Below are 57,671 nucleotides of genomic sequence, written 5' to 3'. Positions count from 1 at the left end.
TGTTTCTAGAAGGACATTTTTGGTAGGGAATCATCAGGCAGGCTCCTTATACTTTCGACTATGACTTCTGGATGAAGCTCCGGAATCATATGGCCTATATCCGGGATACGCTTCAATAAAGAATGAGGGATGTCTTTCTTTAGTCTCTCCGCCTGTACAATCGTACCGAAAGGGTCCTGTTCCCCGACGATGATTACAACAGGTACCGTTATTTCCTTATACCGTCCACTGAGTTTTTTCGATGCTCCGGGAAAAGCGAGGACATCTTCCCGATTCGCTCGGAAGTGCCGCGGACGGAATCCCAATGCATAGGTGGCTTCGGTGTAGCCGGCGGGGACTGATTCGGGAGCGAAGGTCTGCTTGACCATAGTATTTGCCATTCTTTTTGCTAAAGGCGTTTTCAAGAGGGTACGAAGCAGGGTGCTTCCCAGCACGGGGGTGGTGACAATTTTGGATAGTATATCGCCATGTTCTGCAGGATAGCCCTCCTTATACATGGCACCTCCTGCGATGATCAGTCCGGCAGCCAGGGATGGAAATTGCAGTGCATAGGAAAGTGTCATGGTCCCGCTCCAGGAATGTCCGACTAAAATGATTGGCTGCTCCACACCGATTTTCTTTAATGCATGATGGAGAAGTACGGCCTGGGAGTCCGGAGTCGTTTTGCCGGCAGTCGATCTGCTGCTGTAACCATAGCCCGGTCTGTCGAAAGCAATTGCATGGAAGCCCTGCGCAGCCGCCAATTGAACAGCAGCTGCGAAATCCCTGCTCGAAAGCATGCCTCCATGAAGGAACACAACAGGCTGCCCCGTACCTGCTGATATGTAATGAAGTGTATGGCCGTCCACTGTTACGAATTTGCCTTGCGGGGGAAAAGCCTTTTCTGCTTTTTTGAACTCTGCATGATTAAATCCAACTAGGAACCCGATAACCAAAACGACAGCCAGCAATGCATAAATGATCATGAACTCCTCGCTCCTTTTTATCAATTTACTAATATAAGAAACAGACTGTATAAAAGTTTCATTTTATAAATGGGAATGAAAAAAGCTGTTTATTTTCAAAAGTGCAGTCATGATCATTATTGGGTTCAATTCGTCAAAAGTTCATTCAATGGGGCCGACTTATGGTTCGAGATACGGGGGGGAGATACGTGCGGTCTTTTTCTTTGTTCGGATGACATTTTGGCAGGTACTATAGTAACGCCGTCCTTGGTAAAAAATGGACTTTCGTTATATATGGGCTTTTTTGAACCTTTGATATAATGGTAGGACAATAGCATAGGTGACTCAAGGGTGGTTTGCGCATTACTCTTTCCTTTATGGAGGGTGGTGTAGCGGATGACGGTGGCAGAGGCGTTGACGTTGATGATCGGCTTTGGAACGTTGATTGTTGCGATCTTGTCAGATAAGAACCAGAAAAAATAACCACCCTTGAGTTGGCAGCTCGAGAAGGGTGGTTCGTTTACCTCTTTTCGCGCAGATCCCCTAGGGGAATCATGCTATTACTGGACGGACCGATTGGTGTTGGCAGCACCGATCGGTCTTTTTCTGTGCACGAATATTATAGTAACGCAATTGGAAGGGATTGTCATGTGACTATTGGAGCAAAAGCTGCCTACTTATCCATTTCCTCAATCGGTTTTTGATAAACAGGTTTTGCATGCACTTTAGTATTCTATGTGGATATTTATTTTATTTGCAAGGATTTTTCCGCTATGACACAGGTCTGCATATGCATTTAGGACCAAATGGACAACAATCAATAATGCATCGGACCGATGGATTTTAGACCTAGTTATAAGCAGGGAGCAATAAAGCTTTGTCATAAAGGAAGGAGGAGTTCATATCACGAAAATGAATTAAAATTTTCTGAATGTATTGACTTTGGTATTTGCATAATTTATATTTCAAGTAACAAATTAATAAACTTATCAAGAGAGGTGGAGGGACTGGCCCTGTGATGCCTCGGCAGCAGACTTTTTAAAGCACTGTGCCAAATCCAGCAAGCGTATGCTTGAGAGATAAGGGGAGTATCATGGATCGGTTTTTTAACCTCTTCTTATTTTAGAAGAGGTTTTTTTCATGCAGTGAATAAATTTGGATGGAGAGGGAGATGGAAATGGAAACAATCACTGTGAATGAATCAGCAAGATATTTGGAAACGGCAGCATTGCTTGCCCAAGAGTTTGCAAAGGACGCAGCAGAGCGTGATAAAGCTGGGGGCACAGCCAAGAATCAGCGGGATGCTTTACGGGAAAGCGGACTATTGAATATCCATATTCCGAAAGAATATGGCGGTAATGGGCAGCCTTGGTCACTTGTCCTTCGAATTGTCCGGGAATTAGCGAAAGCGGATGCAGCGCTTGGCCATCTATATGGCTACCATGCCTTTCAAACGGTTTTGCCGCATATCGCGGGTAATGCGAAACAGAAAGAGCATTTCTATACGCAATCAGCAAAAAACAACTGGTTCTGGGGAAACTCATCCAATCCGATTGAACCGAGCCTGATCGGAAAAAGACAGGGAGACAAATATATGGTGAATGGGCATAACACATTCAGCACAGGGGCCAGGGACTCTGACCGTCTAGCCATCACATGGTACGATGATGCTGAAAAAACAACCTTATATCTTGGGATCATCCCGACTTCAAGGACAGGCATCACGATCAATGATGATTGGGATGGAATGGGACAAAGGCAAACGGATAGCGGATCGGTAACATTTGAAAATGTTGTCGTGGAAGCTGATGAAGTTATTGATTTCACAGAATCCAAGGGAACACCTTTAGCTACTTTCGATGCCATTTTATCGCAAATCGTTTTAGCGAATGTTTTCGTGGGTTCAGCGGAGGGAGCATTGGAGGAAGCGAAGGAATATACGATTAATAAATCACGGCCTTGGTATCTGACAGACTATGAAAAAGCAATTGATGATCCATTCATCCAACGCAGTTACGGGGATTTTTGGATTGATATTCAAGCAGCAGTTCAATTGGTGGAAAAAGCAGGGAGAAAGGTGGATGAAGCTTGGGCGCAAGATCGTTCCCTCACGGAAGAGGAACGAGGGGAAACTGCCCTTTTGACGGGAGCGGCAAATGCTTTTGGGACCAAAGTCGCCCTGGATGTCACAAGCGGTATTTTTCAGGTGATGGGAGCACGTTCCGCTACGAGAAAAAATAACTTTGACCGCTTTTGGCGGAATGTCCGTACCCATTCCCTTCACAATCCCATCGAATATAAACGGAAAAACATAGGGAACTGGGTGCTGACAGGGGAATATCCAACTCCGACTGTATATTCATAAGAGAACCAGGTGACGGATATTTGACGAGTTTCTGCGGATTATGTGAAGCTTGTCCAATTCAAGGGACAGTGAAGGCTGCCGTGCTGCCGGATTCATTCGGGGCGCAGCAGCCTTATTTCATTTAATGTGAATATCCCGATTATATGTCCGCCATCATTGCCTGGATTCATCTTAGGCAAGTTACGGCGCGAAGCAGGTGATCCGAGAGACGCAGGAGAATGAAGAAAAAAGTGGAATATCGTTAGTCGTAAGGTTTTGAAAGATGTCTGGGCGATGTGCAATCGGCTATGTACGCCTTAGAATAAGAAGATGTAGAATTATCCTATCATAGTAATCAGATAAGAAATTATTGGGGATGCACGGAGATTAATGACTTCGCATTAATGATATACTGCATGTGCTTCTTGCTTATTCATTTTGTTTGTTTTACCAGATAAAAAGATACTGGACAAAGGAGCTGTGTACTTTGTTTTTAAAAAGAGTGAAGCTGTTGCGTGACGGCAAACACCACCCGCATGCCTATCCTTATTCCATACCGGCGATCCAGCAGCTCGATGAACTGGAATTGGCAAAGCCCGTGACTTTCTTCGTCGGGGAGAATGGGAGCGGGAAATCGACATTGATGGAGGCGATAGCCGATATATGCGGATTCAATACTGCTGGGGGAGGACGGAATAATATATATGAAGTGGACGCTTCCGAAGCGGCCCTGGCGGATGATATCCGACTGTCCTGGCTGCCGAAGGTCACGAATGGCTTCTTTTTGCGGGCTGAATCATTCTATCATTTTGCTTCTCATATTGATGAGATAGGGTCTTGGGATGCCTATGGAGGCAAGTCGCTGCACCATCAATCCCATGGTGAAGCGTTTCTTTCCTTATTTCAAAATCGTTTCGGCGGCAAAGCCATATATTTGCTTGATGAGCCGGAGGCAGCATTGTCTCCGCAGCGGCAGCTGACATTTCTGCGCATCATCCATGACCTGGAGAAATCAGGGGAAGTGCAATTCATCATTGCGACACATTCACCAATCCTGCTCGGCTATCCTGGAGCGGAAATCCTTCATTTCAGTGAGGAAGGTATACAATCGATTGACTATGAAGAGACGGAGCATTATCAGATCACGAAAGGGTTTCTGCAAAATCGGGAAGGGTATTTGAAACATTTGTTTTCGGCAGAATAATAGGTTTTATATCATTCTTCAGGTCATTTCTAAGCGGGAATGGCCATTTTTAAAGCAGGGTACAGGTTCTCTTCTGCAGCCCATTCCTGTAATATGAAAAGAAAAAATTGTAAAAATGAGGAGAACCTACATGTCGATCATGTTCAAAGAGATGAATACGGAACAAGTGCAGCGTTATATGGAATTCATGATTCCCAGCTATGCTGAAAATGTATCCAGCAATACGGGTGTTCCGAAAGAAGCAGCTCTTCATGATGCAAAAACGCAGCTGCATACTTTATTAGCGGAAGAAAATAGAAAGAAGGATCAATATATTGGGTATATTTTCTGTGCCGAAAAGGAAGCGAATGTCGGTGTTATCTGGTATAACACCCAAAAGGAAAGGGACAGGATATTCATTTACCATATCTACATAGAGGAAGCATTCCGTAAAATGGGCTACGCCAGTGCAGCACTGACACATATGGAAGAGGCGGCAAAGCATGAAGGCATCGGCAATCTGGCATTGAACGTATTTGCGGCTAATGAAGCTGCGCAGCATTTATACAAACGGCTGGGATATGAGACAGCTTCCATGATGAAGACGAAGAAGCTATGAGGAGGGATATCATGGAGATACGCATTTGTAAGGAAGAGGATTTGGAATCATGCAGCGATACATTTGCCATGGTCTTTAAGGAAGCCCCGTGGAATGAAGCCTGGACAGCGGAAACTGCAAGTGCTTATTTGATGGATTTTTATCAAACGCCAGGCTTTACGGGTATTGTGGCTATTGAAGGGAAGGAAGTCATCGGCTTTATCTTTGGAGCGAAAAGGAAGTGGTGGTCTGGTGATGAATTCTTTATCAACGAGATGTGTGTACGGGCTGATCAGCAGGATAAAGGCATCGGGAAGGCATTATTGGACTATCTGCTTCAGACAACCGACACCAAGACGATAACCTTGCTGACAGACCGGGGGTTACCTGCCGAGACCTTTTATAAACGAAACGGATTCCAGGAAATCGAAAGGATCATGTTTCTTAGCCGGGAAGTCTAAAAATCAATATAAGCAGGTGCCATAATGAAAAATTAGTCACCGATACACGGATCGGGAAGCAAGCCGTGTTGCTGATGTTATTAGCAATCATTAATAGTAAACTATCTGACAGAAAGTCTGAGCTGGATAATAATGTCCATTGAAAGAGGTGATAGAATTTGCTGTCAAAAAGACAGATTGAAATTCTTGAGTTGCTCGAGCATGGCGACAGAAATACCGGTAAACGGATTGCAGGCATGCTAGGCGTTACAGCGAGGACAGTAAGGGCTGATATACGTGTGCTTACCAGTACGTTACCAGCTTTCGGAGCGTCCATCGATTCGAAAAGAGGTAAGGGCTATAAGCTGACTGTGGAAGATCCAGAGGCATATAAAAGGATGAAAATGCAGGCATTAGAGCTGGAGGATCAATCAGATCGTTTGTCAAAATTAGCACTCTTGCTTTTAAAAAGAAAAACTTTCCTGAAATTGGTGGATGCTGCAGATACATTATATGTCAGCGAATCCACTATTAAAAACGATCTGAGAGTGCTTAAAAAAGAATTGGAATCCAGGGGGCTTAAGGTTATCACCAAGCCAAGATATGGGATTCGTATTATTGGATCTGAGAGACAGCTGCGAAATGTGTATCGTTCCTATCTTGAAGCAGATTCAATTGTACCGGGGCTGAAGGGGCAATTGTATCAACAGCTGCGGCAATTGGTCGTTTCAGTGCTCGAGGAAGAAGGTGCGTTGGTAACGGAGATCGGCATCGAAAATCTTGTCATCCATATTTGGATTGCCAGTGAACGGATGGATGCAGGTTTGGTAGCGGATATATCACCATCAGATAAAGAAAATCTTTCCCGACTGAAGGAATATCAAGTTGCTGAAAAGCTAGCAAAAAGCTTGGAAAATATATTGGGAGTAAAACTTCCTCAAGATGAAATTGTGTACATGACTATGCATTTACTGGGAGCTAAATCAGTTTCCTATGAAGAAAATGGCATGAAGGACTTTGAAAAGATAGTGGATCCCAATATCATAGAGATTTCAGCAGCACTGCTTCGTGTAGCAGACGAGCATATGCAGCTTTCCCTCTCTGCAGATAAAAAGCTTCTCAGTGGCCTTGCCCTGCATCTAAGGCCAGCATTAAATCGCTTCAAATATGGACTAACGATTCGGAACCCGATGCTTTCTGAGATTAAGCAATCATATCCAAAAGCATTCGATGCCAGCGTATTGATGGGGAAAAAGCTGCAGGAACTGACGGATGCGGCAATCAATGAGGATGAATTAGGCTACTTGGCCTTACATGTAGGAGCTGCGATGGAAAGGCAGGAAAGTCAGCGAGTGAAGAAGCAGGCTTTGGTTGTATGTGCGACGGGGATAGCCAGTTCGCAGCTGTTGTATTATAAACTGCAAGCGCGATTTAATGGCAGAATGGATATTGCAGGGATATGCAGTGCTGCAGAATTGCAAACACGGTCACTTGAAGATATTGATCTCATTGTCTCTACAGTGCCTCTGCCAGGTTCCCTGTCTGCACCTGTTGTTAATGTCCATACACTGCTCCGGGAGTCTGATGTAGGTCAGATTGAACAGATAATCGCCGATAGAAAGCAGACATTGTCAGCCTATATCCCGCCAGATCATATCTTTTTACAGCTATCCTGCACCAATAGGGATGATGTATTGCAGTTCCTGGTTGAGCAAATGGAGAAGCGCTTTGATGTCCCAGCCAACCTTCTGGCACTCATAAAGGAAAGGGAAGAAATGGCCCCGACATTTCAGGAAAACCATGTTGCAGTGCCGCACCCTATTTATCCAGTCATGGACGAACCAGTTGTGCTTTGCTGTACATTACAGCAGCCCATTGATTGGGGAGGAAATGCTGTGCAGGTCATATTCCTTTTTTGTATACCAAAACAATATAATGGTGATTTGCAGGAGCTTTACGAAAGTATGGTTGCTTTTATCGAGGATAGACAAAAAGTGAAAGAGCTTATTCAAGCGCAGGATTTAGAGGCCTGCTTCCCCCTGTTAAACTGATTGTACAGCCTTTTTCCTATGAAAGAGGAAAAACAATGTATGTAAATGTAAGCGCTTTTATAATAGACTCTGGTATAAGCGAAGGGGGAGAGTCAGATGGGCAAGAAAATGGATAAATTCACAGGTGCCTTGGAAAGTGTAGCTTATACCATATCCAATCAGAAACATATCAAGGCAATTAAGCAATCATTCGTAACCTTGATGCCGGTCATCATCGTAGGAGCATTTGCAGTCCTGGTCGAGAATATGATCCTGGACCCGGAAACAGGTTTGGCAGCATTCGGTATGTTTTCATTCCTAGCTGAGCTGCAGGGGATCATGAGCGCGATAAATTATGCGACATTGAACTTCATCACCATTGCAGCAGTGGTGCTGATCGGGATTGAACTTGGCCGTATCAACGGGCTCAAGTCGCTGTTCCCGGGTTTGATGGCCTTGATATCGTATATCTCTGTTATCCCGACCACGGTATTCCTGGAGGTGGATGGTTCCTTGCAGGAAGTGGCCAATGTATTGGCAAGGGAGTTTTCGGACCCGAAAAGTCTATTCCTTGGAATGATCATCGCACTCGTATCAGTAGAGTTGTTCACGTGGTTTTCTAAAATGGATAAACTTACTATAAAAATGCCGGAAAGTGTTCCTTCGAATGTAACGACATCATTTGCTTCTTTATTTCCATCGATCATCACGGTGACGATCATTGCCAGCTTCGGGTTCGCATTCCATCGTACAACTGGAATATATTTACATGAAGCGGTGTATAATGTGATTCAGCGTCCTCTGGAATCGGCCATTCAAGGTTTGCCGGGTATCTTACTTTTAATGTTCGTTGCTCAATTTTTCTGGGTCATCGGTATCCATGGAAACCAGATGATCAAGCCTATCCGCGAGCCGCTTTTACTAGGGTCAATCACCGTCAATATGAACGCGTACGCAGCTGGTGAAGAGATTCCGAATATTATCACGATGCCTTTTTGGGATGTGTACATGAACATCGGAGGATCCGGTGTCACAATCGGGCTTTTGGCAGCGATATTCATTGCGGGGAAAAAGCAGGAGATGCGCAGCATCGCAAAGCTATCAGCAGGACCAGGTGTATTCAATATCAATGAACCGGTCATTTTTGGTGTACCGGTCATGCTGAATCCGATTTTAGCAATTCCATTCATCATCACGCCGCTTATCACGGGAACGATTGGATATATCGCAACTGTTATCGGATTTGCAGACAAGGCTGTTGTCATGGTTCCATGGACAACACCGCCTATTATCAATGCATGGTTGTCCACAGGAGGAAGCTGGGGAGCTGTCATCACACAATTGATATGTATTGCCGCTGCCATTCTGATTTACTTGCCTTTCATTTTCATTGCCAACCGTACACGAAGATTAGACGAAGGTTCCACGGATGAAACTGGTACGAAGGTAGTGTAGTAAGTTATACGAACATCTATCAGACAGCTTACAGTATGAAAAGGAGAGGTAATTGGATGACACAGCAGATGCAAATACCAGACCACTTTATATTGGGTGCAGCAGCATCAGCCTGGCAGACGGAGGGATGGAGCGGAAAGAAAGAAGGCCAGGATAGCTACTTGGATGTATGGTACAAACAAAACCGGCATGTTTGGCATAATGGCTATGGCCCTGCTGTAGCGACGGATTTTTATAATCGTTATCGGGAAGATATCGGGTATATGAAGGAAATCGGACTGACACATTATCGTACTTCCATCAATTGGTCCCGGTTTCTTGTCGATTATGAGGAAGGGATAGTTGATGAAAGGTATGCGGCTTATGTGGAAAGCATGATTGACGAGCTACGGAACCAAGGAATCAAACCAATGATCTGCCTGGAGCATTATGAAGTCCCGGCTTACTTATTGGATAAATATGACGGATGGAGTTCCTATGAAGTGGTGAACCTGTTTGTCCTGTACGCACAGCGTGCACTGGAACGATTTGGAGGGAAGGTGGATTTGTGGTTCACCTTCAACGAGCCGATCGTCCCTCAAACACGGGTTTACTTGGATGCCATTCGCTACCCTTATGAACAAAACACCAAGAAGTGGATGCAGTGGAATTATCACAAGGCTTTAGCTTCAGCAAAAGTCGTTGCATTATTTCGTTCTTTGCCAATCAATGAACGGGATGACAGCAGAATCGGAATCATCCTGAATCCAGAAGTAACCTATCCGAGAAGTTCGGCATCACATGATAAGCAAGCGGCAGAAATCTATGATCTTTTTTATAATCGTGTATTCTTGGATCCTAGTTTGAAAGGAACATATCCGGAGGAATTAGTGCAGCTGCTGAAGAAGCATAATATCATGTTTGAAGCAGAAGACGCGGACTTAGCTGTGATCAAGCAGCATACGGTGGACATAGTCGGGTTGAATTTGTATTACCCCCATCGGGTGAAGACACCGGCATATCAGTGGCGTGAGGAAACACCCTTCCACCCGTCCTATTATTATGACAAGTTCGTTTTGCCGGGACGCGAAATGAACCCTTACCGAGGATGGGAGATTTATCCGTCTATTATTTACGATATGGGGATACGAATCAAAGAAGAATATGGAAACGTCCCGTGGTTTATTGCTGAAAACGGGATGGGAGTAGAAAATGAGCAGCGCTTTCGAGGATACGACGGCAGAATAGAGGATGACTACCGAATTGCATTCATTCGTGACCATCTGGAAGAGGCGCTTCGTGTCACCAAGGACGGATCGAATTGCCATGGATATATGCTTTGGGCATTTACAGACAATGTATCTCCGATGAATGCGTTTAAAAACAGATATGGCTTGGTCGAGATAGATTTGGAGAAAAATCGACAGCGCAGGCTTAAGAAATCAGCATACTGGTATCAGCAAGTCATTCAGTCGAGGTCGTTGAACATTATAGAAGAGGAATACAAATAATAGGAGGAAATAGCATGAAGCGAATTCTATTGGCTTGCTCAGCAGGTATGTCAACATCGATGGTTGTGTCCAAAATGAAAAAAGCGGCGGAAGCATTAGAAGACGAATACTATATTTATGCCATACCGGAAGGAGCAATAGAGGAAGAATTACTAGCTCATCATGAAGAAGTGGTTGTCATCATGCTAGGTCCTCAGGTTCGATTTGCAAAGCGAGCAACAGAAAAGCGGGCAAAGCCATATGGAATCCCTGTCGATGTAATGGATGTAAGGCTGTATGGCACCGCTGATGGGGAAAAATTATTGGAAAAAGCGCTGCAGCTGGCAAGTCAGCGACAATAGGGAGGTGCTCCGGTGAAAGAGACGTTAGAAGAAATGCAGCAGGCAGCTTTCCAGATCATAGCGCATGCTGGAGACGCTCGAAGTCATTACGTAGAGGCCATGCGCTTGGCAAGGGAAAGAGATTTCGAGGGAGCGAAATCTGCAATGGCATCAGGAGATAAAGCATATAACCAGATTCATAAAGTGCATGTTTCCTTTATCCAGAGAGAAGCTACAGGAGAACTGCTGCCATTTTCGCTCCTTCTTGCACATGCGGAGGATCAGATGCTATCGAGTGAAACAATCAAGATAATGGCAAGTGAGTTTTTGGCGTTGTGTAGTGAACTGCTTCCTGTTTCAAAGTAAAGCGATGAAGCAGCAGAGCCCCCATCAATAAATTGAGTTAGGCTCAGGCATCAGTCTGAGCCCTTTCGTATTGATACCGTATTCGTAATTTTCAGACCATTAATGCTATAATAAGAGTGAACTCTACTATCGGGAGGAAACTAATTTGCAAACAAGCCAGAATGTCTACGAAAGAATATCGGAAATCCTGGAAGGTAAAAGCAGCAAACTGATTTCTGTCAGTGACCGTATATGGGACTTTGCGGAAACGAGATACGAAGAGATTCAATCTGCTGAAATACAGGCAGTTACTTTGGAAGCGGAAGGTTTTGAGGTGCAGCGGCAAGCAGGAGGCATCGGGACGGCATTTGTGGGTGGCTTCGGAAGCGGATATCCGGTCATTGCATTCCTGGGGGAGTACGATGCATTGTCTGGTTTGAGCCAGCAGGCAGGCACCGCAGCAAAGGATCCGATTGCGGAAGGAGGAAACGGACATGGCTGCGGGCATAATCTGCTGGGAACTGGTGCAATGGGAGCGGCTATTGCGGTGAAGGAGCTGCTGGAGGAGACTGGGTTGCAGGGAACAGTGCGGTATTATGGGTGTCCAGCAGAAGAAGGGGGAGGCGGAAAAGCCTTCATGGCCCGAGCCGGCCTGTTTGACGATGTGGATATAGCGCTGACATGGCATCCTTGGGACGAAAACCGGGTCTACCATGCAAGGATGCTTGCGACATGTCAGGTGTATTTCCGTTTTGCTGGTACAAGCAGTCATGCCGCCTTCAGCCCGCACCTCGGCAGAAGCGCACTGGATGCGGTCGAGCTGATGAACATCGGAGCTAATTTCCTGCGGGAGCATATCATCCCGGAGGGGCAGCTGCATTATGCGATAACTGACGCTGGCGGTATGAGCCCGAATGTCGTCCAGCCGAATGCAGAGGTTCTTTATAAGATCCGTGCCCCGAAAATCAGTCAGGTCGAAGCGATCCTGGAGCGGGTGAAAGATATTGCCAAAGGGGCAGCCCTGATGACAGGTACCGAATTGAAGATCCAATTCGATGCTTCGTCAGCTGACTTGATCCCGAATGCGACATTAGGAAAGCTGATACAAAAGCATCTGGAAGCGACCGAAGCACCCAGCTATACGGAAGAGGAATACACGTTTGCCAAAGAGGTGCAGCAAACATTCAGTACAGAAGAAAAAGCAATGATAGAGAAAAATGATAATAAGGTTATTGCGCAAGGTGTTCTGGATTTCCCGGCAGAACCAGGCTTCTTTAAAGGATCCACAGACGTCGGCGATGTCAGCTGGCTTGTCCCTGTTGGGCAAATCTATGTCACAACCTGCGCATTTGCTACGCCATTCCATAGCTGGCAGCTTGTCACCCAAGGAAAATCATCGATTGCTCATAAAGGCATGCTGTTCACCAGCAAAGTACTGGCTGCAGCCGCCATGGAATTATTGGATAAGCCCGAGATGCTCGAAGGAATAAAAGCGGAACACGAGGCTAATCTTGGCGGAGAAACGTATAGGTCATTGATCCCGGCTGATACGAAGCCAGCACCGATTAAAAGAAAAAAATCACACTAAGAAGACATTTCCATGGAAGTGTCTTCTTTTTATGCTGAATCATGAACTTGTACGTTTATGTTGATGGAAATTGATTGAATGTACGTACGAATTAATGTATTATCACAATAAGCAATTAAATATACGTACAAGAAGAGGTGAGCCTGATGCTGGAGGAATTGAAAGAACAGGTGCTGCAAGCGAATCTGGATCTTCCAAAATACCAGCTTGTGACTTTTACGCGAGAAATGTAAGCGGTATCAAAAAAGGGTGCCGGATTGGTGGTGATCAAGCCTGGCGGAGTGGCGTATGAGAATCTGACGGTAAAGGATATGGTGGTTGTCAACTTGGATGGGGAAGTGGTGGAAGGTGACTTGAAGCCATCATCAGACACAGCTACACATTTGTTGTTATATAAACATTTTGAGGAAATTGGAGGGATTGTCCACACGCATTCCACTTGGGCCACAGCCTTTGCACAAGCAGGTAAAGGAGTACCTGCGCTCGGAACGACTCATGCGGACTACTTCTATGGAACCATCCCCTGCACCCGCCCGATGACCGGACAAGAGATTCAACGGGACTATGAGCTGGAGACAGGAAATGTCATCGTTGAGACCTTTAGGGAAAAAGGACTGGATCCGAACCAAGTACCGAGTGTGCTCGTCCACAAGCACGCGCCATTCAACTGGGGTAAGACACCGGCCGAAGCGGTACATAACACTGTTGTGCTGGAAGAAGTAGCGAAAATGGCGCATCTTTCCTATCAGCTGGATCAGCATGTGGAGGATATGGATCAGCAGCTGTTGGATAAGCATTATTTGCGAAAACACGGGTCGGATGCATACTACGGCCAGACGACTTAGGAGGGGATTCCATGGGGAAGGATAAATTTGCGATTGGAATTGATTATGGAACAAAGTCCGGCAGAGCGGTGCTCGTCCGGCTGCGAGATGGGATGGAAATGGCTGAGCATGTGACGGAATACCAGCATGGTGTCATGGACGTGAAGCTGCCGCATTTGGATAAGGCGTTGGGATATGAGTGGGCGCTGCAGCATCCGATGGATTATCTTGATGTGCTGCGTCGATCCGTTCCGGCAGTCATCCAGGCAGCCAAGGAAGATCCAGCTGATGTCATTGGCTTGGGCATCGATTTTACTGCTTGTACCATTTTACCGGTGGATGTGAATCTGGAACCATTGTGCTTTGATAAAGCTTTCCGTGATAACCCGCACAGCTGGGTGAAGCTCTGGAAACATCATGCTGCCCAGGAGGAAGCGAATAGGCTGAATGAAATTGCCGGAGAGCGGGGGGAGGCCTTCCTTGCTCGCTATGGCGGGAAAATTTCTTCGGAATGGATGGTTCCGAAAATTTGGCAGATTGTAAATGAAGCACCGGAAATCTATGAAGCTGCTGATCAGTTCATTGAAGCGACCGACTGGGTGATATCCCAATTGACAGGCGAACTGAAAAGAAATAGCTGTACGGCTGGATATAAAGCGATTTGGCATAAGCAGGATGGCTATCCATCAGCCGACTTCTTTGCCAGCCTGCATCCTGCCATGCGGGATTTGACTGACACGAAACTGCGGGGGGATGTCTATCCGCTTGGTACGAAGGCTGGTGAACTGCAGGATGACTTTGCGGCTGCCATGAATCTGTCTCCAGGTATTGCAATCGCAGTGGGGAATGTCGATGCCCATGCGGCGGTTCCGGCAATGGGGGTTGTAACGCCTGGCAAGATGGTGATGGCAATGGGGACATCCATTTGCCATATGCTGCTCGGGACAGAAGAGCGGACAGTCGAAGGCATGTGCGGAGTGGTCGAGGATGGCATCATTGAAGGCTACTACGGCTATGAAGCGGGGCAATCTGCCGTTGGGGATATTTTTGGCTGGTTCGTGGAGGAGCAGGTTCCGGCTTATGTTCATCGTCAAGCAGAAGCGGCCGGCAAGAATATTCATCAATGGCTGGAAGAGAGAGCGAGCGCTTATCGGCCTGGAGAGACTGGTTTATTGGCGCTTGACTGGATGAACGGCAACCGTTCGGTACTGGTCGATACGGAATTGAGCGGATTGGTGCTTGGGCTGACGCTGGCGACTAAGCCGGAAGAAGTGTACCGTGCATTGCTGGAAGCCACAGCGTTCGGCACGAGGAAAATTGTCGATGCTTTCCATAAAAGCGGAGTTGCGGTGGAGGAGCTTTATGCATGCGGGGGTCTGCCGCAGAAGAATAAATTGCTTTTGCAGATTTTTGCAGACGTGACGAACCGCCCGATCTACATTTCGGATTCGGTACAAACACCGGCTGTGGGCGCGGCGATGTTCGGTGCTGTAGCAGCTGGAGCAGAAGCAGGCGGATATGACAGCATCCTTGAAGCTGCCGATAGGATGGCCAGGGTGAAGAAAGATGTCATTCAGCCGATACCGGAAAATGTGGAGATCTATGATTTGCTTTATCAGGAATACAACAAGCTGCATGACTATTTCGGCCGGGGGGATAACGACGTAATGAAGCGTCTGAAAGCAATCCGTTCACAGTCTGAAAGAAAATTGACACTACAGTAATAAGGGGGAGCTAGCATGCTGCAAGTAAAGCCATATGTGTTTTGGTTCGTGACAGGAAGTCAGCATTTATACGGGGAAGAGACACTCGATCAGGTGAAAGGGAACTCTGAGGATCTCATCCATAAGCTGAATGCGCAAGGAACGCTGCCATTTCCGATCATCTTCAAGGAGGTGCTCACCAATGCAAGCGATATCCAGCGGGTCAGCCTGGAGGCGAATGCAGATCCGGAATGTGCCGGTTTGATCACTTGGATGCATACATTCTCTCCTGCAAAGATGTGGATAGGCGGTTTGAAGGCGCTTCAGAAACCGCTTTTGCATCTGCATACGCAATACAACCGTGATGTACCGTGGGATTCGATCGATATGGACTTTATGAACCTCAACCAGGCTGCCCATGGCGATCGCGAGTTTGGTTTCATGGGAACCCGTCTCAATAAAGCGAGAAAGGTGATTGTCGGGTATTGGGGCAGCCGGGATGTGCAAAAGCGTATGGCGGACTGGATGACGACGGCTGTCGGCTTCAACGAAAGTCAGCAGATCAAGGTAGCTCGTTTTGGAGATAATATGCGCACGGTAGCCGTAACGGACGGCGACAAGGTCGAAGCACAGATCAAATTTGGCTGGACTGTCGATTATTATGGGATAGGTGATCTGGCAGCGGAGATGAAAGAGGTATCGGATGCTGATGTCGAGGAGCTCATGGAAGCTTACAAAGAAGCCTATGATCTGCCGGCAGAAAAAGATAAGCTCGCTTCTATCCGGGAACAAGCCCGGATAGAAGCGTCATTGAAACGGTTCTTGGATCGCGGCGGCTACCAGGCGTTCAGCACGAACTTCGAAGATTTGCATGGGATGAAGCAGCTGCCCGGCCTTGCCGTCCAGCATTTGATGGCACAGGGCTATGGATTTGCCGGAGAAGGGGATTGGCGAACGGCGGCACTCGTGCGTTTGCTGAAAGCAATGGCGAACAATGAAAAGACCTCCTTCATGGAGGACTATACGTACCATTTGGAAGAGGGCAATGAACTGATATTGGGATCCCATATGCTGGAGGTTTGCCCCACAGTTGCCGCTGATCGTCCATCCATCCAAGTGCATCCGCTCGGGATCGGCGGTAAGGAAGACCCGGCGCGGATTGTATTCGATGGTATTGCAGGGGAGGCAATCAATGTTTCCATCATCGAGCTTGGCGGCCGTTTCCGTATGGTCATCAATAAAGTGGATGCAGTCGAAGCGGAAAAAGACACACCGAATTTACCGGTTGCCAAGATACTGTGGAAGCCGCAGCCATCCTTGAGCGAAGCAACGGAAGCTTGGATTTATGCTGGCGGCGCCCACCATACCGCTCTTACATTTGCGCTCACGGCAGAGCAGCTCGAAGACTTTGCCGAGATGGTCGGTATTGAATGTGTGACAATCGATAATGCTACAAGCCTGAAGCAGTTCCGGAAAGAACTGGAGTGGAATAAGGCGGTGTGGAAATAAGCAATATCGTCAGTCATCTTTAAAGTTGAAAACCATAAAAAAGGGGCCTAAAAAGCCCCTTTTCTTCTGTCTGACGATCGGGAGCAGCTATTTCAACATCTCCAGCAATTCCTCCAACTTAGTGATTTCATAGTCCGGGGTAAGCGGCAGATGATTCGGCAGTCTTCCAGGATTGAACCAGCATGTGTCCATCCCCGCCATATTTCCGCCTTGGATATCAGCTACCAGGGAGTCGCCGATGATCAAGGATTCCCCAGGTTCTATACCTGGAACCCGTTCGAATACGTAATCAAAGAAACCTGCCATCGGTTTTTGGTAGCCTGTATCTTCTGAAACAAAAACAGACTGGAAGTATGGCAGCAGCCCGGTAGCCTCAAGGCGGCGGAATTGCGTGTCGGAAACGCCGTTGGTCACAATATACAGCGGATAGTGCTTGGATAGTTTTTCAAGGACCTCGGCGGCGCCGGCAATCATATGTCTTCCCCGAGCCAGAAGTTCTCGATAGGCAGCGTCCAGATCGGCTCCGTCTACTTGTCGGTCATACAGTGCGAAAAACTCTGTGAATCTGGAACTGACGACGGTATCCCGGTCGATTTCCCCTTTTTCAAATGAACTCCATAATCGTTGGTTGATGGTGCGGTATGCAGTCATGGCAGCTTCATCTGTAGGCAGGCCGTGCTGCTGGAATAGAAGCGGAAGGGCTTCTTGTTCCGTTTTTGTAAAGTCGAGGATGGTATTATCTACGTCGAAAAATAGTGCATCGTATTGTTTCTTCATGTCGTCTTCCTCCAGATGTATTTTGCTGAATTATGTCTTGGCTGTGCGTACAAGGCTGTATATACGAGCTATTCGTTTCCGTTACTGATCGTATCATATCTGCAGCAGCGGAAAAAAGCACTGTGGATTTCACTCCGGGAATACATATAATATCGAACAACATAGTGCGCCATTCCCGTCACTTGTGATATGCTAACTTATACGAACATGTCAAGGAAGCTGGTGTTAGTTATGCAGACAAAATATGGAATCGTGAAGCAAGCAATCAAGTCTAAAATCCTCGATGGCTCCTATGAGCCGCATGCAAAAATCCCGTCCGAGAGTGAAATGATGAAGCAATTCGAGGTAAGCCGTCATACAGTGCGGCTGGCCATCGGCGAATTGGTTACAGAAGGCTGGCTGTACCGGGAACAAGGAGCGGGTACATTCTGTGCCGACCGGTCAAAGCAGCAGCTGCAGCAGAACGGAATGCAGAATAAGAATATCGCCATTGTGACGACGTATATCTCCGATTACATTTTTCCGTCCATCATTCGCGGAGCTGAAGCTTATTTGAGTGATCATGGCTACAATGTCAGTCTGTTCAATACGAATAATGATCATAAGAAAGAAAGGGAATATTTGGAGCGGATCATCACTACTGGCTTCGATGGGGCAATCATAGAGCCGACAAAAAGCGCATCGGCGAATCCGAATATCAACTACTACCTGAATCTCGAACGTCTGCAAATTCCGTATATCATGATCAATGCGTACTACGATGCATTGGAGCCGTTTCGTGTACTGGTTGACGATGAGCGCGGTGCTTTCCTTCAGACGGAGCATCTTATCAAGCAAGGTCATCGGGATATCATCGGTTTTTTCAAAACGGATGATATGCAGGGAACGCTTCGGATGAAGGGATATTTGAAGGCGCATCGTGAATATAAGGTGCCGATCAATCCCAATCATATTGTGACCTACAGTACAGAAGAAAAGCTTGTGAAGCCGATGGAAGAACTGGAGGCCTTATTGAACCAGACAGATGCCAAGCCGACCGGATTGGTATGCTATAACGATGAACTGGCTATCAAGCTTATCAATGTACTCCGGGAACGCAACATGAAGATCCCGCAGGATATGTCCATCGTCGGCTTTGATGATTCCTTCCTGACCGAATTATCCGAAGTGAAGCTGACGTCTGTCGAACATCCAAAAGCAGAGCTTGGCCGTGCGGCTGGCAAACTGATTCTGGATTTAATCGAGAGCGGTCACGGCAAGGGTTCGGAGGCTGCGATCGAGAGCATTGTATTCCCGACGAAACTGGTGGAAAGACAGTCCACGCAAGCTATAGGGGAAGAGACATTGGCAAAAATAAAGTAAAGGGAATGGAGCTGAAGGAAGGCAGCTCCATTTTCGTGACTTATTAAACAAGTTTTCGTTATTTTTTCTTTTTGACAAATGTTGTTCGTATAAGTTATTTATCTATCGACATAAAACTTATTGACTGATCAGGGGCAGGATGATACGATGTACATAGTTCGAACCGTATAGGCCGATGAAAAATGTATGCGCTATCATGAAGATCGTTCCCAGTCAGCCGATTACGGAAAGGGAGGTATGACCTCTTTAGAAAACGCTTTCAGAGATGTCTTTGAATTCAAAAATGAGGGGGTAGCTATGATGAAGAAGGTTTTGAAGACACTTATGATCGGTTTGATGATCATCGTGTTGGCAGCTTGCAGTAAAGGCGGCAGTGGTGGCGGAGGCAGTGAAGCGGATGAAACGACAGTAGTAGGCGAAGATCTTGAGAACGCAACGGAATTGACTTATTGGACATTCGTTGGTCAGCATATGGATTTGTTCAAGGAGGCAGCAGAACGCTGGAATGAAGAATTCCCGGATCGGCCGATTAAGCTTGTTGCAGAAACGTATCCATTTGACCAAATGCATAATAATCTATTGCTGAGTTTGCAGTCTGGCAAGGGAGCGCCGGATATTGCGGATATCGAGCTGAGTAAATTCCCTAACTTTCTGCAGGGTGAGCCTCAATTGGAACCAATGAATGAATATGTGGAGCCGGTATTGGCCGATTCCGTCGAGGCCAGGTTCGATCTGTATACCAAGGATGGAAACTATTATGGCATTCCGACGCATGTAGGTGCGACTGTCATGTATTATAATACCGAAATCATGGAACAGGCGGGTGTCGATATCGATTCCATCGAAACTTGGGATGATTTCGTGGAAGCTGGTAAACAAGTGACGGAGAAAACGGATGCAGTCATGTGGAATGTTGGCACCTCTGACTTTCTCATGGATTTATGGCCGATGGTTTCCCAGCAGGACTCCGATTTCTTCGACGCAGAAGGAAATCTGACATTGGATAACGAAACGAACATCAAGACACTCCAGTTTTTGTATGATGCGATTTATACCGAGAAAATTGCTGAGCTGACCCCTGGTGGAAATAACCAATCAGAGGATTTCTATAAGTATTACACAGAGGGCAAATCTGCTGCCATCTTGGCACCGCTATGGTACATGGGACGTTTCCTTGACAACATGCCTGAAATGGAAGGCAAGATAGCTATCAAGCCGCTTCCTGCATGGGAAGAAGGAGGGAAACGCTCCGCTGGCATGGGCGGCACAGGGACAGTCGTGACCAATCAGGCAAAAGATAAGGATTTGGCAAAGGAATTCCTTGCATATGCCAAGCTTTCGGAAGAGGGCAGCATCAATTTGTGGAAGGTTCTTGGATTCGACCCGCCTCGCTGGGATGTGTGGGAAAGCGAAGCGGTCCGCGAAGATAATAAATACTATCAATTCTTTGGCGATGGCATCTTCGATATGCTGCTGGAAGTGAAGGATGAGATCAATACACTGAATATCACAGAGAATACGCCGGATGTCTCCACCGAGTATAATACGATTATTGCGGATTCCGTATTGAGGCAGAAAAACAAGTCTCCTGAAGAAGCTATGAAAGAAGCTGCCGATAAGATTGAAAGTACGATGCAGCAATAGGCGGGATGAAACGAGGGCAGCGTAGCAACCGCTGCTCTTTTTTAAATTTTTCTTCTATTGCAAAAAACGCTTGTTTTTATATCGATATCTGACTATACTAAACATATAAACTTATACGTACATATTTTGATTGCTCGAAACATCGCTCTAAATATGTTCGTACATGATGCGATGCAGGTGGTCTTCTTTTTTTCTCTCGATTTGTAAGCGTTATCAATAAAAGGAGTGGGGATACATGGCAGATGAATTGCAAGCAGCTATGGTACTGGACAAAAATTATCAAATCAGTGAAGTTGATCGGCGGATTTATGGTTCTTTCATCGAACATTTAGGCAGGGCTGTTTATGGCGGCATGTATGAACCAGGTCATCCTGAGGCGGATGAGCAAGGGTTCCGGAAAGATGTCATCGACTTGGTAAAGGAGCTTCAGGTGCCGATTGTCCGTTATCCGGGCGGTAATATGGTTTCTGCTTACAACTGGGAAGATGGTGTCGGACCGAAGGAAAAGCGTCCAAAACGGCTGGAGCTTGCTTGGCGCACGATTGAGCCGAATGAGATCGGGACAAATGAATTCGTCGACTGGGCCAAAAAAGTGGGTGCGGATGTCATGATGGCGGTGAACCTTGGTACAAGAGGAATCGATGCTGCCCGTAATTTGATCGAATATACCAATCATCCGGGCGGGACGTACTGGAGTGATTTGCGCAGGGAGCATGGTTATGAACAGCCGCATCATATCAAGACCTGGTGTTTAGGCAATGAAATGGATGGACCATGGCAGGTAGGGCAAAAGACAGCAGCCGAATACGGCAAAATCGCTAAGGAAACAGGGAAAGCGATGAAGCTTGTCGATCCGGATATCGAACTGGTTGCCTGCGGCAGCTCGAACACCGATATGCCGACTTTCCCGGAGTATGAAGCGACAACATTGGATATCGCCTATGATGAGGTGGATTATATTTCACTTCACCAATATTACGGCAACAGCTCCAATGATCCAGCCAACTACTTGGCGAAGAACATGGATATGGACCATTTCATCAAGACCGTGATTTCGACCTGTGATTATATCAAGGCAAAGCATCGCAGCAAGAAAACGATCAACTTGAGCTTCGACGAATGGAATGTCTGGTACCATTCCAGGGAGCAGGATGAAAAATTGGATCCGTGGACAGTCGCACCTCCGCAGCTGGAAGATGTCTATAACTTCGAAGATGCCCTGCTGGTGGGAAGCATGCTCATCACTTTGCTCCGTCATGCTGATCGTGTGAAGATGGCGTGCATGGCTCAGCTGGTGAATGTCATTGCACCGATCATGACGGAAAACAATGGCCGATCTTGGAAGCAGACAATCTATTACCCTTATCTGCATGCCTCCGTTTATGGCAGAGGTGTCAGCCTTCAGCCGATCCTTTCTTCTCCAAAGTATGACAGCAAGGACTTCACGGATGTACCTTACATCGACAGCGCTGCTGTTTATGACGAGCAGGGACAGGAGCTTACGATTTTCTTGGTGAATAAGCATCTGGAAGAAGCGATTCCGCTTGAGGTGGATGTGCGCAGCTTCGAGGATTATGAAATCCTGGAGCATATCGTGCTGGAGCATCATGATTTGAAGGCTGCAAATACGAAGGATATGGCACGTGTCACCCCGCATAAAAACGGGGAATCGGGCTTGGAAGACGGCAGGCTGAAAATAAAGCTGAATAAGACTTCCTGGAACGTCGTCCGGCTGCGTAAAGCCAAATCAAACTAAAGCTAAAAGGGGGGATTTAGATGAATACTGTCACACCAGCGGCACCGGTAAAGGCACGCAAGAAACAGAATAAGCTCGTCCGGTTCCTGAATTCCAAGAAGGTTGTACCTTTTGTTTTCATATCGCCATTTGTCCTGTCACTGCTCCTATTCACTGTCTATCCGGCTATCCAGGGAGTCATCATGAGTTTTCAGAGCGTGCTCCCGGGCCAAGTGGAATTCATCGGGATGAGCAACTATGAACGTGTTTTCAACCCGACATTTTACCGAGCTGTCTCCAATACGACCGCGTATGTGATCCTGACCGTATTGATCCTGACCATCATTCCGATGGTGCTTGCGGTAATCCTGAATTCGAAGCATGTGAGATTCCGGACGCTTTTCCGGGCATCGCTCTTCATCCCGGCACTTACCTCCACAATTGTCGGGGGGATGATTTTCCGTTTCATGTTCAGTGAACAGGAAGGGGCAGTCGCTAACCAGCTCATTGGGTTGTTCGGCTCCGAACCGATCAAATGGATGTTCACTCCTTGGGCGGCCATCGGGCTCATGGTCTTGCTCGCCTGCTGGCGCTGGATCGGCGTAAACATTCTCTATTTCCTGGCTGCTTTGCAGAACGTGCCGGATGAGATGTATGAAGCAGCTGAAATTGATGGTGCCACAAGATGGCAGCGCTTCCGTTTCATCACGATGCCGATGCTGAAGCCCATCATCATCTTTGTCAGTACGATTACGATCATCAACGGCTTCCGCATGTTTGAAGAAAGCTATGTGTTCTGGGCTGTGGGATCCCCAGGCAATATCGGCCTGTCGATCGCGGCTTATATTTACCAGCAGGGTATCCAGCAAAATGATATGGGCTTCGGTGCTGCTCTTGGTGTCGTATTGATGCTCATCATCTTTGTGATCAGCATCATCTATTTGATAGCCACTGGTACATTCAAGAAAGGGGATAGGTGATGAAAAAGTCTAATAACAGATTACTCGGGGTGATTGCCACTGTGGTCATGGCCATTGTCAGCTTGATAGCGCTTTTCCCGATCATAAGCATGGTGCTTTCTTCTTTCATCCCTTCCTCCTCGCTGATGAGGAACGGCATATCATTCAGTTTTCCGTGGGATGAATTGACGCTGAGCAACTACACATACATTTTCACGCAATCTCCTGAATATTGGACTTGGTATGGAAATAGCCTTTGGATTTCAGCGCTGATGATCGTCCTGTCTTTGTTCTTTTCTTCCATGGTCGGTTATGCGCTGGCGATGTATGACTTCAAAGGAAGCAATATTTTCTTCGTGGCAGTTTTGTTCATTTTGATGGTGCCATTCGAGATCCTGATGCTTCCGCTATTCCGTCTCATGATGGATATGATGCTGATCGATACGTATCTTGGCGTCATTTTGCCGGGTGTCGTTGCCCCGGTTGCGGTGTTCTTCTTCCGGCAGTATGCGCTTGGTCTGCCGAAGGAGCTGATGGATGCAGCCCGGATGGATGGATCGACGGAGTATGGGATTTTCTTCAAGATCATGCTGCCGCTGATGGGACCATCCCTGGCAGCGATGGCTATCTTGCAAGGGCTTGGCAGCTGGAATAACTTCCTGTGGCCGCTGCTGGTGCTGCGATCGAATGATATGTTCACCCTGCCGCTCGGCTTGGCTACGCTGTTGACGCCATACGGGAATAACTACGACATTCTGATCGCGGGGTCTGTCATGACGATAATTCCTATTGTCATTCTGTTTATTTTCTTCCAGCGTTATTTCATTTCCGGATTGACTGTCGGCGGGGTCAAAGGCTGAATCTGGCATTTGGATAGAAAGGGGTAAGGACCATGCTGAATAAAGCGATGAAAAATCTCGATAAATCTCTTTTGTGGATCACCCGATTTGCACACTTGAATGCACTATTCCTGTTATACACACTGTTAGGCCTGATTGTGGCAGGTGCAGCCCCGGCAACGGTTGCTGCTTTACAGGTATCCCGCCGGCTCTTGAATGGAGAGGAAGTGAAGCTGCACCGCACTTTCCGCCAAGCGTACAAACAGGAATTCTGGTCAGCGAATAAGCTTGGGTGGCTGCTTTTGGGAACAGGTTTCATCCTATATACCAACTATTTGCTTATCAGGCAGGCAGATGGACAGTTATTCTTCCTGGTGCCTTTCCTTTTCTACGTGCTCATTTTCTGCTATATGACAGTTGTGTTTTGGAGTTTCCCGCTGCTGGCGCATTATAAAGCAGGTACATTTCAGATTGTCAGGAATGCATTCATCATTGGACTGACGAGATTCCATATGACACTGTCGATCGCGGTACTCCTGTTTGCGCTTTTGTACCATAGCATCGGCTTGCCGGTGCTGCTTTTGTTCTTCTGTTTCAGTGTCAGCGCGTTCGGCTGGATGTGGCTGAGCATGAAGGTGTTCAGGACGATGAAGCAGCAGGAACGATTAGCTAGCTAACCCATTTCTGATAGATTGGAGCGATAACCATGTCGACAAAACTGATCATCCAAGCAGATGTCACGGAAGGGAAAATAAATAAGAATATATATGGCCATTTCGCCGAGCATCTGGGCAGAGGCATTTATGAAGGGATCTGGGTCGGGGAAGATTCCCCGATCCCGAATACAAAGGGAATCCGCAATGATGTACTGGAAGCTCTCCAAAAGCTTCATATCCCTGTCTTGCGCTGGCCAGGGGGCTGTTTTGCCGATGAATATCATTGGAAGGATGGCGTTGGGCCACGCGAACAGCGTAAGCGGATGGTGAATACCCATTGGGGCGGAGTGGTGGAGAATAACCACTTCGGCACACATGAATTCTTCACGCTTTGTGAGCTGCTTGGAGCCGAACCATATATTTGCGGGAATGTCGGCAGCGGGACTGTCCAGGAAATGTCCGAGTGGGTCGAGTACATGACATTCGACGGGGAGTCACCAATGACAGCTTGGCGCCGGGAAAACGGGAGAGAAGAGCCATGGAAGCTCAAGTATTTCGGCGTCGGCAATGAAAACTGGGGCTGCGGCGGTAATATGCGTCCGGAATATTATGCGGATCTGTACCGCCGCTACCAGACATATGTCCGTAATTATGGCGATAACCAGCTGTATAAGATTGCTGGCGGGGCCAATATCGATGATTATAAGTGGACGGATACGCTGATGAAGGAAGCAGCTGCATTGATGGATGGATTGAGCCTGCATTATTATACGATCCCAGGTGATTTCTGGCTTGGTAAAGGATCTGCCACTGATTTTACCGAAGACGAATGGCATTTGACGCTCAAGCGTGCGCTGTTCATAGAGGAGCTGATTGAAAAGCACGGTACCATCATGGATAAATATGATCCCGGGAAACGAGTCGGATTGATCATTGATGAGTGGGGAACCTGGTTCGACCCGGAACCTGGCACCAATCCAGGCTTCCTGTACCAGCAGAACACCATCCGTGATGCATTGGTTGCCGGTGCCTCACTCAATATTTTCAACAACCATAGCGATCGGGTCCAGATGGCGAATATCGCACAAACGGTGAACGTCCTGCAGGCGATGATCCTGACGGAGGGGCAGGAGATGATCAAGACACCGACTTATCATGTGTTTGACTTATATCAGGTCCATCAGGATGCAGAGAGGTTATCTTTCCATTTGGAAACGGATGAAATAAAACATGGCGAGCTTGCGTATCCCTCTGTCACCGCATCGGTATCGAAAGGGCCGGATGGCAATATTCATATCAGCTTCTGTAACCTGAGTCATACAAATGAGGCAGCGGTAAATACGGAGCTGCGGGGTGCAGCATTAGGATCGGTAAGCGGTAAAATCCTTACAGCTGACAAAAAAGACGCCTTGAATACATTTGAACAGCCTGATGCTGTCAAGGCAGTGCCATTTACGAATTTCACGGAGAAAGATGGCGGACTTCATGTTGCATTGCCGCCGATGAGTGTAACGGTATTGACGATCGAGGAGGGTGCCTGATGCAATTATCAGCCGATATGCTGACATTGGCAGAGGAATTCGGGATAAGCCCGGACACGTTTCCAAAACTGGAGGTGGAAGCAGGAGCTCTGACATCCGTCGGTTCTTATCTGAAGGATAAAGGCTGGGATAAAGCTGTCCTTATAATGGATGCCCAGACGAAAGCAGCCGCGGGTGATCGGCTGGCTGCACTGCTCGAGGCAGAAAGCGTACATGTCCATGTCATCGAGCTTCTCGCAAATCAGCATGGGCAAGTGAATGCTGATGAAGCTTCGCTTATCCAAGTTCTTGTAGAAACACCGATGGATACGGATGTGCTGCTGGCAGTAGGTGCTGGAACGATTCATGATATCACTCGATTCTGCAGCCTGAAGCTGTCTGTGCCTTTCGTGGCGGTGCCGACAGCGGCATCGGTCGATGGCTTCACCTCCAAAGGTGCGCCATTGATTTTACGGGGAGTGAAGCAGACGATCCAGACCGCCGCCCCGGTGGCAGTATTTGCCGACTTGGATGTGTTATGTGCTGCTCCCAGGCCGCTTACTGCTGCCGGCTTTGGAGACATACTGGGTAAATTCACTTCATTGCTTGATTGGGAGATATCCGCAAGCGTCGGAGGGGAACCATATAATGCCTTGGCTGCCAGGATGACGCGGCATTCTCTTGATACCTGTGTCGATCATATTGAGGAAATAGCCAAAGCGGATGAAGCAGGCATACGGATCCTGATGGAGTCTTTGATCGAGTCTGGTCTCGTCATGCAGATACTGGATTTTTCCCGCCCAGCCTCCGGAGCAGAACATCATTTGTCGCATTATTGGGAAACGCATTTGCTCAAAACGGATAAACGTCAGCTTCTGCATGGAGCCAAAGTCGGGGTTGCTTGTGCCATTATCACGGAATTGTACAAAAGCTGGGCTGAACAATTCGATGTTTCGGAAGCAGAGGGGGAAACAGGAGCGGGATTGCGGCACAACTGGGAAGATATCCGTTTGAAGATTGCGGCACTGCCGACAGCTGAAGTCCTGCGATATTATCTGTACCAAGTCGGGGCACCAGCTTCGAGTCAGGAGATCGGGATAGATGATGAACTTGTGCAAGATAGCTTGAATGAAGCTTACCATCTCCGTGATCGATGCACCGGGCTGTTCCTCATCAACCAATTCAAGAAAGAGCAGATCAGCTACCCGCTGCAGGATCGGATTGGCAGCCGATGACATGCCAGGCATGCCCGCAAAGAAAAATGTATTCCGCAGAGGAAGCAGCGGCACTTGCGGCAGAACAATTGGCATTGGAACCCGTGCTGGCCGAAGAAGCGATCGTGACCGCCCGTTTAGCGGTCTGCTCGGATTGTCCATCCCTTACATCGATGCATACATGTGCGCACTGCGGCTGTTTTGTCCTTTTCCGGGCCTCCCTACCGGATAAACGCTGCCCAGCTCCTGACGGGGATCGCTGGCAGCAGGTATAATCTAAGAAAGGAGGCGAACGGAATGACTTTTTATCAAGGAATGGATAGCATTCTATTTGATTTGGACGGTACGGTATGGAAGGATTTCACACTGATCGATGGAGCTGCCGAGACCATCCATGCCCTGCAGGAAGCAGGTAAAAGAGTGGTCGGGCTCAGCAACCGCGGCACACATTCGCGCCGGCAGATAGCTGCATATTTTCAGGAACATGGCATCCAGTGGGAGAAGGAAGATATCATCCTATCCTCATTTCTCGCAGCTGATTACCTGCAGACGCATTACCCGAAGCTGCCTGTGTGGGTTCTTGGAGAAGAAGGGCTGCGCGAAGAATTGGCGGAGGCGGATCTGACGCTTGCGGCAAAGCCCGAGGAAGCTGATTGGCTTGTCATATCCTTGCATACTGGTGTGACGTATCATGATTTGAATCAGGCTTTCCGTGCTGTCATCCATGGTGCCAGGATCCTTGCTACCAACCAGGATCCCGTCTTCCCGGGAAAGGACGGTCTGCAGCTGGATGTAGGCGGCTTGATCGGCGCCATCGAAGCGTCGACAGGCAAGAAGACGGATATCATTGTCGGTAAGCCATCGCACTTCATGTATCAGAAGGTCATGCAGCAAGCAGGCAGTGAGCCGGAAAAGACGCTGATCGTGGGGGACAGCCTGACTTCCGACATAGCGATGGGCGCCATGTTCGGCTTGAAAACAGCATTGGTGCTTACCGGCAATACAACAAGAGAGCAGGCGGAGATTTCGAGTATCAAACCGGATCTGATCCTGCCATCCATCAAGGAGCTTCCATTCACTTAAGAATACGGAGGAGATAGGATGAATATAACGACGGCTGAACCGATTGAAATTCATATGAAACAAGGAGAGAATATGGAACTGCCACAGACGGTCGACGTGCAAATGGACGGAGGAGTGCAAGGAACTTTTCGAGTCACTTGGCCGGAACTGCCGGATACGAGTAAGGCAGGAACATATGAGGTGGAAGGTACGATCGAATTGGAGGAATTCCCGGAGCCGTTCATTGAGCAGCGGGCCGATCCATATATCTTGAAGGCGGAGGATGGATTCTATTATTTCACCGGTTCTTATCCGAAGTATGACAGAATCGTCCTTCGACGGTCCAAAACCCTGGAAGGACTGCGCGGGGCGGAGGAACATACAATTTGGCAGGCGCATGCATCCGGGATAATGTCGGAGCATATTTGGGCGCCGGAGCTGCATCACATCGACGGAAAATGGTACATACATTTTGCAGCGGGAGATAAAGATGATGTCTGGGCAATACGTCCATATGTACTGGAATGCACAGGCGATCCGCTGACAGATGAGTGGACCGAAAAGGGAGCAATCAATACGGATTTCCAAAGCTTTTCTTTGGACGCCACAACTTTTGCACATCAAGGCAAGCGATTCCTGGTCTGGGCCCAGAAAACGGAGAACGATACAATTTCCAATCTTTATATCGCCGAAATGAAAAATCCTTGGACACTAAAAGGTGAACAAGTGCTGCTGGCAAAACCGGAACATGACTGGGAAAGAGCGGGATTCGACGTGAATGAAGGCCCGGCGTTCCTGCATCGCCACGGCAAAGTATTCCTGACATTCTCCGCAAGTGCAACGGATGACCGCTATGCGATGGGTCTTTTATATGCAGATAAAGATGCCGATTTGCTCGATCCGGCCTCTTGGACGAAGCTGCGTGACCCTGTATTGACAAGCTCGGAGAATACGGGCTTGTACGGACCGGGACATAATAGCTTCACCGTGACAGAGGAAGGCATCGATCTGCTTGTCTATCACGCCAGATCATATAAGGAGATTGAAGGCAACCCCTTATATGATCATAACCGTCATGCCCGCATCCAGCCTTTCTTCTGGAAGGATGGAATGCCCTATTTCGGTGAACCGGGATTCAAGCCGGAGATTACAAGCAAATGGAAAGCTACCCTTATCATTGAATGACAGCAAGCCCTTATACATTTTGTATAAGGGTATTTTTGTGTCCAATTTGTGAATCGGAAAAAACGTTTTCATTTTTTTAAAAGAAGGAATCATGATTGACTTTGCTGATGAACTTACATAGAATAGTAATCATTCTAATAAAAGTACTTTAATTTGAGTACTTTAAATAAACTAATTGAATGGATGAATAGAAGGAAGGATACAAATATGAAATTTAGCCAGTTCTTAAAAAATAAAGGTGCTATTGCAGCTATTTTCATGGGAATCCTATATGCAATTTTCATGCTCGGGATTTTCCTGCCAGGTTATTCGGCAATTCCAGGCAATGTAGACCAATTAAAGGTCGCCATCATCAATGATGACGGCGGGGAGGTTGGTTCGGCCATTGCAGACCAGCTATCGGAAAATCTGCCTTTCCAAGATATCGAAACAGATTTGACGAATAAGGAAGCGTTAAAAGATTTGGAGAAAAACGACTTAGCCTTGGTCGTACACATCCCTGAGAATTTCTCGGAGAATGTACAAAGCGGAGAGACATCCTCCAGTATCGATTTTACGATCAACGAAGCTGGGGCAACCACAGTTTCTTCCACAATGAGCCAAGTCGTCGGACAGATCAATGATCAATTGAGTGCACAATTCTCCAAGCAGACTGCTGAGGGTGTATTGATGAACTTCCATGTACCGGAGAATCAAGCTGCTGCTTTGAGTGATAAAATCGAAACTGCATATCAAGGAAACATCGTGACGATCAACGAAATGCCGGATGGTATGAATAACAACATGCTGCCTATGTTCTTGACAATGGCTGGTTATGTCGGTGCGATGATTGGTGCGATGCAATTAGTAGGGGCATTTAAAGAAAGTAAAGGAAAAGCAAGCAGAACGCGTCTATTCCTATATGTTCAACTGACAGCATTGATGATTGCGGTATTGGGCGGATTGGTTGCGACGGGAATCGTCTATTTGGTGAATGATCCAGGCGGCGATGTATACTTCGGTATGCTGGGGCAGCAAATCTTGAACTATATGGTATGCTTCAACTTCACAGCAATCTTCATCTTCTTGCTTGGTCAAGGCGGTATGCTGTTGAACTTGCCAGTATTGCTGACGCAGACATTGGCGAATGGTGCCACTATCTCCCGTGATATGATGTATGCTCCATATGAATGGATGAGTCATATTTCACCTATGTACTATTCTGTTCAAGCTTACTTTGCCAACCTATTCGGAAGCACAAGTCCAAGTCCATTCATCTGGTCGATGGCTGCAGTGGGAGCAGCAGCGATGCTCATCAATATCATCATCGTTGCTTTCCTGCACAAAACAAAAGCCGATGAAGGCACCAATGCCGATGAAGGGACAGAAGTTATTAAAGCGACAGTTTAAATTTGATATAATAAGATCATTCTGCTTGAGGGAGCAAAGAGAATGTCCATTCAAATTTTCATACTCAGCAAATTAATGGAGGATAATACGTATCCTTACAAATTGAAAAAGCAGCTATCAGAGCCTATCCCCTTAGATAAGCTTGGCGGATTGACAGAAAGCAAACTTTACTATCATTTTGATTCGTTAGCAAAGCAAGGATTGATCGAGGCGGTTGAAATCATCAAAGAAGAACATCGTCCCGATAAGCAAGTATTCCAGATTACAGCCAAGGGGCGCCAAGAGCTGCCGAAAAAGATTTATAAGGTCATGAAAAATGCAGAGAAGATAAGTGACATGGTTGTTTGCTTGGCTAATATCAAATATGTCGATCGGGATAAAGTTGTAAGTATCCTGGAAGATAAGCTGGAAAAGATTACAGAGCGCTGGGAGGAAGTCCAAGCATACGATAAGCTTGTCCAAAGGGATGAAGATAAAGAACAGTTCATCGACTTTGTCAGCGGCTATGTAACGACAAGAACTGAACATACCATTCATTGGATGAAAGAATTGATCAAGCGAGTGAAACAAGGGGATTTTTAAATATTGTTTGGAATGCACCGCAGAAAGCCTATGGCTTTTGCGGTGCATTTTTTTGGGATGATAATGTTCAGCCGATACAAAACATATTAAATATAAAAACCGAACATTTACGGATTTTTATTTTAGTTATTTAAGTTATAGTTCGGCTTTTGGTTAGTTAATTATAGATTTTCTATTGACTTTCTTCGTCATGATAGTTAAATTAATCTTAATTGTTGAAATTTTTATTAAACGGAGGCGTTTTTTTCTGTTGAGTGCATACGAGCAAATCAGGAAGTTGGGGGAATCCATTTACGCAAACCCGGAGTTGGGGTACAAGGAGGATCGCACTAAACAAATTGTGATCGATTTTCTGAAGGACTGCAATCCGGAAAGCATCATTCAGGAGTTCAGTACTACTGGTCTGCGGACGACACTTGGAGAAGGGAAGCCTATGCATATTGCTTTTTTGGCTGAGCTGGATGCCGTCTATGCACCTTCACATTTCCGCTCAGACCCAGAAACGGGAGCAGCTCACAACTGCGGCCATTACACGCAAGTTGCCATCGCACTGGCACTTTATCGGCAGCTAGTCGAAGCGAAAGCATATGAACAATTCGATTTCACGCTGAGTTTCATTTTCGTTCCGGCTGAGGAATACCTGGACCTTGCTTATCGTGATGAACTGATCCAAAAGGGCGTCATCACCCATTATGGCGGCAAACCCGAAGCGATGAAGCTTGGTATTTTCGATGATATTGATGTGAGCATCTGTGTTCATGCAATCGGCGGGGAATTTGCGAAAAGGACGATTGAAATCGATTGTGATTTAGCAGGATTTTTATATAAGCGATACACGTTCAAAGGCAGATCAACGCATGCCGGTTTCGATCCTTTTTCTTCCATAAACGCTTATAATATGTCCACTTTGTTCCACACGGCGATCAGTTTAGGGCGTCAACAGCTGGATGAAAAGGAAAAAGTCCGTCTCAATCCGATAGTGATGGAATCGGATATGTCGACGAATGTCATCCCGAATCATATTAAAGTCGGCACGGATTTACGTACACTCTCAACTCCGTATATGCAAACTGTCGCAAAGCGCTTGGATGCTGCAGCACAAGGCAGTGCAATGGCACTGCAGGGCGAAGTGGACATCGATACACAAATGGGGTATCTGCCATTCCAGCAGGACCGTTATTTGTCCACCTTCGTAAAAGCTGCTTTTGAAGAGAATGAACAAATCGAGGCGATTCTCGAGGGCAACAGCATCAGTGCTGCTGGCGATATCGGGGATCTATCGTTCATGATGCCCTGCATCCAAATCGGCTACAGCGGTTTTACCGGTACGATCCATGGTGATGATTTCATCGACATTGATCCGGAATATATCTATGAAATCTTTCCGCGATTCCTATACCAAGTACTGGAAAAAATGAATGGCAAGATTGATAGAAGCAAGCTGTATAAAAGGACTTATCAGCAGTATGTAAGGCAGATCCAAGACATTTTGGGGGAGAAGGGGGAATATGGGATTGAAGCGTAATTATGCCATTTTACTTATCTTTGCACTTATCGTCATTACCGCAGCAGAAATGATCGGGACACAATCCTTATCATTAGGTGCATTCTCCATTTCTTTGCTGCCGCTTGCTTTTGCTATTTTGATTACGATGATTCTCGGCTTGCCGATATTTCGCAAAGGATTCCTGCAAAAAATATACAGCAAGGCGAACGTTCAATTCTCCAGCAAGTATCTGATTTTCATCATGCTGCCGCTGATGGCTAGATATGGGGCAGATGTCGCTCCCCAGCTAAAGGAAATCCTGAATGTCGGTTGGGTCTTCATTGCCCAGGAACTCGGCAATCTTGGAACGGTGTTATTGGGACTGCCTGTGGCGCTGCTGATAGGCTTGCGCCGTGAAGCAATCGGGGCGACGCTCGGTCTTGGGCGTGAAGGAGAGCTCGCTTACATCTCGGAAAAATACACACTCGAATCAAAAGAGGGACAGGGAGTGTTGTCGCTCTATATAATCGGGACGCTATTCGGGACCATTTTCTTCAGCCTGATTGCGCCGATCATGCTGGATATCGGCTTCCGCGTGGAAGCATTGGCGATGGCATCCGGAGTTGGCTCCGCGAGTATGATGACTGCTTCCTCTGCTACATTGATCGAGCGTGTCCCTGAAATGGAAAGCACCATCCTTGGATATGCTGCTGCAAGTCAATTGCTTACAAGCTTCCTGGGAACATTCACGATGGTGTTCCTAGCCGTACCGCTGCAGCGTTTCCTTTACAACAAACTGACAAAAAAGAAAAAACAGCAGGGGGTGCCAGCCGATGTCCATGCAGCTGAATAAATACGTGAAATATGGACTTATCATTTTGCTTAGTACGGCTTTGATCCTATTCACCCAGCAAATCAAGCTGCTGAAGAACCCTGATTCCACACCAGTCGAATGGATGACAATCATGGGGCTGCTGACATTATGGTTATTTTCGATGATTGGTGTACTGCTGTCGGATTTGATGAAAAAAGCACCTTTGAAGTTTCTGCGGGAATTCCCGATGCTTGGATGGGTAGCTGTCACATCCCTTATTCTGTGCATGTGCTTTGATTTCTTTGTCGAGGCAATCGGCTATGTTGATTTCCTTTCCATTACGACTCCGATTCTCACATTTGCCGGGATTTCAGTGGTGGATCGTTTGGTCGATTTGCGCAAGACGTCCTGGAAGGTCGGTATCGTCGCGGTGTTCGTCTTTACGGGGACATATGTCGGGAGTGCGCTGCTATCAGAGCTGGGTCTGTTTCTGGCAGGCAAATGAGCTGGAGGGTATCCTCCAGCTTTTATTCGTTTAACGTCAATGGTCGAGAAAAATAGGGGATTGGGAAGGATTATTGTCTGTATGGATATAATATTTCTTCTAGGAGGGAGTTGATTTTCGTGTTTGCCTATCGAAATGATGTCAGGAAAATTCTCATTCCTTATTTGCAGGAGCTCACGCCGAAGCAATGGAATGCGAATGCTTATCCTAATACAATTTCCTGGGTAATCGAGCATATGGCGCAGACAGAAGATTATTGGATATTTCAGATTGGTTTTGGTGAAAGCAGCAGACTTTCGGGAACTGACCGGAGTCCTTTGGAGCAATATACCCAAATCAGGGAGCAAACCGATCGGGTATTATATTCTTTACAGGCAAAGGATTGGGACAGACTGGTCCATGTACCTGAATTTTCAGATGGCTGGAGGCCTCCGTCTGAACCGACGATACGCTGGCTGTTCCATCATGTTTATTCGCATGAAGTATATCATGCAGGACAAATCGGAGTAATTGCCAGGCTGAATGGGTTTGATGGACCATTGTTCTGATAGCTGACAAATAAATGTGGTGGTGATTTGGATGTTCAAAATCGAATTGTTCGTGCACAAGCTATCTGCATCTGTTGTTTTCTATCGATGTCTGTTGGGGAAGGGATGCACCGCGCATGACGAGAAAAGCGCCCTATTTAAGGCTGAAGGTAGCGGGTCCCTATTGCTTACAGACGAAGCTGTATTGCATGCTGATCACTATTTTGCTTCAATGGCTGAATCCAGGAAAGGCAAAGGTGTGGAACTGATCCTTCCTGTCGATGACGTGGAGATGGTATACAACAAATTCAAAAATATTTACCCAGACCATATTGAATCGAAAATCATTGCCCGGCCATGGGGAAAGCTTGATTTTCGAGTGATTGATCCGGACGGTTATTATGTGCGGGTGACTTCATGAGATTTTTCGTGTGATTGCTCGAAAGGCATCCTGATCGTGATGAGCTATGCGTCAGCGATTAAAGTTTAACAGAGAGTGACACTTTCTCCTGGGATTAATCTTTTTCGTTTTTAGGAATATGCCAAAGTCATTCTGTTTGACAAAAAGCAAACCAGTAACTATATTGATTACAAGTAGCGGTGATAAGTACATGAATGTGGAGGTTATACATATGAAAATGCTGGTAACTGGCGCCACTGGTAAGCTTGGCAGCAAAGTTGTAAAGAAACTGATGGAAACGGTTCCTTCGGAGAACATCGCGGTAAGTGTCCGCAATCCAGGGAAAGCAGATTCCCTTCGTGCCAAGGGAGTGGAGGTGCGCCGCGGGGATTTCGATGAACCCGCTTCCCTGGATGAAGCGTTTGCCGGAATCGATCGTCTTTTGCTCATATCCGCAGATGGAGACAATGAAACACGGATTCGTCAGCATACACAAGCGGTGGAGGCAGCTGTAAGGGCAAATGTGAAATTCATTGCTTACACAAGTCTTGTAAATGCGCAGGAAAGTGATTTATTCCTGGCTCCGACGCATAAGGCAACAGAGCAAGCAATCATGGATACAGGGATTCCTTATGCTTTCCTGCGAAATAATTGGTATTTTGAGAATGAAGCGGCAAGTGTTCAAGGTGTGCTGGCTGGTGCACCGTGGGTAACGTCTGCGGGAGATGGGAAAGTAGGCTGGGCCCTGCAGCAGGACTATGCTGAAGCTGCAGCAGCTGTACTGACCGGGGAAGGTCATGAAAACAAGATTTATGAGCTTTCCGGCCCACTGCTTAGCCAGGAGGAAATCGCCGCAGAAGCAGGGGAGGTCCTTGGCAAGGATGTCCAGCTGCAGCAAGTCGATGACCAAGCATATGCACGAATCATGAAAGAAGCAGGTGTTCCGGAGTTCCTTCTTCCGATGCTCGTCGATATCCAAAAAGGAATCCGGGAAGGTGCCTTGGAAGTACCAAGCGATGATTTTGAAAAATTACTTGGCAGACCATTGACACCGCTTCGTAAAGGAATCGAGGCAATAAAAGAACAAGCTTAGAGGGAAGCTGGCTTATGGGCCAGCTTTTTATACATGATTTTTCCTTATTTGGCTCATCCTAAAGCTTGTGCAAGGGAAAGGCGGCACGAGTATGAACTTGTTTAGGAGGATGAAGATGGGAATCTTGAGCGGAAACCCGCAGGATGAGCCATTGCATTATGGTGAAGTATTTGGGTTATGGTCATTTGTTCTGGCAGGAAATAAGATGATTGCCAATCATCAAATGCTTTTGAATCATGTCGGCGATGACGATTTGAAGAAATTGCTTGGTGAAGCAATTGATGGAGCGCAGGCAGAGGTCAAGCAGGTATCGGAAATACTGAGGGCAAATGGCGTCGCACTGCCTCCGGCAGCACCGGAGCCGCCCAAAGTGGATCTTGAATCGATCCCGGTCGGTGCGCGTTTTATCGACCCGGATGTAGCAGCTACTGCATCGGCAGGTGTTGCTGCCGGCCTTGTCAGCTGCAGTACGATGATGGGGCAGGCCATCAGGGAAGATGTAGCTATGATGTTTGGACAGTTCCATACAAATAAAGCGATGCTAGGTGCAAAGTTCCTGAAGCTACTGAAGGAAAAGGGCTGGTTGATCCCGCCACCATTGCATCAGGAGAAAAAGGACTAAAGCGAGGCAGCCGTACAGGCTGCTTTTTTGCTGTTTTCCCCAATGGTATCATAAAAGATACTATGCCACTTTTAAGTGCGTACTTGTTGAATCATATAAAAAACTTGATAATGGATGGCAGGGGATTTAGGGGAATACGAATCCTGAATGGGGAATAACGGAGGTTTTACGGAATGAACGTATTAGTAGTCAAAGCAAATAACCGCCCGGCTTCCGAGGCGATTTCCAGTAAAATGTATGAAACTTTCATGCATGAAATTGAAGGTGCGGAAAATCTTTCTGTCACTACTTATGATGTGTTCGCAGAGGATACACCATACTTCGGCCAAGAGTTGTTCGATGCTTTCGGTAAAGTACAAAACGGTGCGGAACTGAATGATACAGAGCAGCGTCTGTTGGCTGCAAAACAAAAAGCGATGGATCTTTTGACAGCAGCTGATGTTGTTGTATTTGCATTCCCGCTTTGGAACTTGACGATTCCAGCTAAATTGCAGACATTCATCGATTACGTGTATGCTGCTGGTTTTGCATTCAAGTATGATGCAGAAGGCAACATGATCCAATTGATGACTGATAAGAAAGCGATCTTCCTGAATGCACGCGGAGGCGTATACTCTGCACCTGAAGCTGCACCGATGGATATGTCCCTGAACTACATGCGTAATGTATTCGGTGGTATCTTCGGAATGGAAATCATTGACGAAGTGATCATCGAAGGACATAATGCTTCTCCTGACCAAGCAGCATCCATCATTGAAGCTGGTCTTGCACAGGTGAAAGAAGCAGCAGCACGTTTGAAAAATCAAGTATAACCCATGAAAAAAGATGAACTGGCGACAGTTCATCTTTTTTATTTTGCTTCCGCTTGCTCATTTTTCTTTGATTGTTTATGAATCGTATGCTTGGCTCCCCATTCATGCATCGCATGCAGAATCGGTTCGAGGCTTCGTCCGTAGTCAGTAATGGAATATTCGACTTTCGGAGGGACCTGTGCGTAGACCTTGCGCTCGATGATGTCTTCTTCTTCCAATTCACGCAGCTGGTTTGTCAGCATCTTCTGCGTGATACCGGGCAAACTGCGTTTCAATTCATTGAAGCGCTGCGTGCCATTCTTAAGCAGATGCAGCAGGATGACGGGTTTCCATTTCCCGACAAGGATACCTAGTGCATCTGTCACCTTACACATTTCCGGTTCAATTTCTGCAGGCATTTCTTTCATCTTCCTATCCCCTCTCCACAGTATCTTTTTTTATACTATACCACTTTCAAGTGCGTACTTTCCAATAAGTGAGCTTTGGAGGATAATGGTTTTACAATAAGTAATGGGAGACAGGAATATGGAAAAATATCGTATCGATCCAAGTAAAGGGATGGAATTCGGCATCTACACATTAGGGGACCATTTGGCAGATCCGCGAACAGGAGATCGGATCTCCGCCAAGGAAAGGATCCAGCAGATCATACGTCTGGCTCAGCTGGCAGATCAGGCGGGGATCGATTTCTTCAGCGTTGGTGAAAGTCATCAGCCCTACTTTGCATCCCAGGCACATGCTGTCATATTGTCAGCTATCGCGCAAGCAACGGAAAAAATCAAAATAGGGAGTTCCTCGACTATCATCAGTACCTCAGATCCCGTTCGGGTGTATGAAAACTTTGCAACGATCGACCTGATATCGAATGGAAGGGCGGAGTTGATTGCCGGCCGTGCATCCCGGGTCGGACTGTTTGAATTGCTGGGCTATGACCTGCATGATTATGAAGCGCTGTTTGAAGAAAAGTTCGATCTGCTTCTTCAAATAAACGAGGAAGAAATCGTCAATTGGAGTGGGGAATTCCGCAGGGCATTGCGAAACGCAGAGGTGCTGCCTCGGCCAGTCAATGGCTCTTTGCCGATCTGGCGTGCTGTTGGAGGAACGCCAGCCAGTGCCATAAAAGCAGGCCACGCAGGAGTTCCGATGACAGTAGCCATGCTTGGCGGCCCAGCTAGCGTATTCAAGCAAACAATCGATGCTTACCGGGAAGCATTGACGGCACGTGGATTTGATCCAGCCCAGCTGCCGGTGGCAACGACCGGCTTCTTCTATGCGGCAGAAACGACACAGGAAGCACTGCGCGATTATTATCCGCATATCAATGAAGGTATGAAAAAGACAAATGGCCAAGGATTCCCGAAACAGTTATTTGCCCAAGGCGCCGATCATAGGAGTATAATCAATGTCGGCAGTCCGCAGCAGATCATCGAGAAAATTCTTTACCAGCATGAGCAGTTCGGACATCAGCGTTATTTGGCGCAGCTCGATTTTGGCGGTGTACCTTTTGAAAAGATGGAGCGCAACATCGAATATATCGGTTCGGAAATCCTGCCGGCAATAAGGAAATATACAAAACAAGGAGGTGCGGAGAAATGAAAGTCGTAGGTATTTCAGGCTCGATTGTCGGGTCGAAGACAAAAGCGGCATTGTCTTTGCTGTGGGAAGAAATGGTCAAAGCCTATCCGGATGCGGAACATGTTCTATTGGATTTGGCAGATTATGAGCTTCAATTCAGTGATGGGAGAAACTACTTGGACTATCCAGGTGATACGGGATATGTGACCAAGCAGATCATGCAAGCTGATATCCTATTTATCGGTACGCCGATTTTCCAAGCATCCATTCCGGGAACGCTGAAAAATGTATTCGACCTCCTGCCCCCGCAAGCATTGCGTGATAAGGTTGCAGGTATCGTGGTCACTGCCGGATCCGCCAAGCATTTCCTCGTGGCAGAGCAGCAGCTGAAACCAATCCTGTCCTATATGAAGGCACATCTTGTATCGACATATGTCTTTGTGGAAGAAAAGGATTTCCTGAACGGAAAAATCATGAATGATGATGTGCATCTCCGGCTTCAGCGGCTGGTTGAAGATGCTTTTGACTTGGCGGAAGCACAAGCAGCCGTGCGAGCGAAAAAAGAAGCGGAATATGATTTTTAAAGTGAAGGCTCCCTTATCGGGAGCCTTCTGCGATGGAATGATGCACTGTTTTGTTTCCAATGAAATGATGTATGAATGTATGGATGTTCCTGGAATCAGTCATGATATACGTGGAAATATGATGTAAGAGCGAGTACATGAATGAAGGATGGTCGCGCCGCCGGGATCACCTTTTTTATAAGCATGTAAGAGGGATATACATTTCATCATGAAGAACATACAGCATCTTCCTCCCTGCCATTATACTTGTCTCACTTATATTGTAAGGGGTTTGATTATAGGTTGATAGGGGGTTAATTTGTAGTTCCGAGGGAGAATATGTCGAAGTATGGAAGAATGTTTTAGGAAATAATGGTAGACAGAAAGGATAATACTGCATATAATTTATTTGACCACTGGTTAAAAGGAAGGTTGTAATGGCAGAACTAACGAAGGATAAGATTATACAGCAGGCTAGGAAGCTATTCATCGAACAAGGTTATGAAAAAGTATCGATGCGGGAAATTGCTAAGCATTTAGGCTGCAGCCATGGTGCATTATATTATCACTTCAAGAACAAAACTGCTTTGTTCTCCGAGGTGCTGGATTATTATTTTCAAGAACTGAATAGTATTATCGATCGAATCATGCAGCAAGAAGAGGGCGATAAGATGCAGGATTTATTCATGGAATACATCCGATTCGGGCTCGATCATCCGCATCAGTATGAGCTGATGTTTATGCTGAAAAATAAAGAAATGGACAGCTTGATGCAGCGGCCGGCGACAGAAAGCTTCGAACGATTTGAAGCAGCCGTGAAAGTAGCGGGCGGCATCAATCCGCAGAATGGAGAAATTTACTCGCTATTTCTTGCTCTTCATGGATTTGTATCTCTTCATTTGCATCGCGCAGCGAATTTTGAGGCAGCAGCGAAAGCAGCTGGAAGATATGTCGATTTTTTAAGAAAGACCATTTGATTGGTCTTTTATTATAGTCGCATTTGACCACTGGTAAAAAGAGGAGGGAAAACAATAGATGATGAAAAAGATCCAAATGAGTGCTGTAATAGTGCTGGCTGTCGGGATTGCGGGTTATTCGATTGTTCAATATGGAATCATAGGCTTGGATAGGGCAGGTTTCATTTTACAGAAAGTGAGCCTTGGTGAAGTTATCTCGAGTATGTGGAAGTGGATGCTTGCTGTTCATATTGTCACCAGTATTTTCGCGCTTGTACTTGGTCCTTTTCTGCTGATGAACAGGAACAAGCAGAAGGATAAGCTCCACAAGCAATTAGGTTATCTCTACACAGCGGGAGTAACCGGAGGGGGATTATCCGGCCTGTATCTGGCTTACTATGCCACCGGCGGAGTAATTGCACAAACAGGCTTTGGAATGCTTGCTTTCCTATGGCTGATCACTGTTTTCCTTGCCATCCGAGCTGCTGCCCAACGGAAAATAGCCCAGCATCGGCACTGGATCATGATCAATTACAGTCTGACATTCGCAGCCGTGACCTTGCGCATCTGGCTGGGGATATTCATGCTCCTTTTCGGTCCTTCCCTCTATGAAGTGTATTATCCGTATATTGCCTGGTTATGCTGGGTGCCGAATATATTGCTGCTTGTTCTTTATCTTAAACGAAAAACCACCTTTGTATATTGATCATGATATCGATATTTTACCAAGAATGACACGTTATCGTCATAAGCGTCCCCCACAGCAAGCAGGATCACTGTGCCTGAAGAGTATTGCGTCAATGAAAAAAGAAGCGTTTAACTTAGCAAGCAAGGGGAAATTCATATATGAAGATAATTTCTGAAGGAGGCACTATTCGTGCAAGAGAAGTTTGATGTAGAGTTTACGTTTATTGGCGGGGAGAAATACACATTCACAGATTATCAGTCAGGATCCTATGTCCATGTGGTAAATGAAATAAAAGACAGTGAGAATGGCTGGTTCGGGGCAGCTGGGGAAGTAGTGAATCTGGCGAACGTGACATCTGCGAAAGTAATGGAAAAATAAAGCGAAAAAGGAGCGCCTATCAGTGGATAGGCGTTCTTTTATGAGCAAGATCAGGAGGGGCGAACGTGGATATTGGAGAGTTTGATTATGCAAAGCAGAAATCCCCTGGCTATAAAATTGTCACTATACTATAATCTAATAAATCAGATAATTCGAATAAAGGGGAGAAGGAAAATGACGGAACAGACGGAACAGGTCAGGAAAGAAGCGTTGGCAGCTCAATTGCTGAAAGTATATGAAACGGGGGACCCGATGGATTTTATCAGCCGTCAGTATGAGCTGACACCAGAGCAAGCCTATGAAGTGCAAGAGACATTTGTTTCAGTGCGGGCGGAACGGACTGGAAAAGTAAAAAAGGGACACAAAATCAGTATGACAAGCCCGGCCACGCAGGCGTTATTCGGGGCAACGGAGCCAGCTTACGGCACGTTATTCGATGATACGATACATACGGGGGATACAGAAGTGGAGCTTGCTTCCATGATGTCCCCGTTACTCGAGCCGGAGATTGTATTTGTCTTGAAAGAGGATTTGAGCATTGGAGCAGGAGAGGAGGAAATCTTGGAGAAGAGCATTCTGTCTGCAGGCATAGAAATTCCTGACTCCCGTTTCGCTGATTGGTTCCCGAAATTCCAGCTGGCTGATTTGATTTGTGACAATGGTGTAACAGGAAAGGTGGTTGTCTCCGATAAAGGGAGGGATGATCTGACCATGACGGAGGTGGAACGAATCAAACTGACATTGACACTTGATGGTAAAGATATCGGTACAGGGTTTGCTTCGGAAGTAATGGGGAATCCCGTCACTTCAGTTGCGTGGCTGACACAGAAACTAGCCGCCAAGAATATTTCCCTGAAAGAGGGGATGGCAATCAGTTCCGGAACTTTCCTATCACCGGTTCCATTAGGGACAGGAAGATATGAGGCCGATTTTAGCCTGTTAGGGAAAGTGAGACTGCAAGTTATTTAATTTTGTAAGAAATATTGACAAACCATTCCGCTGCACTTATAGTTAGGATTAATTCAAAATTGACCGAAATATTTTAATAAAAGCGACGAATGGGAGTAGTAGAAAGATTGGCATAGCCTTAGAGAGCTGCGGATTGGTGAAACGCAGACTATGCATTTTCGAACTCACCCTGGAGCAGCAGGACTGAGGGATATTTTCCTTAGGTTTTGACGAGTCACCTTCGTTATAAGGTGAAGAGCGGGTTTGATAGAACCAATAAGAGTGGTACCGCGGAAAGCAAAGAAGCTTTCCGTCTCTTTTCCATCCTCGGATGGAGATGAGACGGAAGGCTTTTTTCTTTGGAAAAATGCTGGAGAACATCAAGGGGGTAACAATCATGAAGAAAGACCAACATGGATTAAAACGCACCATGACAGCACGCCATATCATGATGATGGCATTGGGCGGGGCAATCGGTGCTGGCTTGTTCAAAGGCTCAAGCTCGGCAGTCGATCTGGCTGGTCCAGCTGTCATTTTCGCATATTTGATCGGGGGCATCATTCTTTTATTCGTCATGCAGGGTCTTGCAGAAATGGCAGTCCAGAATAAGGAAGCAAGGACATTCCGTGATTTGGTCCAGGCAAGCATCGGAAAGTTTCCGGCATTCTTCCTTGATTGGATTTATTGGAAGATGTGGGTATTGAATATTGCTGCAGAAGCTGTCGTAGCTGCTATTTTCCTTCAATACTGGCTGCCGGATTACCCTGTATGGATGCTGACGCTGATCGTTGCCATACTTGTGACAGCTGTCAATCTTTTCTCGGTAAAAGCGTTCGCTGAGACGGAATACTGGCTGGCATTAATCAAAATAAGTGTCATCATTCTATTCATTCTTGCTGGTGTCGTCCTGCTATTATTCTCGTTCGGCGATCATACGGCTCCGGGATTCAGCAATTTGACTGCTCATGGCGGATTTTTCCCGAATGGTGCCGGGGGATTGGTAACAGCAATGCTGGTTGTCATCTATTCCTATGGCGGAACAGAAATCATCGGAGTGACATTGGCGGAAACGAAGAATCCGGAAAAAGTCGTGCCAAAGGCAGTGCGCAGTACATTGACTCGAATCATTGCTTTCTATCTGTTTCCGTTTTTCATCATTGTGAGTCTCATTCCTTGGAATGAAGTGAACAGTTCGGCAGTGAGTCCTTTCGTGCTTGTATTCCAGCTTATCGGAATCCCGGGTGCTGATCATGTCATGAATGCTGTCATTTTACTGGCCATCATTTCATCCATGAATTCAGGACTTTATGGCTCATCACGAGTTCTTTATACCCAGGCAATGGATGGGAGAATATCGAAGCGATTCGCTTGGCTGTCCAAACGGCAGGTCCCGGTTGTGTCCATCCTTGTCTGTACATCATTTTTATATGTAGGTGTGCTGATTTCGCTGTTCATCGGAAGTAAGACATTTAATTATCTGATGGGATCGCTTGGCTACACGGTTCTGTTCATTTGGCTTATCATTGCGTTCGCCCATCTGAAATCACGGAAGATGCATCCTGATAAGACGACATATTATGTCAAAGCATTTCCGATGACGACCTGGCTGGCGATCATCGCATTGCTGCTGATCTTGATTGGTGTGCTATGGACTACTTCACTTGTCATCACAGCCGTAACTTTGGTTATCTATCTAGTGATTATCGGAGCTTACTTTATCAAGAAGCGCAAAAAGAGGCTTTGATCTTCCTTGTAACATTAAGTTTTAGAAAAATTTGATTATTGCACCCTTCTATCTGTTCAGATACTATATAATAGTATACTTATTTTGAGTCAAGGCTTTACTACACATGTTTGCATGCTCGAAATGAAGGAAGAGGGGAGCATACATATGGCTGAAGAAAAGTTAGCCAGAGGATTGAAAAACAGACATGTCCAATTGATTGCTATCGGCGGGGCCATTGGTACAGGGTTATTCCTTGGCGCCGGTAAATCAATCCATCTGACTGGACCGTCCATTTTATTTGCGTATTTAATTACCGGTATTTTCTGTTTTCTTATTATGCGGGCTTTGGGGGAAATCTTGCTGAGTAACCTCGGTTACGGATCTTTTGTGGATTTTGTCGGCGATTACTTCGGTGACCGTGCCGCTTTCATTACGGGCTGGACTTATTGGTTCTGCTGGATTTCCATTGCAATGGCTGATTTGACGGCCGTCGGGATTTACACGCAATTTTGGTTCCCGGAAGTACCGCAATGGATGCCGGGTCTCGTTGCGCTCGTCATCCTGCTGATCATGAATCTAGCTACCGTAAAGCTATTCGGTGAGATGGAATTCTGGTTTGCTTTGATCAAGATAATCGCCATTTTGGCTTTGATTGTGGTTGGTGTCTTCATGATCATCCGCGGATTTTCCACAGATGCTGGCCCATCCAGTTTCGCAAACCTTTGGGATCATGGCGGTTTCTTCCCCAATGGCATCCATGGATTCATTTTATCGTTCCAGATGGTCGTCTTCGCCTTCGTCGGTATCGAATTGGTCGGTCTGACAGCCGGGGAAACGGAAAATCCGGAAAAAGTCATTCCGAAAGCAATCAACAATATCCCGATTCGGATCCTTGTATTCTACATCGGTGCGCTCATCGTCATCATGAGCATCTATCCATGGGATGCAATCAATCCGGCGGAAAGTCCTTTCGTCCAAGTATTCACAGCAGTCGGAATCGTAGCCGCTGCGGGTATCATCAATTTTGTCGTATTGACATCAGCAGCATCGGCTTGTAACAGTGCGGTTTTCAGCACAAGCCGCATGGTTTACTCCCTGGCTAAGGAAGAACATGCGCCGCAGCCGTTCAAGAAGCTGAATTTCCGCCAAGTGCCGAGGAACGCATTGTTCTTTTCCATCATCGTCATCTTGATTGCGGTCATACTCAACTATGTGATACCTGAAGGTGTCTTCACCTTGATCACGAGCATCTCGACAGTCTGCTTTATTTTCATCTGGGGCATTACGGTACTGGCCCATTTGAAATATCGCAAAACACGTCCAGAGCTTGCGAAAAAAAGTAAATTCAAGATGCCGTTTGCGCCAATCTCGAACTATTTGATCCTGGCATTCCTGGCGTTTGTCATCGTCGTTCTGGCGCTGGCTGAAGACACACGCGTATCCTTGTTTGTCACACCAGTCTGGTTCATCATCCTGCTGATCGTCTATCAGGTGCGTGTGAAAACAAAGGATAGAACCGACAGTAATTGATTGGAGAAGCCCTCTTTTGGAGGGCTTTTTTTTATGCGGGAAACAGTCGATCACTTCTTTGGCTGGATCTCATTTACGATATTAAGCGCTTACATTTTTGCAAGTTCAAGTTGCAAAAACATACACTGAACTTCCAGAATTCCACCACATATAATTAAAATGTGAAAGGGGTTACATTCCATGAAAGAAAGGACTCAAAGATTACTCACTAGATTTTCTTCCGTTAATTCCTTTTTGACCTGTAAGGATTTAAGTACAGAGTTCTTGATTAGTGAACGTACCGTGAGAAATGAAATGGCCTTGATTAATAGCTTTTTGGCTGAAAATGGTTATCCGCCAATAAAGACAGTAAGGGGAAAGGGATTTAAATTAAGCCTCTCTGCCAAGGAACGTGAAGATTTGCTGATAAAAATAGGAGACGATAGGACCTTTGATTATTACCGTCCAAATGAACGTTTTCTTGCGCTGCTTTTGGACATTGTAAATCCATTGAACACTACATTCCTTTATGAAATGGAAGAGAAGCTTCAGGTTTCAAAGAGTACATTGGATGAAGATATGAGGAGGCTTCGTTTGTTCTTAAAAAATCATGGGATATCGGTAGTGAGCTTTCCGAAGCAGGGCGTGGTTTTACAAGGGGATGAACGATCGATAAGGTCGATGTTATACAGGGTCATTAGCAGCATGACGGATATTGATGCCTTGTTTCGTGTCCAAAATCCAGAAGTTGCAGTGTCGGCCTTGGAACAAGTGGTAATTGATTATTTAAATCCAAAAGCTATCGGTATCATTACCGAGCTTTATGATGAAATCCTGGTAAAGTCGCAGATGGAAGTCAATTACATGTATCGGAACCAAGTCATTTTATTTTTAGGTATTTGGCTGCGCCGCATGCAAGAAAGAAATACTTTAAGTGAGTCGGCAAAAGTCAAAAACAGGATAAAGGAAGGACCTATCAGGGATCTCATTGGTTCACTCTGCAGGGATTTCGATCTGGATCCGCCATTGATCGAAATGGATTATATCACACTCGCCATAGAATCATTCAACCCGAAAGATATGAACAACTCAATTGATTGGATTACTGCACAACTGCTGGCCATCCAATTAATTGAGCATGTGGAGAAAATAACCGGTATTCCCTTTTCACAGCGGGAGGACGAATTATATGAAGGATTATATAAACATATCACAGGTTTATTGAGTCGATCCAAGAACGACATTCAAGCTACCAATCCTTTGAAAGATACGATAAAAGCATCTTATGCCGAAATCTATGAGGCAGTGACATGCTTTAAGAAGCAAATCGAGGAACATACAAAGAAGCCATTATCAGAAGACGAGATAGGATTTTTGACTGTTTACTTTTCAACTTCTGCCAGCTGGATGAAGCAGGAGAAACGCGCAGTATATCAGGCTGTTGTGCTTTGCAGCCATGGGCTTTCAACGGGAAGACTACTGGCCGCCAATCTGAAAGAGCATTTTGACATAGACATTGTTGCTGTATTGAGCTCACATGAAGTAAGCTTCATCGACAAGCTGGATGTGGATTTGGTTTTCACTACCATTCCTATCGATTATCGGAAAAAACCATTATTGGTACTCAATCCGATCCTGAGGGAAAGCGATAAAAAAGAAATAGACTCATTCCTGCGTAAAAATAAGGATAAGCGAAGGATGATTTCTACCAACTTAGATGCTACCGAACTGATGCAGGATATCTTGAAGTTGATCATTGACAGCGGCGGCAAAGTGACCAAAGAAAGCTACCAGAAAGCAGAAGAGACTTTTAAGAATCACCATTTGAAAATTAATACGAGGGAGATACAGCCAATGCTACAGGATATCCTGAAAAACTCCAATATTTTATTGAATCAAGCATGTAAAGACTGGAAAGAAGCTATCACTAAGGCAGCCGATCTTTTGATGGAGGAAGAAGCAATTGAAGCAAGTTATATAACTGCCATGATTAAATCTGTAGAGGAATATGGACCTTATATTGTTGTTGGCAAGCATTTGGCTTTAGCACATGCGAGGCCGGAAGACGGAGTGAATGAATTGGGTGTCAGCGTTATGTCGTTAAAGGACCCAGTGTATTTTGGCAATCCAGATAATGATCCGGTACGGCTTGTATTTTGTCTGGCTGCCGTCGATTCTTATTCGCATTTGAATATCATGAGAAATTTGATTGATTTGATAAATGATGAAGAAAAAGTCAAGAGATTGATAGCAGCACAAAATATAGAGACGTTTAACAAGGTGCTTTATGGAAGTCAAAAAAACTATTAAAAAAAGGGAGAAGATTTCATGAAAAAATTAAGTATTCTATTTGTTTGCGGGGCTGGATTGGGAAGCAGTTTTGCATGTCAAATGGCGGCAGAGGATGTGTTGACTAAGTTAGGAATCGAGGCCAGATTGGATCATGGGGATATATCTTCAGCTGCTTCGGCAAAGCCGGATATCATCATCACGGCACAGAACTTTCAATCACAATTCGAGAAATTCACCATCGATCCTCAGCAAACAAGAATCGTTTATTTAAGGAACATTGTATCCAAACAAGAAATCGAAGAAAAAATCACGCCGGTACTGAAGGAAAAAGGAGTCTTGGCTTAAGTATAAAACAGACAGAGCGAGGGAGGAAGGCAGCAAATGGGTGTTATCAATTTTATTATCGAGAACATTTTGACTCAGGCATCTGTCACGATAGCATTGATTGCTATGCTGGGTTTGATTCTGCAAAAAAAATCTGCTGGTCAGGTGATATCCGGTTCATTAAAAACAATGCTGGGTTTCATGGTATTGGCTGCCGGTTCAAGTATCATTGTCGGGAGTCTGACATATTTCGGCAAGATATTCGCAGAAGGATTCCAAATGCAGGGTATTGTCCCTTCGATTGAAGCCATTAATGGTCAAGCCATGAATGAATTAGGCTTGGGCCGGGATATTGCATTGACTTTTCTGGCGATCTTCATCTTTAACATTATCATTGCCCGGTTCACGAGGTGGAAATATATCTTTTTAACAGGTCAGGCGATCCTTTGGATGGCTACCATGACAACCGTGTTTGGATACTTTGCTGGATTACGCGGGATTGCTTTGATATTGACAGGGGGATTCATTGGCGGTGTCTTTGCGGTTGCCATGCCGGCAATTGCGCAGCCATTCGTCCGTAAAATCACCGGCTCGGATGACATCGCTTTGGGACATTTTTGTACAGTGGGCTATGTGTTCGAAGCAGGTGTTGCTAAGGTATTCGGGGAAAAAGGTGAAAAGAAAAAATCGGTGGAGGATTTAAAGCTCCCAGCCCAATTCGAGTTTTTGCAGGATACCTATCTGTCCGTAATGGTAGTGATGGTTCCGCTCTATATCATCACAGCAGCGTTTGCCGGACCGGAATTTTCTTCTGCATTGGCAGGTGGGACGCATTATTTGATGTTTGCCTTTCTTCAGGCGATTCAATTTGTAGTAGGAGTGTACGTGCTATTAGCAGGGGTCCGTCTGCTGCTGGGTGAAATTGTTCCAGCATTCCGCGGCATTGCAATGCGACTGGTTCCAAATGCCAAGCCAGCCTTGGATTGTCCAGTGCTGTTTCCGTACAGTCCCAATGCTGTCATCGTAGGGTTTATTACAACGACCATCGGTTGTGTCCTTGCAATGTTCGTACTGCCGGTATTCGGGCTGGCTATGATTCTGCCAGGGATGCTGACAGCCTTTTTTGCGGGCGGAACTGCCGGAATATTCGGAAATCAGGTTGGCGGACGACGTGGTGCGGTCATTGGCGGTGTGGCACACGGGTTCTTCATCACGCTCTTGCCAGCGCTGCTGGTAACGATATTCAATTCCATGGGCTTTGTTAATGCAACTGCGACCGATGTCGATACAGTAGCAGCTGCTCTGCTGTATGCATGGCTCATTGGTCCGCTTCTAAAAGCTTTTTAGAATAAATGGAGGTAGATATGATGTTTGGTTTTGGCAGGAAAAAAGACAAAAATCCCAAAAAAGATGCGCAAAAGGAAGACGCCCCCGTTTTGACTCCAGAAGAGAAAGAACAAATATTGCTTTCCATTTCTTCAAAAGAACAAGAACTCGATCAGGCTTCTGAAGGGGAACAAGCAAAAATCCTGGAAGAAATCGGTAAAGCCTATTCAAGGCTCGGGGATGATGATCGCGCAATCGCTGCCTTTGAAAAAAGTATTCAAATAGAGAAATCAGTCGGCGATGGATATAAAAAACTATTGAGTTTATATAACAAGAAGCGAGCAGAGGCAGCAAAAGCAAATGATGAAGAATCACTGCAGATCTATCTCGATAAAATGGATCGGATGATGCAGGTCTCCAAGGATGTTGCACGAGGCGTTCGATAAATATTACTAAGGGAGCGGTGAAGCATGTACACTACTTTAAAAGAAGTTACGAGCAGGGCGGAGGAACTTAATTATACAGTTGGTGCCTTCAATGCACACAATTTGGAAATGCTGCCTGATATGATACGCGCGGCAAAGGAGCAAGGATCGCCGATCATTATTCAAACAAGCATAGATACGGCGAAATACATTGGTCATGAAAACTTCGTTGCAGTATGCAAGTCCATGGCGACAAAGGAAATGGTGGATGTGGTATTGCATTTGGATCACGCAAGGAATTTCGATGATATCAAGGAGGCTATCGATAAAGGCTATACATCCGTTATGTTTGACGGCTCTCATCTGCCGCTGAAGGAGAACATCATGAAGACGCGAGCAGTAGTCGAATATGCGCATGAACATGGAGTTTCCGTAGAAGGAGAGCTTGGTACCATCGGAGGAACGGAGGAAGGGATCCATGTTGGAGATGATGATAAGGTATATACGGATCCAAAAGATGCTGTGGAATTTGTCAAAGCGACTAAAGTAGACGCGTTAGCCGTTGCTATCGGTACAAATCATGGCCAATATAAATCCAAGACAGACGTAAATCTTCCATTGCTGAAGGAGATAAATGCAGCAGTGGATGTGCCATTGGTGATTCATGGCGGAACAGGTGTGAATGAACGTGATATCCCGGAACTGATCAATAGCGGTATTCGAAAATTCAATGTAGGTACGGAACTATTGGTGGCATGGACGAGAAAAGCAAAAGAAACATTCGGGGAAACAAAAGAGACAAAGTCGCTGCGGCATAATGTGATTCCATGTAATCAGGCAGTAAAAGAAATTGTCAAACATAAAATCAGTATTTTTATGAATGTCGAGGATCGTACCCTGGTCTTGAAGTAAGTAAAGAGGAAGTAAGGCTCTTCCATCATGCCCGACTAGTAAATGGATAGAAGGTGAATAGATGGATAATGTCCTAATATTATTAGCTGGCTTTCCGGGAACAGGTAAGACTTATTTAGGCAGTATGATCGATGACAGGCTGGGACCGTATGCATTGATATCTCCTGATAAGCTGAAGGAGTGCTATTTTGATATATATGGATATCAAGACTTGAATGAAAAACAGAGACTTGAAAACGAGGCATGGAAGACATACTACGAAGTGATGGAATTTCAAATGCAAGCAGGAAAGAATATTATATCTGATTACCCATTCAGCAATAAGCAGTATCCTTATCTTCAGTGTTTGACAGATAAGCATCGATATAAAGTCATCACCATTCGTTTGACAGCGGATTTGAACGTCTTGTATGAACGTCAAAGAAAAAGGGATTTGGATGATTCCAGACATTTGAGTCATATTGTAACGTCCTATCGAATGGGGGATTGTCTTGAAAACAGGACCGAGGCAGATAATTTATTGACTTATGAGGAATTTCTCCTGCGCTGTACCACAAGAGGTTATGATGCATTTCAAATGGGAAGGTTGATTGAAGCAGATGTGACGGATTTCTCAAAGGTCGACTATTCGAAGCTTATTGATGATATCGAAATCTTGTCGGATAGCCAGCTTGCAGATTAGCAGGGAAAAATCCCCGCCTGACTGACCAGATTGATGATCTGGTTGCTTAGACGGGGATTTTTCTGTGGGAATACCAACAAATCATCGCTCGGGATGAATGGCTCGACCCCTTTTGGAACGATTTTCAGGAAATCTTGACCCAGCTATTGGTCAATCACCTGATAAACGCACTTTTACAGTTTTTCAGGGCATCCGCTATCCTTATCCTTTGAGCAGGATGGATGTCGTAATCATCCAGTATATCGATGTGAACCCACGCAATATCGAAAGACTCCTCACTCTTGCACACTTCTCCGCCGACAGGCTTTCCTGCGAAGCAAATAGAGAACTGCTGCCTTACTTCACCATCTGAATAAGCGATGATATGGCGGGGATCGCTATATATACCTGTTATGCGATCCATGATACATATCAAACCAGTTTCTTCCTTCACTTCCCTAATTATTGCCTCCAGTACCGATTCTCCTGCATCCATATTACCGCCGGGTAAGGACCATTTCCCGTTATCGCTTCTCTGCTGAAGCAAAATATACTGGCCATTTTGTATCACTGCAGAAACGGCGGGTACGATTTTTTGGGCTTCAGGGGCATTTTCTTCATGATAATAATCAGTCCTGCTCATATGGTGGCCTCCTTGGATTTTTTAGAAAAATGTTTGACAACGCTTACAAAAGATAATACAATAACAATCAAGAATTAACAAATGATATTAATTGTAACATATGTTACATTTATTGAACGTATATGAAATGTAGTGACATATGTTCATCATTTTTTGCTTAAATATGAAAACGCATTCAAGGAGGAGCAGGATATGTCCATTTATCGAGAACTACAAGAAAGAGATAAACAATTGCAGCCAATCAAAGTAGGTGTAATCGGAGCTGGACAAATGGGCTTCGGGCTTATCTCCCAAATTTCAAGGATTCCTGGGATGGTTGTCGGCGGAATTTGTGATGTGAATATTGCCAATGCGGAGAGAGCCAGGGATTTCTATCAATCTCAGGAAAACAGAAAGGCAGGGACAGTAGTCTCCTCTGATTACCGGGCAATCATTCAATCCAGTACGGTAGAAGTTGTAGTGGATGCTACAGGTGTACCGGAGGTCGGCGCCAATATTGCCTTGGAAGCACTTCGTTCCAAAAAGCACCTGGTTCTTTTGAATGTCGAGGTTGATATTACAATCGGCTCCTATATGCATCGTATGTTTGATAATGCGGGTTTGGTATATTCCGGTTCGGCTGGGGACGAACCAGCAGCAATCGTGGAGTTATATGAATTCGCGAAAACGATGGGGCTGGAGGTTGTTGTAGCCGGCAAAGGAAAAAATAATGCGCTGAAGCCTACTGCAAATCCGGATACATGTGCGGAAGAAGCAAAGCGGAAGAATATGAGTGCGCATATGCTGGCAGCATTCCAAGACGGAACAAAAACGATGGCTGAGATGAACTTGCTGAGTAATGCAATAGGTCTCATACCGGATAAAGTCGGCATGCATGGTGTAGATGCTGGACTTGATGATGTAGCGAAGAAACTGGACTTGAAAGAAAATGGCGGGGTGCTTGATTCATTAGGCGTCGTGGAATATGTGAACGGGTTGGCGCCAGGTGTATTCGTGATCGTGAAGAGTGAATTGGAGCCAGTGGATGAGGAATTACGTTATTTGTTGAAAGTGGATCCCGATCATGGTCCGCATTATACATTATATCGTCCGTATCACCTTGCAAGCCTTGAGACGCCGATCACTATTGCCAAAGCAGTGCTTCACCATGATACTTCCATCCATCCGCTTGGTGCGCCGGTTTCTGAAACTGTTGCTGTTGCAAAACGTCCGATCAAGCCGGGCGAAAGACTTGATGGCATCGGCGGCTATAGTGTCCGTGGGATGCTGGAAACACATCAGGACATGAAAGTGAATGGCCATATCCCAATCGGTTTGATCAGCGGGAATGTAGTGGCTAAGAGAGCAATCGATGAAGGCCGGTTCCTGACATTGGACGATGTGGAACTTGATATGTCCACTACCGTCTGGAAGCTTCGGTCGCTTCAGGATCACTTATTCGCTGAATGACAGGGAGGATGACAAGATGAAGTTAGTATTGGTTGCTTGCTGTTTGCTGATTGTCCAATCGGCCCTGACTGCCATTCAAGTTCACTATTATCAAAAATCAATGAAGAAATTAGTCGGTAAATATAAAGGGGAAAAGGGCTTCCACCTATTTTCGGGGCAATCACGCCGCCGTATCGGTCCAGGATCGATTGTCCTGCTCGTGGTGGATGAATCCTATGTAATTCAAGAGTGCCAGGTGATGCGCGGAATCAGTATCCTGTCGACTTTCAAAGAAATGAAGCAATATGAAGGAATGCAGCTGGGGGAGCTGCTGGACGAACTGTACAGTCCAGCGGGAAAAAGAAAGCTGCCGGCACTGCAAACAGCTTTGCAGGCTGCCGGTGAACAAGCTTTGATGTCCATCTCGAAGACGAAGAGATTGGCATCCATCTCATAATGGGGAGTGGAAGACATGGAATGGATTCAGTGGTTCGGTGAGCATTTCATCGGCATGTTCAATGCTGGCGGAGAGCAATTCATGAGTCTCATCACCGGCATAGTACCGACTTTGGTAGTATTGCTGACCTTTACTTATGCACTAATCAAATTCATTGGTGAGGATCGTGTGACAAAGGCGATTCGATTCACCTCCAAATATGCTTTGCTGCGTTATACAGTGATGCCGATGCTATCCATTTTGCTCCTGACAAATCCAATGGCATATACATTCGGCCGTTTTGTCGAGGAGCGCCAGAAACCGGCATTCTTTGATTCGCTCGTTTCATTTTTGCATCCGGTAACAGCCTTGTTCCCATATGCAAATGCCGGGGAGCTATTTGTCTACTTGGGTATTGCCAACGGATTGACACAAGCTGGCTACTCGACATCTGAACTGGCAGTTCGTTTCTTCTTGGTCGGGATCGTTGTGATGCTGATCAGGGGACTTATGACGGAACAAATCACGAAATTCCTGATGAAAAGAATGTAATACTGGAGGGAATCAGCATGGGATATAAAGCAGTGTTTGTCAGCAAAGGATCCGGCGGATGGGGAACCGGCCTCCGGATTGAACCGAAAGGCAAGAAAACGAAAGTAGTCTCGATTACGGGCGGGGGAATTCACCCTGTAGCGGAACGAATAGCTGAGCTGACCGGGGCCCAAGCGGTGGATGGCTTTAAGAATTCAGTACCTGAGGACGAGATGATGTGCGTGGTCATCGATTGCGGTGGAACGGCCAGAATTGGGCTTTACCCAATGAAACGTATTCCGACTGTCGATATTCTGGGTTCCTCCCCATCCGGTCCTTTGGCGAAACATATCAAAGAGGATATCTTCGTGTCAGGTGTCACACCGAAAGAGGTAGCTCTTGCGGAAGGTGAAGCACAGGAGCAGGCTTCGGCCGCTGCGGAAGACGCAGGGAGATTCAATACTGCCGATAAGAAAGAATTCAGGGAAGAGTATGAGAAAGTGAAGGAAGAGCATCGTTCCAATGATGATAACTGGCTGATGCGCTTTTCCAAGGGTATCGGGAAAGTGACAGGGATATTTTATCAAGCAGGACGGGATTCCATCGAAATGCTGATTAAAAATATCATTCCTTTCATGGCGTTTGTGAGCATGCTGATCGGAATCATCAATTACACCGGAATCGGGGACTTGATTGCTAACACGATGTCACCGCTTGCAAGTTCGATCTGGGGATTGATCGTCATCGTCATTATCTGTACGCTGCCATTCCTGTCACCTGTGCTTGGTCCGGGTGCGGTAATTGCCCAAGTAATCGGGGTATTGATCGGCAGCCAGATTGCATTGGGCAATATCCCGCCGCAATTTGCACTGCCGGCATTATTTGCGATAAATGGGCAAGTTGGTGCAGATTTTGTACCCGTAGGGCTGTCCTTGGGTGAAGCAAAGCCGGAAACAGTCCAGTATGGTGTTCCGGCTGTCTTGTACAGCCGATTGATCACAGGAGTCTTAGCGGTTATCATTGCTTACTTTGCCAGCTTTGGCATGTATTAAGGAGGAAAATCATGTACCAAACAATAGTGAAGGAAATCGGGCCGATGGCGCAGGCTTTTGAAGCAGATAAAATCGTCATTCTTTTCGGCATGGAAGCCCCCGCTGAATTGAAGGAAATCTCGTTCCTGCATCAAGTGGAACAAGCGGAAGAAGACAATGCGATCAAGGAAGGCGGTACCTTGATCATAGATGGACAGGAGTTCCTGATTGAAAAGGTAGGTTCGGCTGCGAATGAGAATCTGCAAACATTGGGGCATATCTCGATCTATTTCACGGAACCGGAAGCGGAAGTGCTGCCGGGTGCTGTATTTGCAAGCCCGCATACATTCCCTGTCATTCAGGAAGGTAGCAAAATTACATTTAAATAGTACAATGGTAGATGCATATTTTATGCTAAACCACAGAATAGGGTGGTAGGATGGCACTTTTGGGAGATAGAAGACTTTTGGTGAAAATCGCCCACATGTACTATGAAGAAGGCGCTACACAATCGGAAATTGCAAAGGCAATCGGAGTCAGCAGGTCGCTTATCTCCAAGTATTTGACGAAAGCCAGGGAAGCAGGAGTCGTCGAAATCATCATTCATGAGCAAGATGATCATCCATATACGGGACTTGAGTCGAAAGTTGAAAAACGGTATGGCTTGCGGGAAGTCATTTGTGTGGAAGCGAATGAGAGTGATGATTCCAAAACACGATTGGGTGCGGCTGCCAGTAACTATCTGCTCCGTATGATTCGGAATGGACAGACGATCGGAATCAGTTCCGGTACGACATTGTATGAGGTTGCCACAGCAATGGCATCCAGTCAGTATTTCCCGGAACTTCAATTCATTCCCCTTGTAGGGGGGATGGGGGATGAACGGGTCGATATCCACGCGAACCAAATCGTTGCAAAGCTGGCGGAAGTGCTGAAAGCAAAGTGTAAGCTGCTTCATGCCCCAGTATTGGTTGATTCCAAGGAAGCGAAAGAAATCATCGTCAATCAATCTTCCATTAAAGGCATCTTTGAAGCAGGGGCAAGAGCTGATATTGCAATGGTTGGAATCGGCGGGACACCAGAACATTCGACGATGGTGAAATCCTATCTTCAACAGACGAATGGCGTCATCGAATACGAAAATGTCGTAGGCGATATATGCTACAATTTCATCACGGAAAATGGTCGTGCTGCTGATAATGATTGGAATGACAGAGTGATTTCGATGGATTTGGAGCATGTGAAGCAGATTCCCCTGGTCATCGGAGTGGCGAGCGGACAGGAAAAGATCAAAGCAATCAAAGCGGCATTGGCCGCGGAGTTGATCCACGTTTTGATCACAGACGATGCAACAGCTCGTATG

At 46.1% G+C, this 57,671-nt stretch carries 58 protein-coding genes, 1 pseudogene, 1 riboswitch and 1 other annotated feature (1 of these 61 cut by a window edge); of the genes and pseudogenes, 55 read left to right on the top strand and 4 right to left on the bottom strand.

Annotation, left to right across the window (positions count from 1 at the left end; genetic code table 11):
• Positions 1-5 precede the first annotated feature (5 nt).
• Positions 6-965 (bottom strand): alpha/beta fold hydrolase, encoded by a 960-nt coding sequence (locus CHH53_RS05540; RefSeq protein ID WP_095215122.1) that lies wholly within the window; start codon positions 963-965, stop codon positions 6-8.
• Positions 966-1,340: 375 nt separating this feature from the next.
• Between CHH53_RS05540 and CHH53_RS17625 the strand changes: the two genes are divergently transcribed.
• From CHH53_RS17625 to araA, 14 genes and pseudogenes are all read left to right on the top strand, one after another.
• Positions 1,341-1,427 carry a putative holin-like toxin gene (locus CHH53_RS17625; protein ID WP_255374702.1) on the top strand — a complete coding sequence of 29 codons (87 nt, stop codon included), beginning with the start codon at positions 1,341-1,343 and terminating at the stop codon, positions 1,425-1,427.
• Positions 1,428-1,927: 500 nt separating this feature from the next.
• A riboswitch (SAM riboswitch) is annotated at positions 1,928-2,030 on the top strand.
• Between the two features lie 91 nt (positions 2,031-2,121).
• The gene (locus CHH53_RS05535; RefSeq protein WP_095215155.1) at positions 2,122-3,309 is read left to right on the top strand and encodes an acyl-CoA dehydrogenase family protein; all 1,188 of its coding nucleotides are present in this window, start codon (positions 2,122-2,124) and stop codon (positions 3,307-3,309) included.
• A 466-nt stretch (positions 3,310-3,775) separates the two neighbouring features.
• The gene (locus CHH53_RS05530) at positions 3,776-4,492 is read left to right on the top strand and encodes an AAA family ATPase (RefSeq protein WP_095215121.1); all 717 of its coding nucleotides are present in this window, start codon (positions 3,776-3,778) and stop codon (positions 4,490-4,492) included.
• 130 nt (positions 4,493-4,622) lie between these two features.
• Positions 4,623-5,090, top strand: a complete 468-nt coding sequence (locus CHH53_RS05525) for a GNAT family N-acetyltransferase (RefSeq protein ID WP_158221492.1) — start codon at positions 4,623-4,625, stop codon at positions 5,088-5,090.
• A gap of 11 nt (positions 5,091-5,101) precedes the next feature.
• Positions 5,102-5,530: a GNAT family N-acetyltransferase gene (locus tag CHH53_RS05520; RefSeq protein WP_095215119.1), complete on the top strand. Its 429-nt coding sequence runs from the start codon at positions 5,102-5,104 to the stop codon at positions 5,528-5,530.
• A gap of 158 nt (positions 5,531-5,688) precedes the next feature.
• Positions 5,689-7,560 (top strand): BglG family transcription antiterminator, encoded by a 1,872-nt coding sequence (locus tag CHH53_RS05515; RefSeq protein ID WP_095215118.1) that lies wholly within the window; start codon positions 5,689-5,691, stop codon positions 7,558-7,560.
• Between the two features lie 96 nt (positions 7,561-7,656).
• Entirely contained in the window at positions 7,657-8,994 is a 1,338-nt protein-coding gene (locus CHH53_RS05510) for a PTS sugar transporter subunit IIC (RefSeq protein WP_233134874.1), read from the top strand.
• Between the two features lie 56 nt (positions 8,995-9,050).
• Positions 9,051-10,484, top strand: coding sequence for a glycoside hydrolase family 1 protein (locus CHH53_RS05505; protein ID WP_233134873.1), 1,434 nt, complete (start codon positions 9,051-9,053; stop codon positions 10,482-10,484).
• Between the two features lie 14 nt (positions 10,485-10,498).
• Positions 10,499-10,825, top strand: coding sequence for a PTS sugar transporter subunit IIB (locus CHH53_RS05500; protein ID WP_095215117.1), 327 nt, complete (start codon positions 10,499-10,501; stop codon positions 10,823-10,825).
• Positions 10,826-10,837: 12 nt separating this feature from the next.
• Positions 10,838-11,170, top strand: a complete 333-nt coding sequence (locus CHH53_RS05495; RefSeq protein WP_233134870.1) for a PTS sugar transporter subunit IIA — start codon at positions 10,838-10,840, stop codon at positions 11,168-11,170.
• Positions 11,171-11,315: 145 nt separating this feature from the next.
• Complete coding sequence (locus CHH53_RS05490) at positions 11,316-12,737, top strand: amidohydrolase (protein WP_095215116.1); 1,422 nt, start codon at positions 11,316-11,318, stop codon at positions 12,735-12,737.
• Between the two features lie 146 nt (positions 12,738-12,883).
• Positions 12,884-13,582 (top strand): annotated as a pseudogene (gene araD / locus CHH53_RS05485) (L-ribulose-5-phosphate 4-epimerase).
• 11 nt (positions 13,583-13,593) lie between these two features.
• Complete coding sequence (locus CHH53_RS05480) at positions 13,594-15,285, top strand: ribulokinase (RefSeq protein ID WP_095215115.1); 1,692 nt, start codon at positions 13,594-13,596, stop codon at positions 15,283-15,285.
• Positions 15,286-15,300: 15 nt separating this feature from the next.
• On the top strand, positions 15,301-16,773 hold the full coding sequence (gene araA, locus CHH53_RS05475) for an L-arabinose isomerase (RefSeq protein ID WP_095215114.1): 1,473 nt from the start codon (positions 15,301-15,303) through the stop codon (positions 16,771-16,773).
• An 87-nt stretch (positions 16,774-16,860) separates the two neighbouring features.
• On the opposite strand, the gene CHH53_RS05470 is transcribed toward araA, so the two are convergent.
• Positions 16,861-17,550, bottom strand: coding sequence for a YjjG family noncanonical pyrimidine nucleotidase (locus CHH53_RS05470; protein ID WP_095215113.1), 690 nt, complete (start codon positions 17,548-17,550; stop codon positions 16,861-16,863).
• Positions 17,551-17,781: 231 nt separating this feature from the next.
• Here CHH53_RS05470 and CHH53_RS05465 point away from each other — a divergent pair, with 231 nt between their 5' ends.
• The 21 genes from CHH53_RS05465 to CHH53_RS05365 all read left to right on the top strand — a co-directional run bounded on the left by CHH53_RS05465 (position 17,782) and on the right by CHH53_RS05365 (position 37,956).
• Positions 17,782-18,912 (top strand): GntR family transcriptional regulator, encoded by a 1,131-nt coding sequence (locus CHH53_RS05465; protein WP_095215112.1) that lies wholly within the window; start codon positions 17,782-17,784, stop codon positions 18,910-18,912.
• 300 nt (positions 18,913-19,212) lie between these two features.
• Positions 19,213-20,556 (top strand): ABC transporter substrate-binding protein, encoded by a 1,344-nt coding sequence (locus CHH53_RS05460; protein ID WP_095215111.1) that lies wholly within the window; start codon positions 19,213-19,215, stop codon positions 20,554-20,556.
• 235 nt (positions 20,557-20,791) lie between these two features.
• A complete protein-coding gene (arfA, locus tag CHH53_RS05455; RefSeq protein ID WP_095215110.1) occupies positions 20,792-22,312 on the top strand; it encodes an arabinosylfuranosidase ArfA in 1,521 nt (506 codons plus the stop codon).
• Between the two features lie 20 nt (positions 22,313-22,332).
• Entirely contained in the window at positions 22,333-23,271 is a 939-nt protein-coding gene (locus tag CHH53_RS05450; RefSeq protein WP_095215109.1) for a carbohydrate ABC transporter permease, read from the top strand.
• Positions 23,271-24,110 carry a carbohydrate ABC transporter permease gene (locus CHH53_RS05445; protein ID WP_095215108.1) on the top strand — a complete coding sequence of 280 codons (840 nt, stop codon included), beginning with the start codon at positions 23,271-23,273 and terminating at the stop codon, positions 24,108-24,110. Before CHH53_RS05450 ends, CHH53_RS05445 begins: the two co-directional genes overlap by 1 nt.
• A 32-nt stretch (positions 24,111-24,142) precedes the next feature.
• Positions 24,143-24,766, top strand: coding sequence for a YesL family protein (locus CHH53_RS05440; RefSeq protein ID WP_095215107.1), 624 nt, complete (start codon positions 24,143-24,145; stop codon positions 24,764-24,766).
• A gap of 29 nt (positions 24,767-24,795) precedes the next feature.
• Positions 24,796-26,286: an alpha-N-arabinofuranosidase gene (locus CHH53_RS05435; protein ID WP_095215106.1), complete on the top strand. Its 1,491-nt coding sequence runs from the start codon at positions 24,796-24,798 to the stop codon at positions 26,284-26,286.
• Positions 26,286-27,500 (top strand): sn-glycerol-1-phosphate dehydrogenase, encoded by a 1,215-nt coding sequence (locus tag CHH53_RS05430; protein WP_095215105.1) that lies wholly within the window; start codon positions 26,286-26,288, stop codon positions 27,498-27,500. The genes CHH53_RS05435 and CHH53_RS05430 overlap by 1 nt, the downstream gene beginning before the upstream one ends.
• Positions 27,497-27,754, top strand: coding sequence for a DUF6171 family protein (locus CHH53_RS05425; RefSeq protein WP_095215104.1), 258 nt, complete (start codon positions 27,497-27,499; stop codon positions 27,752-27,754). Before CHH53_RS05430 ends, CHH53_RS05425 begins: the two co-directional genes overlap by 4 nt.
• Positions 27,755-27,776: 22 nt before the next feature.
• Complete coding sequence (locus CHH53_RS05420; RefSeq protein ID WP_158221491.1) at positions 27,777-28,562, top strand: HAD-IIA family hydrolase; 786 nt, start codon at positions 27,777-27,779, stop codon at positions 28,560-28,562.
• An 18-nt stretch (positions 28,563-28,580) separates the two neighbouring features.
• Positions 28,581-29,726 carry a family 43 glycosylhydrolase gene (locus CHH53_RS05415; RefSeq protein WP_095215103.1) on the top strand — a complete coding sequence of 382 codons (1,146 nt, stop codon included), beginning with the start codon at positions 28,581-28,583 and terminating at the stop codon, positions 29,724-29,726.
• A 207-nt stretch (positions 29,727-29,933) separates the two neighbouring features.
• Positions 29,934-31,115, top strand: coding sequence for a YhgE/Pip domain-containing protein (locus CHH53_RS05410; RefSeq protein ID WP_095215102.1), 1,182 nt, complete (start codon positions 29,934-29,936; stop codon positions 31,113-31,115).
• Between the two features lie 42 nt (positions 31,116-31,157).
• Positions 31,158-31,697, top strand: coding sequence for a PadR family transcriptional regulator (locus CHH53_RS05405; protein ID WP_095215101.1), 540 nt, complete (start codon positions 31,158-31,160; stop codon positions 31,695-31,697).
• Positions 31,698-31,947: 250 nt separating this feature from the next.
• Positions 31,948-33,222, top strand: coding sequence for a M20/M25/M40 family metallo-hydrolase (locus CHH53_RS05400; protein ID WP_233134868.1), 1,275 nt, complete (start codon positions 31,948-31,950; stop codon positions 33,220-33,222).
• A complete protein-coding gene (locus CHH53_RS05395; RefSeq protein ID WP_095215100.1) occupies positions 33,206-34,036 on the top strand; it encodes a DUF3100 domain-containing protein in 831 nt (276 codons plus the stop codon). Before CHH53_RS05400 ends, CHH53_RS05395 begins: the two co-directional genes overlap by 17 nt.
• The gene (locus CHH53_RS05390) at positions 34,017-34,502 is read left to right on the top strand and encodes a hypothetical protein (protein WP_095215099.1); all 486 of its coding nucleotides are present in this window, start codon (positions 34,017-34,019) and stop codon (positions 34,500-34,502) included. Before CHH53_RS05395 ends, CHH53_RS05390 begins: the two co-directional genes overlap by 20 nt.
• A gap of 119 nt (positions 34,503-34,621) precedes the next feature.
• Positions 34,622-35,050 carry a DinB family protein gene (locus CHH53_RS05385; protein WP_233134865.1) on the top strand — a complete coding sequence of 143 codons (429 nt, stop codon included), beginning with the start codon at positions 34,622-34,624 and terminating at the stop codon, positions 35,048-35,050.
• A 31-nt stretch (positions 35,051-35,081) separates the two neighbouring features.
• Positions 35,082-35,450, top strand: a complete 369-nt coding sequence (locus CHH53_RS05380) for a VOC family protein (RefSeq protein WP_095215097.1) — start codon at positions 35,082-35,084, stop codon at positions 35,448-35,450.
• A 211-nt stretch (positions 35,451-35,661) separates the two neighbouring features.
• Positions 35,662-36,522 (top strand): SDR family oxidoreductase, encoded by an 861-nt coding sequence (locus CHH53_RS05375; RefSeq protein ID WP_095215096.1) that lies wholly within the window; start codon positions 35,662-35,664, stop codon positions 36,520-36,522.
• Positions 36,523-36,637: 115 nt separating this feature from the next.
• The gene (locus CHH53_RS05370; RefSeq protein WP_095215095.1) at positions 36,638-37,144 is read left to right on the top strand and encodes a DUF3231 family protein; all 507 of its coding nucleotides are present in this window, start codon (positions 36,638-36,640) and stop codon (positions 37,142-37,144) included.
• A gap of 173 nt (positions 37,145-37,317) precedes the next feature.
• Positions 37,318-37,956, top strand: a complete 639-nt coding sequence (locus CHH53_RS05365; protein ID WP_095215094.1) for an FMN-dependent NADH-azoreductase — start codon at positions 37,318-37,320, stop codon at positions 37,954-37,956.
• A gap of 38 nt (positions 37,957-37,994) precedes the next feature.
• Here the strand turns inward: CHH53_RS05365 and CHH53_RS05360 are convergent, their stop codons facing one another.
• Positions 37,995-38,363, bottom strand: a complete 369-nt coding sequence (locus tag CHH53_RS05360; protein WP_304442494.1) for a winged helix-turn-helix transcriptional regulator — start codon at positions 38,361-38,363, stop codon at positions 37,995-37,997.
• Positions 38,364-38,481: 118 nt separating this feature from the next.
• On the opposite strand from CHH53_RS05360, the gene CHH53_RS05355 reads away from it, so the two are divergent.
• The 14 genes from CHH53_RS05355 to CHH53_RS05290 all read left to right on the top strand — a co-directional run bounded on the left by CHH53_RS05355 (position 38,482) and on the right by CHH53_RS05290 (position 52,260).
• Entirely contained in the window at positions 38,482-39,552 is a 1,071-nt protein-coding gene (locus CHH53_RS05355; RefSeq protein WP_095215093.1) for an LLM class flavin-dependent oxidoreductase, read from the top strand.
• Complete coding sequence (locus CHH53_RS05350; protein ID WP_095215092.1) at positions 39,549-40,115, top strand: NADPH-dependent FMN reductase; 567 nt, start codon at positions 39,549-39,551, stop codon at positions 40,113-40,115. Before CHH53_RS05355 ends, CHH53_RS05350 begins: the two co-directional genes overlap by 4 nt.
• A gap of 416 nt (positions 40,116-40,531) precedes the next feature.
• Positions 40,532-41,071 carry a TetR/AcrR family transcriptional regulator gene (locus CHH53_RS05345; protein WP_095215091.1) on the top strand — a complete coding sequence of 180 codons (540 nt, stop codon included), beginning with the start codon at positions 40,532-40,534 and terminating at the stop codon, positions 41,069-41,071.
• 58 nt (positions 41,072-41,129) lie between these two features.
• Positions 41,130-41,756 carry a DUF2306 domain-containing protein gene (locus CHH53_RS05340; RefSeq protein WP_095215090.1) on the top strand — a complete coding sequence of 209 codons (627 nt, stop codon included), beginning with the start codon at positions 41,130-41,132 and terminating at the stop codon, positions 41,754-41,756.
• 171 nt (positions 41,757-41,927) lie between these two features.
• Positions 41,928-42,116, top strand: a complete 189-nt coding sequence (locus CHH53_RS05335; RefSeq protein ID WP_095215089.1) for a hypothetical protein — start codon at positions 41,928-41,930, stop codon at positions 42,114-42,116.
• A gap of 174 nt (positions 42,117-42,290) precedes the next feature.
• The gene (locus tag CHH53_RS05330; protein WP_095215088.1) at positions 42,291-43,085 is read left to right on the top strand and encodes a 2-keto-4-pentenoate hydratase; all 795 of its coding nucleotides are present in this window, start codon (positions 42,291-42,293) and stop codon (positions 43,083-43,085) included.
• Positions 43,086-43,161: 76 nt separating this feature from the next.
• Positions 43,162-43,385: a binding site (T-box leader), on the top strand.
• A 76-nt stretch (positions 43,386-43,461) separates the two neighbouring features.
• Positions 43,462-44,808 carry an amino acid permease gene (locus tag CHH53_RS05325; RefSeq protein ID WP_095215087.1) on the top strand — a complete coding sequence of 449 codons (1,347 nt, stop codon included), beginning with the start codon at positions 43,462-43,464 and terminating at the stop codon, positions 44,806-44,808.
• Between the two features lie 147 nt (positions 44,809-44,955).
• On the top strand, positions 44,956-46,320 hold the full coding sequence (locus CHH53_RS05320) for an amino acid permease (protein WP_095215086.1): 1,365 nt from the start codon (positions 44,956-44,958) through the stop codon (positions 46,318-46,320).
• A 180-nt stretch (positions 46,321-46,500) separates the two neighbouring features.
• Positions 46,501-48,609: a BglG family transcription antiterminator gene (locus CHH53_RS05315; RefSeq protein WP_095215085.1), complete on the top strand. Its 2,109-nt coding sequence runs from the start codon at positions 46,501-46,503 to the stop codon at positions 48,607-48,609.
• An 18-nt stretch (positions 48,610-48,627) separates the two neighbouring features.
• Positions 48,628-48,936 (top strand): PTS sugar transporter subunit IIB, encoded by a 309-nt coding sequence (locus CHH53_RS05310; protein WP_095215084.1) that lies wholly within the window; start codon positions 48,628-48,630, stop codon positions 48,934-48,936.
• Between the two features lie 36 nt (positions 48,937-48,972).
• Entirely contained in the window at positions 48,973-50,262 is a 1,290-nt protein-coding gene (locus CHH53_RS05305) for a PTS sugar transporter subunit IIC (protein ID WP_095215083.1), read from the top strand.
• Positions 50,263-50,279: 17 nt separating this feature from the next.
• Positions 50,280-50,687, top strand: a complete 408-nt coding sequence (locus CHH53_RS05300; protein WP_143594468.1) for a tetratricopeptide repeat protein — start codon at positions 50,280-50,282, stop codon at positions 50,685-50,687.
• Between the two features lie 24 nt (positions 50,688-50,711).
• A complete protein-coding gene (locus tag CHH53_RS05295; protein ID WP_095215081.1) occupies positions 50,712-51,578 on the top strand; it encodes a class II fructose-bisphosphate aldolase in 867 nt (288 codons plus the stop codon).
• Between the two features lie 61 nt (positions 51,579-51,639).
• Positions 51,640-52,260 carry a P-loop nucleotide/nucleoside kinase family protein gene (locus CHH53_RS05290; RefSeq protein WP_095215080.1) on the top strand — a complete coding sequence of 207 codons (621 nt, stop codon included), beginning with the start codon at positions 51,640-51,642 and terminating at the stop codon, positions 52,258-52,260.
• A 154-nt stretch (positions 52,261-52,414) separates the two neighbouring features.
• On the opposite strand, the gene CHH53_RS05285 is transcribed toward CHH53_RS05290, so the two are convergent.
• On the bottom strand, positions 52,415-52,882 hold the full coding sequence (locus tag CHH53_RS05285) for an NUDIX domain-containing protein (protein WP_095215079.1): 468 nt from the start codon (positions 52,880-52,882) through the stop codon (positions 52,415-52,417).
• Positions 52,883-53,074: 192 nt separating this feature from the next.
• Between CHH53_RS05285 and CHH53_RS05280 the strand changes: the two genes are divergently transcribed.
• The 6 genes in view from CHH53_RS05280 to CHH53_RS05255 are tightly spaced (at most 50 nt apart) and all read left to right on the top strand, a layout consistent with a single transcriptional unit that may run on beyond the window.
• A complete protein-coding gene (locus CHH53_RS05280) occupies positions 53,075-54,331 on the top strand; it encodes an NAD(P)H-dependent oxidoreductase (RefSeq protein ID WP_095215078.1) in 1,257 nt (418 codons plus the stop codon).
• A 16-nt stretch (positions 54,332-54,347) separates the two neighbouring features.
• The gene (locus tag CHH53_RS05275; protein ID WP_095215077.1) at positions 54,348-54,767 is read left to right on the top strand and encodes a transcriptional regulator GutM; all 420 of its coding nucleotides are present in this window, start codon (positions 54,348-54,350) and stop codon (positions 54,765-54,767) included.
• 15 nt (positions 54,768-54,782) lie between these two features.
• A complete protein-coding gene (gene srlA, locus CHH53_RS05270; protein ID WP_095215076.1) occupies positions 54,783-55,298 on the top strand; it encodes a PTS glucitol/sorbitol transporter subunit IIC in 516 nt (171 codons plus the stop codon).
• 17 nt (positions 55,299-55,315) lie between these two features.
• Positions 55,316-56,329 (top strand): PTS glucitol/sorbitol transporter subunit IIB, encoded by a 1,014-nt coding sequence (gene srlE / locus CHH53_RS05265; protein WP_095215075.1) that lies wholly within the window; start codon positions 55,316-55,318, stop codon positions 56,327-56,329.
• A gap of 11 nt (positions 56,330-56,340) precedes the next feature.
• On the top strand, positions 56,341-56,697 hold the full coding sequence (locus CHH53_RS05260; RefSeq protein ID WP_095215074.1) for a PTS glucitol/sorbitol transporter subunit IIA: 357 nt from the start codon (positions 56,341-56,343) through the stop codon (positions 56,695-56,697).
• Positions 56,698-56,747: 50 nt separating this feature from the next.
• Positions 56,748-57,671: the 5' portion of a sugar-binding transcriptional regulator gene (locus tag CHH53_RS05255; protein ID WP_095215073.1), read on the top strand. The gene runs 12 nt beyond the window's last position; 924 of the gene's 936 nt are visible here — the first part of the coding sequence; it begins with the start codon at positions 56,748-56,750; its stop codon lies off the right edge, out of view.

The organism is Terribacillus sp. 7520-G (genome assembly GCF_002271665.1).
Lineage (GTDB): Bacteria > Bacillota > Bacilli > Bacillales > Amphibacillaceae > Terribacillus.
Note: the sequence above shows the minus strand (reverse complement) of the source record. Positions and strands in the feature narration are given on the sequence as shown.

Bases quoted from the DNA above. Each gene is read 5' to 3' on its own strand.
- CHH53_RS05540 (WP_095215122.1), bottom strand. From the start codon at position 965: ATGATCATTTATGCATTGCTGGCTGTCGTTTTGGTTATCGGGTTCCTA.
- CHH53_RS17625 (WP_255374702.1), top strand. From the start codon at position 1,341: ATGACGGTGGCAGAGGCGTTGACGTTGATGATCGGCTTTGGAACGTTG.
- CHH53_RS05535 (WP_095215155.1), top strand. From the start codon at position 2,122: ATGGAAACAATCACTGTGAATGAATCAGCAAGATATTTGGAAACGGCA.
- CHH53_RS05525 (WP_158221492.1), top strand. From the start codon at position 4,623: ATGTCGATCATGTTCAAAGAGATGAATACGGAACAAGTGCAGCGTTAT.
- CHH53_RS05520 (WP_095215119.1), top strand. From the start codon at position 5,102: ATGGAGATACGCATTTGTAAGGAAGAGGATTTGGAATCATGCAGCGAT.
- CHH53_RS05510 (WP_233134874.1), top strand. From the start codon at position 7,657: ATGGGCAAGAAAATGGATAAATTCACAGGTGCCTTGGAAAGTGTAGCT.
- CHH53_RS05505 (WP_233134873.1), top strand. From the start codon at position 9,051: ATGACACAGCAGATGCAAATACCAGACCACTTTATATTGGGTGCAGCA.
- CHH53_RS05500 (WP_095215117.1), top strand. From the start codon at position 10,499: ATGAAGCGAATTCTATTGGCTTGCTCAGCAGGTATGTCAACATCGATG.
- CHH53_RS05480 (WP_095215115.1), top strand. From the start codon at position 13,594: ATGGGGAAGGATAAATTTGCGATTGGAATTGATTATGGAACAAAGTCC.
- araA (WP_095215114.1), top strand. From the start codon at position 15,301: ATGCTGCAAGTAAAGCCATATGTGTTTTGGTTCGTGACAGGAAGTCAG.
- CHH53_RS05470 (WP_095215113.1), bottom strand. From the start codon at position 17,550: ATGAAGAAACAATACGATGCACTATTTTTCGACGTAGATAATACCATC.
- CHH53_RS05465 (WP_095215112.1), top strand. From the start codon at position 17,782: ATGCAGACAAAATATGGAATCGTGAAGCAAGCAATCAAGTCTAAAATC.
- CHH53_RS05460 (WP_095215111.1), top strand. From the start codon at position 19,213: ATGAAGAAGGTTTTGAAGACACTTATGATCGGTTTGATGATCATCGTG.
- arfA (WP_095215110.1), top strand. From the start codon at position 20,792: ATGGCAGATGAATTGCAAGCAGCTATGGTACTGGACAAAAATTATCAA.
- CHH53_RS05450 (WP_095215109.1), top strand. From the start codon at position 22,333: ATGAATACTGTCACACCAGCGGCACCGGTAAAGGCACGCAAGAAACAG.
- CHH53_RS05445 (WP_095215108.1), top strand. From the start codon at position 23,271: ATGAAAAAGTCTAATAACAGATTACTCGGGGTGATTGCCACTGTGGTC.
- CHH53_RS05440 (WP_095215107.1), top strand. From the start codon at position 24,143: ATGCTGAATAAAGCGATGAAAAATCTCGATAAATCTCTTTTGTGGATC.
- CHH53_RS05435 (WP_095215106.1), top strand. From the start codon at position 24,796: ATGTCGACAAAACTGATCATCCAAGCAGATGTCACGGAAGGGAAAATA.
- CHH53_RS05430 (WP_095215105.1), top strand. From the start codon at position 26,286: ATGCAATTATCAGCCGATATGCTGACATTGGCAGAGGAATTCGGGATA.
- CHH53_RS05425 (WP_095215104.1), top strand. From the start codon at position 27,497: ATGACATGCCAGGCATGCCCGCAAAGAAAAATGTATTCCGCAGAGGAA.
- CHH53_RS05420 (WP_158221491.1), top strand. From the start codon at position 27,777: ATGACTTTTTATCAAGGAATGGATAGCATTCTATTTGATTTGGACGGT.
- CHH53_RS05415 (WP_095215103.1), top strand. From the start codon at position 28,581: ATGAATATAACGACGGCTGAACCGATTGAAATTCATATGAAACAAGGA.
- CHH53_RS05410 (WP_095215102.1), top strand. From the start codon at position 29,934: ATGAAATTTAGCCAGTTCTTAAAAAATAAAGGTGCTATTGCAGCTATT.
- CHH53_RS05405 (WP_095215101.1), top strand. From the start codon at position 31,158: ATGTCCATTCAAATTTTCATACTCAGCAAATTAATGGAGGATAATACG.
- CHH53_RS05395 (WP_095215100.1), top strand. From the start codon at position 33,206: ATGGGATTGAAGCGTAATTATGCCATTTTACTTATCTTTGCACTTATC.
- CHH53_RS05390 (WP_095215099.1), top strand. From the start codon at position 34,017: ATGTCCATGCAGCTGAATAAATACGTGAAATATGGACTTATCATTTTG.
- CHH53_RS05380 (WP_095215097.1), top strand. From the start codon at position 35,082: ATGTTCAAAATCGAATTGTTCGTGCACAAGCTATCTGCATCTGTTGTT.
- CHH53_RS05375 (WP_095215096.1), top strand. From the start codon at position 35,662: ATGAAAATGCTGGTAACTGGCGCCACTGGTAAGCTTGGCAGCAAAGTT.
- CHH53_RS05370 (WP_095215095.1), top strand. From the start codon at position 36,638: ATGGGAATCTTGAGCGGAAACCCGCAGGATGAGCCATTGCATTATGGT.
- CHH53_RS05365 (WP_095215094.1), top strand. From the start codon at position 37,318: ATGAACGTATTAGTAGTCAAAGCAAATAACCGCCCGGCTTCCGAGGCG.
- CHH53_RS05360 (WP_304442494.1), bottom strand. From the start codon at position 38,363: ATGAAAGAAATGCCTGCAGAAATTGAACCGGAAATGTGTAAGGTGACA.
- CHH53_RS05355 (WP_095215093.1), top strand. From the start codon at position 38,482: ATGGAAAAATATCGTATCGATCCAAGTAAAGGGATGGAATTCGGCATC.
- CHH53_RS05350 (WP_095215092.1), top strand. From the start codon at position 39,549: ATGAAAGTCGTAGGTATTTCAGGCTCGATTGTCGGGTCGAAGACAAAA.
- CHH53_RS05345 (WP_095215091.1), top strand. From the start codon at position 40,532: ATGGCAGAACTAACGAAGGATAAGATTATACAGCAGGCTAGGAAGCTA.
- CHH53_RS05340 (WP_095215090.1), top strand. From the start codon at position 41,130: ATGATGAAAAAGATCCAAATGAGTGCTGTAATAGTGCTGGCTGTCGGG.
- CHH53_RS05330 (WP_095215088.1), top strand. From the start codon at position 42,291: ATGACGGAACAGACGGAACAGGTCAGGAAAGAAGCGTTGGCAGCTCAA.
- CHH53_RS05325 (WP_095215087.1), top strand. From the start codon at position 43,462: ATGAAGAAAGACCAACATGGATTAAAACGCACCATGACAGCACGCCAT.
- CHH53_RS05320 (WP_095215086.1), top strand. From the start codon at position 44,956: ATGGCTGAAGAAAAGTTAGCCAGAGGATTGAAAAACAGACATGTCCAA.
- CHH53_RS05315 (WP_095215085.1), top strand. From the start codon at position 46,501: ATGAAAGAAAGGACTCAAAGATTACTCACTAGATTTTCTTCCGTTAAT.
- CHH53_RS05310 (WP_095215084.1), top strand. From the start codon at position 48,628: ATGAAAAAATTAAGTATTCTATTTGTTTGCGGGGCTGGATTGGGAAGC.
- CHH53_RS05305 (WP_095215083.1), top strand. From the start codon at position 48,973: ATGGGTGTTATCAATTTTATTATCGAGAACATTTTGACTCAGGCATCT.
- CHH53_RS05300 (WP_143594468.1), top strand. From the start codon at position 50,280: ATGATGTTTGGTTTTGGCAGGAAAAAAGACAAAAATCCCAAAAAAGAT.
- CHH53_RS05295 (WP_095215081.1), top strand. From the start codon at position 50,712: ATGTACACTACTTTAAAAGAAGTTACGAGCAGGGCGGAGGAACTTAAT.
- CHH53_RS05290 (WP_095215080.1), top strand. From the start codon at position 51,640: ATGGATAATGTCCTAATATTATTAGCTGGCTTTCCGGGAACAGGTAAG.
- CHH53_RS05285 (WP_095215079.1), bottom strand. From the start codon at position 52,882: ATGAGCAGGACTGATTATTATCATGAAGAAAATGCCCCTGAAGCCCAA.
- CHH53_RS05280 (WP_095215078.1), top strand. From the start codon at position 53,075: ATGTCCATTTATCGAGAACTACAAGAAAGAGATAAACAATTGCAGCCA.
- CHH53_RS05275 (WP_095215077.1), top strand. From the start codon at position 54,348: ATGAAGTTAGTATTGGTTGCTTGCTGTTTGCTGATTGTCCAATCGGCC.
- srlA (WP_095215076.1), top strand. From the start codon at position 54,783: ATGGAATGGATTCAGTGGTTCGGTGAGCATTTCATCGGCATGTTCAAT.
- srlE (WP_095215075.1), top strand. From the start codon at position 55,316: ATGGGATATAAAGCAGTGTTTGTCAGCAAAGGATCCGGCGGATGGGGA.
- CHH53_RS05260 (WP_095215074.1), top strand. From the start codon at position 56,341: ATGTACCAAACAATAGTGAAGGAAATCGGGCCGATGGCGCAGGCTTTT.